This is a genomic window from Streptomyces griseoflavus, from assembly GCF_014649995.1.
GTDB classification, from domain to species: domain Bacteria; phylum Actinomycetota; class Actinomycetes; order Streptomycetales; family Streptomycetaceae; genus Streptomyces; species Streptomyces griseoflavus.
The window spans coordinates 250,806-306,775 of record NZ_BMUC01000002.1 but is presented as its reverse complement, the minus strand read 5'-3'; the positions used below and the strand labels follow the sequence as shown (position 1 = coordinate 306,775).

Sequence of the window (55,970 nt, the reverse complement as noted above, 5' to 3'; positions counted from 1 at the left end):
TGGCCGTGGAGATCTACGGCGGTCCGCTGCTCAACTCCTGGCTCGACCGCGACCTGGGCCTGGCCGGCCGGCTCTCCCTGCGGGACGGCACCACCCGCCTCGTCGACGTCGACCGTCCGCTGCTGCGCGTCCCCCAGCTCGCCATCCACCTGGACCGCTCGGTCAACGCCGACGGCCTGAAGCTCGACAAGCAGCGGCACATGCAGCCGGTCTGGGGCATGGGCGACGACGTCCGCGACGGCGACCTCATCGCCTTCCTGGAGGAGACCGCCGGTCTCCCGTCCGGCGAGGTGACGGGCTGGGACCTGATGGTCCACCCCGTCGAACCGCCCGCCTACCTGGGCCGCGACCGCGAGCTGGTGGCGGGCCCGCGGATGGACAACCTGCTCTCCGTGCACGCCGGTACGGCCGCGCTGGCGGCGGTGGCGGGCCAGGGATCCGCCCTGTCCCACATCCCCGTCCTCGCCGCGTTCGACCACGAGGAGAACGGGTCCCAGTCCGACACCGGCGCGGACGGCCCGCTGCTCGGCGGCGTCCTGGAACGCTCGGTGTTCGCGCGCGGCGGCAGTTACGAGGACCGGGCGCGCGCCTTCGCGGCCACCGTCTGCCTGTCCTCCGACACCGGCCACGCCGTCCACCCCAACTACGCGGAGCGGCACGACCCGACGCACCACCCGCGCGTCGACGGCGGCCCCATCCTCAAGGTCAACGTCAACAACCGGTACGCCACCGACGGTTCGGGACGAGCGGTGTTCGCGGCGGCCTGCGAGAAGGCGGGCGTCCCCTTCCAGACGTTCGTCTCCAACAACGCGATGCCGTGCGGCACCACGATCGGCCCGATCACGGCGGCACGGCACGGCATCCGGACCGTCGACATCGGCGTGGCCATCCTGTCGATGCACAGCGCCCGCGAACTGTGCGGCGCGAAGGACCCGTACCTGCTGGCGAACGCCCTCGTGGCGTTTCTTGAGGACTAGTCAACCCCCGTCGGCGAAAGGCGCATGGGAGCCGTCCGCCCGGGTACCCGGTGCACACCGGAGACACCGGACAGGGAGGCGACACTCATGGGCCTCGGCGGATGCATCATCCTCATCGCCGTGGGAGCAATCCTCACGTTCGCGACCGACTGGGACATGCAGGGTGTCAACCTTGACCTGGTCGGCATCATCTTCATGATCGTCGGTCTGATCGGCGTCGCGACCTTCAGCAGCATCGCCCGGCGGCGGCGGGTCGTCGTACCACCCGCCACGCCGGTCGTCGAGGACCCCGCCCGTCCTCGCACGCGGGACGGCTACAGCGACGGGTACGGGGTCTGACCGGCGCCCCCGGCGCCGGGGTCCACGTCGAGGGCACGGGAGGACACGTCCCCCGTGCCCTCACCGCTGCGCGGCGCGAGTCAGCCCGTCGGCCTACCGGCGGCGTTTCGGCGCCGGGCACGGGGAAGTGCTGGATGCATGAGATTTCTCGTGCGGGACCGGATCCTGGGAATCGGTGACGACTACTGGATCGAGGACGAGCGGGGGAACAGGGTCTTCCTCGTCGACGGCAAGGCCCTGCGGCTGCGGGACACCTTCGAACTGAAGGACACCGAGGGGCGGGTGCTCATCGACATCCGCCGGAAGATGTTCGCCCTGCGGGACACGATGGTGATCGAGCGCGGTGACGAGCCGCTCGCGACCGTCCGGCGCAAACGGCTGTCGCTGCTGCGCAACCACTACCGGGTGGCCCTGGCGGACGGCAGCACCGAACTCGACGTCAGCGGCCGTGTCCTCGACCGGGAGTTCGCCGTCGAGTACGACGGCGAGCTGCTCGCCGTGATCTCACGCCGGTGGCTGACCCTCCGCGACACCTACGGCGTCGACGTCGTACGGGAGGACGCCGACCCGGCGCTGCTGATCGCGGTCGCGGTGTGCGTGATCCACCTGGCGGAGAAGGAACGCGGGGACTAGGGGGTGTCCCCGCCCGTCCGCGGGGTCAGCGGCGGGGGCGGTCCAGGCCAAGGACCCGGTCCTTGAGGGCCGGGAAGCGCTCCCGGGTCCCCGCCACCGTCGCCGGATCGAAGTCGACCGTCAGGACCTCTTCGTCCGGGCCCGCCTCCGCGAGCACCTCACCCCACGGGTCGACGACGAGGGAGTGACCCGCCTGCGGAACCGAGGCGTGCGTCCCGGCCGTCGCACACGCGAGGACGAACGCCTGGTTCTCCACCGCCCGCGCCCGGGCCAGGAGCGTCCAGTGCGCGCGGCGGCGCTCGGGCCAGCCGGCCGCGACGACGAGGGTCTCGGCCCCCCTGTCGACGAGACCGCGGAAGAGTTCGGGGAAGCGGAGGTCGTAGCAGGTCGCCACGCCGAGCACGGTCTCCGGCAGCCGGACCGTCACCAGTGCGTCGCCCGCCCCCATCAGCACGGCCTCGCCCTGGTCGAAGCCGAAGCGGTGGATCTTGCGGTAGGAGGCGGCCGGCTCACCGGAGGGGGAGAAGACGAGGGAGGTGTTGTAGAGGGTGCCGTCCGGGGCGCGCTCGGGGATCGAGCCCGCGTGCAGCCAGACGCCGGCGTCGCTCGCGGCCTTGGCCATCGCCTCGAAGGTCGGCCCCTCGACCGGTTCCGCCTCGCTGTCGAACGCGTCGTACGCGAACGCCCCCGTGGTCCACAGCTCCGGGAGCACCACGAGATCGGCCGCGGCCTGATCCCGTACCATCGCGGCCACCCGACGCCGACGCGAATCGACCGATTCGCCCTCGTTCACGGCGACTTGGAGCAAGGAAGCGCGCACACTACCACCGTCCTGGCATTCGACCCGCGCACACGGGCCTACGATCGTCACACGAAAGCACTGCCGGGGTGCCTCTCCGCAGCGTAACTTAGCGACCCAAGACACCCACGCAGTGCAGCCACCGCCCACTGGCACCGCCGCCACCACCTGCCCGTGTACCGACCGCCGAGGGGTCCCGTTCCGTGAGCCTGCATCCCACCCTCCAGCCCTACGCCGACGCCTGGACCCACTCGATCGAGGCGATATCCGAGCTGGTGCAGCCGCTCCCGGAGGCCGACTGGAACCGGCGGACGCCGTGCCCGGGCTGGTCGGTCCGCGATGTCGTCTCCCACGTCATCGGCCTCGACTCCGAGATGTACGGGGACCCCCGCCCCATCCACACCCTGCCGCGCGACCTGTTCCACGTCACCAACGACCACCAGCGGTACATGGAGATGCAGGTCGACGTGCGCCGCCACCACACGGCGCCGGAGATGACCTCCGAGCTGGAGCTCATGATCATCCGGCGCAACCGCCAGCTGCGCAACGAGAGCCGTGACCCGGGCACCAAGGTGCGCGGCCCGCTGGGCACGGAGCTGACGCTGGAGGAGGCCATGCGCCGGCACGCGTTCGACGTGTGGGCGCACGAGCAGGACCTGCGCACGGCCCTGCGCCGGCCCGGCAACCTCGACTCGCCCGGCGCGCACGTCGCCCGGGACGTGCTGCTCGCCGAACTGCCGCGTGTGGTCGCCGAGAAGGCGCAGGCGCCGCGCAGCTCGGCCGTGGTCCTCGACGTGCACGGTCCGCTGGAGTTCCTGCGCACGATCCGCGTCGACATCCAGGGCCGCGGCACCCTCGAAACGGCCCCCGCCCTCGGCCCCGCCGCCACCCTCACCCTCGACTGGGAGACGTATGTCCGCCTGGCCTGCGGCCGGGTGACGGCGGACGCGGCGGCGGACCGGGTGAAGACGGAGGGCGACCTGGACCTGGCGGCGGCGATCCTGCGGCACTTCGCGGTCACCCCGTAGGCGTCGCGGGCGGGGGCGCCCCGGGGCGGCCGGGGCGCCCCCGCCGGCGCGGCGCGCGGGCCGGGGGAGGAACCCGGCAGGCGCAGGCCCGCCCGGCCGGCCCTGCCCCCGGTGTCTACACCGGCACGTGCACGGAGGAGACCCGGCTGGCGACCAGGCGCTCCGACTCCCTGCGCGCCGCCCGCCGCCGCAACCGCAGGATCTGCGAGACCCCCAGCGCCTGCAGCACGAACACCGACGAGAAGGCGACGGCGTAGTCGTCCCCCGTCGCGTCCAGCAGCACCCCGATCGCGAACAGCGTCGTCATGGAGGCGACGAAGCCCCCCATGTTGGTGATGCCGGACGCCGTCCCCTGCCGTTCCGGGGGATTCGCCGGGCGGGCGAAGTCGAACCCGAGCATCGACGCCGGCCCGCAGGCGCCCAGCACCGTGCACAGCACGACCAGCAGCCACATCGGCGCCGTGTCCCCCGGGTGGAGGAGGATCGCGGCCCACAGCACCGCGGTCGCTCCGACCGTTCCCAGCGCCAGCGGCAGCCGCGCCCCGTGGTGCCGGGCGACGACCTGGCCGTAGACGAGGCCGACGACCATGTTGGAGAGCACCACGAGCGTCAGCAGCTCACCGGCGACCCCCCGGGACAGCCCCTGCGCCTCGACGAGGAACGGCATGCCCCACAGCAGCAGGAACACCATCGCCGGGAACTGGGTCGTGAAGTGCACCCACATCCCGAGCCGGGTCCCCGGTTCCCGCCAGGAGGCGGCGATCTGACGGCGTACGTAGGCGGCGCCCCGGTGCGGCACGGGATCCGGTTCGTGGCCCTCGGGATGGTCCTTGAGGAACAGCACCAGCGGCACGAACACCACGACTCCCGCGAGCGCGCTGCCCGCGAACGCCGCCGTCCAGCCGATGTCGTGCAGCAGCCGGGCCAGGACGAGCGTGGAGACGAGGTTGCCCGCCATGCCGGCCAGCCCGGCCATCTGCGCGACCAGCGGCCCGCGCCGGGCCGGGAACCACCGGGTGCCCAGCCGCAGCACGCTGATGAACGTCATCGCGTCGCCGCAGCCGAGCAGCGCGCGCGAGGCGAGCGCCATGCCGTACGACGGCGAGAGGGCGAAACCGAGCTGTCCGACCGTGAACAGCACGACGCCGATGCCCAGCACCTTTTTCGTGCCGAGCCGGTCCACCAGCAGGCCGACGGGTATCTGCATGCCCGCGTAGACCAGCAGCTGGAGGATGGAGAAGGTGGACAGGGCCGAGGCGTTGACGCCGAACCGGTCGGCGGCGTCGAGCCCGGCCACCCCCAGGGACGTGCGGAAGATGACGGCGACGAAGTAGACGGAGACGCCGATCCCCCAGACGGCGAGGGCGCGCCGGCCACCGGGAGGGTCGCCGGGCCGGACGGCGGCACCGGTGCGCGCGGCGCTCATCGCACCTCTCCCCTGGCCAGGTGGGAGAACCAGCCCACGTGCCGGTGGACCACGCCCACGGCCGCCTCCGCGTCGCCCGAGCGCAGCGCGTGCAGGATCTCCTCGTGTTCGGCGAGGGTCTTGGCGATGCGGTCGGGGTGGGAGTGCATCACGGCCACGCCCATGCGCAGCTGGCGGTCGCGGAGCTGGTCGTAGAGGCGGGAGAGGATCTCGTTGCCGCCGCTGCGGACGATCTCGGCGTGGAAGCACCGGTCGGTGACGGAGGCGGCGGCGAAGTCGCCCGCGGCGGCCTGCTCCTTCTGCCGGGCGAGCAGCTGCTCCAGCCGCTCGATGAGGCCGGGCGGCGCGGGCACGGCCTTCCTGGCGGCGTGCTCCTCGACGAGCAGCCGGGTCTCCACCACGTCGGCGATCTCCTGGGCGGAGACCGGCAGCACGAGTGCGCCCTTCTTCGGGTAGAGCTTGATCAGCCCTTCGACCTCCAGCCGCAGCAGCGCCTCGCGCACCGGGGTGCGCGAGACCCCCACGGCCTCGGCCAGCTCACCCTCGGTGAGCAGGGTGCCGCCCTCGTAGCGGCGCTCCAGGACGCCCTGCTTGACGTGGCTGTAGACGCGCTCGGCGGCGGGTGGTTGCTTCACGGGAGCCAGGCTGGTCATGCCCACAGGATAGATACAACACGTACGCGTGGAAGCATACGTCCACGATGCGGACTGTACCCCGCCCCGGAAAGTCGGCCCGCCGCGAGCACAACCATCCGCCCCCGGAAGGAGTCGGACATGTGCGGACCCACTGTCGGCCGCACCCACAACTCTGCCGCACCACTGGGGCATTCAACTCAATCGGGGTACCTCACTTGAAGATCGGCATCCAGGCCATCCGCCTCCGCAGAGCCGTCGGCGTCGCCGTGAGCACCGGCGCCATGGTTTCCGCGGGCGTCCTCCACGCGGCGCCGGCGCAGGCCGCTCCGGTGCAGGCCGCGCCCGTGCCCACGATCGTCGCCAAGGGCGGCTTCGTGATGAACAACGCGAACGGCAAGGCGCTGTACTCGAAGGCCGCGGACACGCGCCGCTCGACCGGCTCGACGACGAAGATCATGACCGCGAAGGTCGTGCTCGCGCAGAAGAACCTGAACCTCGACGCCAAGGTCACCATCCAGAAGGCGTACAGCGACTACATCGTGTCGAAGAACGCCTCGTCCGCGCGGCTGATCGTCGGCGACAAGGTCACCGTGCGCCAGCTGCTGTACGGGCTGATGCTGCCGTCCGGCTGCGACGCGGCGTACGCGCTGGCCGACAAGTTCGGCACGGGCACGACGCGGTCGGCGCGGGTGAAGTCGTTCATCGGCAAGATGAACGCCGACGCGAAGAAGCTGGGCCTGAAGAACACCCACTTCGACTCGTTCGACGGCATCGGCAACGGCAAGAACTACTCCACGCCGCGCGATCTGACGAAGATCGCGAGCAGCGCGATGAAGAACTCGACGTTCCGCTCGATCGTGAAGACGAAGAAGTACACGGCGAAGACGAAGACGAAGTCGGGCGGCACCCGCACGATGGCGCCGTGGACCAACACCAACACCCTGCTCAGCAGCTACTCGGGCACGATCGGCGTGAAGACCGGCTCCGGCTCGGCCTCCAAGTACTGCCTGGTCTTCGCCGCGACCCGCAACGGCAAGACCGTCATCGGCACGGTCCTCGCCTCCTCCTCCGCCGCCCAGCGCGAGAAGGACGCGAAGAAGCTCCTGGGCTACGGCTTCGGGAAGATCTGACCCGGACGCACGGACAAGGGCCCGCCGGCACCGGCGGGCCCTTTCGCGTGCCGCACCCCGCTGCCCGTCATACACACCTTCGCTGCCCTGTACAGCGGTTCCGGCCGCTTTCGCTCGCAATTGTGAACATCATCGAACTGGCTGGCATATGCGCTGAACGCCGCTCTACGTTCCGCTGCGGAGGTGGTTCAGATGAACGAACCCAGCAAGCGGCAGCACTCCGCCGAGCAGCGCGAGGCGATCGACGTCAGCGACTTCGTCTACGCGGCGACCGGGGCCCGGGTACGACGGCTGACGATGCCGGACGGGACGCACTGGTTCCCGGCGGTGGACGTCTGCAAGGAACTCGGGCACACCAACTCACGGAAGGCTCTCGCCGACCATGTCCCCGACGAGCACCGAGAAATGCTCGAGACCGTAACTGGAGGTTACGGTCTCAGCATTCCCGCAGGTAGAGGGTGGCGCCGAGACTTGCACGTCATCTCTCTCCAAGGTCTCATCCTCCTCGTCAACGCCTGCACCAAACCGACGTGCGCCCCGTTCAAGCGATGGGTGGCCGAAGTGATCGAGACCGTGCAGCGCGAGGGTTCCTACTCCCTCGACGAGGCCGAGGTGCAGCCCGTCGAACCCGGCGCGCCGATCGCCTACGCCATGCCGGAGCAGGTCGCCGAGGCCATCGTCCGGCTGGAGGCGCACAACCTTCAGCTGGACGAGGAGCTCGCGGGCGGCCAGCGCGAATCGATCGGTTTGCAGAAGGAGACGCTGACCCTGCAGAGGGAGATGCTGGCGACACAGCAGGCCACGCTGTCGGTGCAGCAGGCCACGCTCGCCGTGCAGCAGGCCATGGTGCGGGCTCTGGAACGGATCGCGGACCGGTTCGACACCCTCGTCCTCGAGCGCCGGCCGGTCACGGGGCACCTCACCACGCTGCCCACCACCGAGTCGGTGCTGGCCGACTGGCGGGAGCGGCTGTCCGTGACGGAGGACGTGTGGGCGGTGGCCGTGGTGATCGCCCCGGTGCTCGTCGAACAGGGCGAGCTGCGCGAGCCGCTGGAGTCGATCGCCGCCCGTACGGGGCTCTCCGTGCGCCGTGTCAACGAGTGCCTCCGGATGCTGCGCAAGCACGCCTGCATCCGCTCGCGGGGCGGGGCCGAGGACGGGGCCCCGGTGTACGTGCTGCACCGGACCTGAGGAGGCCGGTACGGCAGGAGGGGCGTCGCAACTCCAACTTGCGGCGCCCCTCCCGTGTCGAATCTACCGGTGCGTGGCCGTCACGCCCAAGTGATCAGCCGTTTCGGGTTCTCCAGGATCGCGGCCACGTCGGCCAGGACCTTGGAGCCCAGTTCGCCGTCGACCAGGCGGTGGTCGAAGGAGAGTGCCAGGGTGGTGACCTGACGGGGCTTCACCTTGCCCTTGTGCACCCACGGCTGCAGCTTGATCGCGCCGACCGCGAGGATCGCGGACTCGCCCGGGTTGAGGATCGGCGTGCCCGTGTCGACGCCGAAGACGCCGACGTTGGTGATCGTGACCGTGCCCGCCTGCATCGCGGACGGCGAGGTCTTGCCCTCCCTGGCCGTGGACACCAGTTCACCCAGGGACTCGGCCAATTGCGGCAGGTTCTTGGCGTGGGCGTCCTTGATGTTCGGGACGATCAGACCGCGCGGGGTGGCCGCCGCGATACCCAGGTTGACGTAGTGCTTGACCACGATCTCCTGGGCCGCCTCGTCCCAGGAGGCGTTGACCTCCGGGTTCCGCCTGATCGCGACCAGCAGGGCCTTGGCGATCAGCAGCAGCGGGTTCACGCGCAGGCCGGCGAACTCCTTGTCCTGCTTGAGCTCCTCGACCAGCTTCATGGTGCGCGTCACGTCGACCGTCACGAACTCCGTGACGTGCGGCGCCGTGAACGCCGAACCGACCATCGCCGCCGCCGTCGCCTTGCGCACCCCCTTGACCGGGACACGGGTCTCGCGGGCGGTGTCGTACGACACCGGGGCCGCCGGGGCGGCCGGGGCGGGTGCGGACACGGGAGCGGGCTGCTCCTGCGGGGCCTGGACCGCCGCCACCGCCGCGTGGACGTCCTCGCGGGTGATGATGCCGTCCGGGCCGGTCGGGGTGACCGTGGCCAGGTCGATGCCCAGGTCCTTCGCCAGCTTGCGCACCGGCGGCTTCGCCAGCGGGCGGTCCTGGGCGACGGCGGCAGCGGCACCGTGGCCGTTCAGCTCCGCATGGACCGCCACCGCCGCCTGCTGGGCGGCGGCGTCGTCCGGCGCCTGCTTGCGCGGGCGCCGGCGGGTGGAGGACGTCGCCACGCCGTAACCGACCAGGACGGGCTGGCGGGCGGCCGGCTTCTCGCCGGGTTCCGCGGCGGGCTCGGCGGGGACGGCGGGCGCTGCGGGCGCCTCCTCGGCCGGGGCCGCGCCGCCCGCGACGTCCACCGCGATGATGGACGTGCCCACGTCCACCGTGGTGCCCTCGGGGAAGTGCAGTGCGCGGACCACACCGTCGTAGGGGATGGGCAGTTCGACGGCCGCCTTCGCCGTCTCGACCTCGCACACCACCTGGCCGTCGGTGACGGTGTCACCCGGCTGGACGTACCACTTGAGGATCTCGGCCTCGGTGAGGCCCTCGCCCACGTCCGGCATCTTGAACTCGCGTACGGACGCGTTCGTCATCGTCGTCACGACCCTCTCCTCAGTACGCCAGCGAGCGGTCGACGGCATCGAGCACCCGGTCCAGGTCCGGGAGGTAGGACTCCTCCAGACGGGCCGGCGGGTACGGGGCGTGGTAGCCGCCCACCCGCAGCACCGGGGCCTCCAGGTGGTAGAAGCAGCGCTCCGTGATGCGCGCCGCGATCTCCGCGCCCGAGCCGAAGAACACCGGCGCCTCGTGCACCACGACCAGCCGGCGGGTCTTCTCCACCGACGCCTGGACCGAGTCGAAGTCCAGCGGGGAGACCGAGCGCAGGTCCAGCACCTCCAGGGAGCGGCCCTCCTCGGCGGCCGCGTCGGCGGCCTCCTGGCACAGCTTCACCATCGGGCCGTACGCGACCAGGGTGAGGTCCGTGCCCTCGCGGACCGTCTTCGCCTTGTGCAGCGGGCCCGGGATGGCCTCGGTGTCGACCTCGCCCTTGTCCCAGTAGCGCCGCTTCGGCTCGAAGAAGATCACCGGGTCGTCGCTCTGGATGGCCTGCTGCATCATCCAGTACGCGTCCGACGCGTTCGACGGCGACACGATCTTCAGACCGGCCACGTGCGCGAACAGCGACTCCGGGGACTCCGAGTGGTGCTCCACCGCGCCGATGCCGCCGCCGTAGGGGATGCGCACGACGACCGGCATCTTGACCTTGCCCAGCGCGCGGGCGTGCATCTTCGCCAGCTGGGTGACGATCTGGTCGTACGCCGGGAAGACGAAGCCGTCGAACTGGATCTCCACCACCGGACGGTAGCCGCGCAGCGCCAGGCCGATCGCCGTACCGACGATGCCCGACTCGGCGAGCGGGGTGTCGATGACGCGGCTCTCGCCGAAGTCCTTCTGCAGGCCGTCCGTCACCCGGAACACGCCGCCGAGCTTGCCGACGTCCTCGCCCATGACGAGGACCTTCGGGTCCGTCTCCAGGGCGTGCCGCAGCGACTCGTTGATCGCCTTGGCCAGGGCCATGTTCTTCGATGTCACGGTCTGAGCCATGTCACTTACCCCCGTCTTCGTCCGCGAACGACGCCTGGTAGGCGGCGAACTGTGCCCGCTCCTCGTCCACCAGCGCGTGCCCGTCCGCGTACACGTTCTCGAAGATGGCGAAGTGGTCCGGGTCGGGCATGGCGCGGACCGCTTCGCGCACCCGCCTGCCCAGCGCCTCGCTCTCGGCCTCCAGTTCCGCGAAGAACGCCTCGTCCACGTGGTGCGCGGACTCCAGGTGGCGGCGCAGGCGCAGGATCGGGTCCTTCGCCTCCCAGGCCAGACGCTCCTCGTCGCCCCGGTAGCGGGTGGGGTCGTCGGAGGTGGTGTGCGCGCCCATGCGGTACGTGAACGCCTCGACCAGCGTCGGGCCCTCACCCGCACGGGCCCGCTCCAGCGCCCACTTGGTGACGGCCAGGTTCGCCAGCACGTCGTTGCCGTCCACGCGGACGCCCGGGAAGCCGAAGCCCTGCGCGCGCTGGTAGAGCGGCACCCGGGACTGCTTCTCGGTCGGCTCGGAGATCGCCCACTGGTTGTTCTGGCAGAAGAACACGACGGGCGCGTTGTAGACCGCGGAGAAGGTGAAGGCCTCGGCCACGTCGCCCTGGCTGGAGGCGCCGTCGCCGAAGTACGCGATGACGGCGCTGTCCGCGCCGTCCTTGGTGATGCCCATCGCGTAACCCGTGGCGTGCAGCGTCTGGGAGCCGATGACGATCGTGTACAGGTGGAAGTTGTTGCCGTTGGGGTCCCAGCCGCCGTTGTTGACCCCGCGGAACATGCCGAGCAGGTTGGTCGGGTCGACCCCGCGGCACCACGCGACACCGTGCTCGCGATAGGTGGGGAAGACGTAGTCGTCGTCGCGCAGCGCCCGGCCGGAGCCGATCTGCGCCGCCTCCTGCCCGAGCAGCGACGCCCACAGGCCCAGCTCGCCCTGGCGCTGCAGAGAGGTGGCCTCGGCGTCGAAGCGGCGGGTGAGCACCATGTCGCGGTACAGACCGCGCAGGTCGTCGGCGGTGATGTCGGCGACGTACTTGTCGTACTCGGCGTTTTTCACCCGCTTGCCCTCGGGCGTCAGCAACTGGACGAGGGCGGGCTCGGCGCTCTTCCGGGCGCCGGTGGCCTTCTTGGTGGTGCTGGTGGTGCGCTTGGTGCCGGTGGTGCCGGCCTTGCTTCCGGCGCTGCGTCGCGGTGTGCGCGCGGCAGTGCTCTCCACGGTCACGTGTGCTCCTCCGTCGGTCCGGCCCCCGGGGTTGCCGGTAGGCCAGTGCGGCTCACCTGTTACTCGACCACCGGGCACGGGGTGGGTGCCACTCGGCCGGGAACAGGCGTGACAGGTGCCCCGGCGAGCGCCCTGCAACAGGCACGTTACCCAGTGCTCCACATTTCTGTGAAACCCCATCTGACCTGCGATTTTGCTTGGGCTTCCAAGTAAATCGGGAAGGCTGTGAGAGCGCGCTGGTCACAGCCTTGCAGGAGGCCGGAGCAACGGCACGTTATCCCGGCCACCCCGGGGACGGGAAGAGCCGACTTTCGTGACGGCACGGCGTGCCGCGCGGGGAGTCACGGGGTGCACGACATGGGGGGGGCGGGGCGCGCGGGGAGAGGGAAGCGCCGGCCGGGACCGCGCCGGTAGCCCGGCGGTCGGCGGTCGGTCAGCCCGTCCCGCCCGGCACTCCGCCCACGTTCGCTCCGCCCGCGTCGGCACCGCCGGCTCCGGCGCCGCCGGTCTCGGTGCCGCCCGTCTCGGTGCCGCCGGTCTCCGTGCCGCCGTCCTCCGTGCCGCCGGGGCCGGTGCCGCCGTTCTCGGTGCCACCGTCCTCGGTGCCGCCCGTCTGGGTCGGCTGCGTGGCCGTCGGCGGGGCGCTCGGCTCGTCCGTCTCCGTCTCCGACGGGGTCTCCGACGGCGTGTACGACGGCTTCCAGTCCCCGTTGCCGCCGGAGCCCGTACCCGGGTCGGTGCCCGGGTCGGTCGTCTCCTCGGTCTCCTCGTCGCTCGGGGACTCGCTGGCCGGCTCGTCCTCGGTGCTCTGCGAGACGGAGGGCGACTTCTCGGTCTTGCCGCCGCCCCCGCTCCCGCCGGCGTTGTTGAGCGCCAGCGCGACGCCCGCGACGACCGCGATCACGGCGAGCACGGCGAGGACCCACAGCTTGCCGCGGCCGCTGCCCTGGTTGCCGTTGCCCTCGAAGCCGCCGTCGTCCCCGCCGTACCCGGCGGGCAGGATCGGCTGCGGGATCGCCGTGGTGCCGGCGGCGTCCGGGTGCGGCATGACGGCCGTGCCCGCGAAACCGGCCGCCGGGGTGGGCGGACCCTCGTGCAGGTCCACCGGGCCGGTGTTCCAGGTGCCCGTGTGGCCGCCCTGGTCGTAGAGCATCTGCAGCCCGTACTGGACCAGGCCGCGCATCTCCTCGGCCGTCTGGAAACGGTCGTCGGGCTCCTTGGCGAGGGAGCGCATGACCAGCCCGTCCAGCTCCGGCGGGCAGGCGTCGGAGGCCTCCGACGGGGGCGTGGGGATGTCCTGGACGTGCTGGTAGACCACCGACAGCGGCGTCTCCCCGGTGAACGGGGGACGCAGCGCCAGCAGCTCGTACATCAGGCAGCCGGTGGCGTACAGGTCGGAGCGGTGGTCGACGGCCTTGCCGAGCGCCTGCTCCGGGGAGAGGTACTGGGGGGTGCCCATGACCATGCCGGTCTGCGTCATCGTCGTCGACGCGCCGTGCAGCGCACGGGCGATGCCGAAGTCCATCACCTTCACGGCGCCGTTGTTGGTGATGATGACGTTGGCCGGCTTGATGTCGCGGTGCACGATGCCGTGCTGGTGCGAGTAGGCGAGCGCCTCCAGGACACCGGAGACGATGATCAGCGCCTGCTCGGGGCCGGGGGCCTCCGCGTTCATCAGCAGGTCGCGGATGGTGCGGCCCTCGACGATCTCCATCACGATGTACGGGACCGCCTGGCCGCCGATGACGTCCTCGCCGGAGTCGTACACGGCGACGATCGCGTGGTGGTTGAGACCGGCCACCGACTGGGCCTCACGCGTGAAGCGGGCCTTGGCGATGGGGTCCTCGGCGAGGTCGGAGCGCAGCAGCTTGACGGCGACCGTACGGCCGAGACGTACGTCCTCGGCGGCGAACACCTCGGCCATGCCGCCCCGGCCGAGCCTGTGGGTCAGCCGGTACCGGCCGTCGCCGACGAGCCCGCCGTTGCCCCAGTTGTCCGGCGCGTCCGACATGCCGCCGCCAGTCGCCTCGGGGTCGTCGGACGGGCCCTGAGCGCGCTGCTGCTGTGCCATCAGTCCTCGCCGTCGTTTCTGCCCGCGGTGCGCGCGGTGTTGTCACGGTCTCCGTCGGCCCACGCTACAGCCTTTGCACAAGGCTCCGGTCCGGGACGGACTGCCGGGGCCGGCACGAGACGGACCGGCCATGAAACCCGCACTCCGTACCGTCGTGCAAATTCCGCGCGCCGGTCGTACGGCCCCTGTAACGCTTCCGCGACGCTTCTTGCGCGTACGGTCACGGATCGGGCACCGCGCTTGACGTGTCAGTGGCCTGGGGCAGACTTGGCCGGGAATAGCACTTTCGATCTACGACGAGAACAGTCACCGACGGCGGCGCCGGAGAGGCTACGGGGGACGCGGAACATGAGCCAGGACGGCGCACAGGGCCAGTACGCGGGGCGGGCGCTCGCCGGTGGCCGTTACCAGCTGCGGGACCTGCTCGGCCAGGGCGGCATGGCGTCGGTGCACCTCGCCTACGACAGCGTGCTCGACCGTCAGGTCGCGATCAAGACGTTGCACACGGAACTCGGCCGGGAGCAGGCGTTCCGTGAGCGCTTCCGCCGCGAGGCGCAGTCCGTGGCGAAGCTCACGCACACCAACATCGTCTCGGTCTTCGACACCGGCGAGGACGACGTGGACGGCATGACGACGCCGTTCATCGTCATGGAGTACGTCGAGGGCCGCCCGCTGGGCTCCGTGCTCGACGAGGACGTCCGGCGGCAGGGCGCGATGCCCGCCGACAAGGCGCTGAAGATCACCGCGGACGTCCTGGCGGCGCTGGAGATCAGCCACGAGATGGGGCTGGTCCACCGGGACATCAAGCCGGGCAACGTGATGATGACCAAGCGCGGCGTGGTCAAGGTGATGGACTTCGGCATCGCCCGCGCCATGCAGTCGGGTGTCACGTCGATGACGCAGACCGGCATGGTCGTCGGCACCCCGCAGTACCTCTCCCCGGAGCAGGCGCTCGGACGGGGCGTCGACGCGCGCTCGGACCTCTACTCGGTCGGCATCATGCTGTTCCAGCTCGTCACCGGCCGGCTGCCGTTCGAGGCGGACTCGCCGCTGGCCATCGCGTACGCGCACGTGCAGGAGGAACCGCCGACCGCGTCCTCGGTCAACCGCTCGCTGCCGCCGGCCGTGGACGCGCTGATCGCCCGCGCGCTGAAGAAGAACCCCAACGAGCGTTTCCCCAGTGCGGAGGCGATGCGCGGGGAGTGCCTGCGGGTGGCCCAGTCCGTGCAGGCGGCACCGCCGAGCATCGTGCCGGGCGCGCAGGCGCAGAGCGGCGCGGGCGTCGGCTCCGCGGTGTTCCCGCCGGTCGACCAGGCGACCCCGGCCCCCACGGGCGACGTCCGGACGCCCTACCAGCCGGCCCCGCAGCCGAACCCGTACGGCACCCCGTCCGCTCCGTCCCCGGCGTACGGCTACCCGCAGCACGGCGGCTACCAGACGCCCGGCCCGGCGGCCTACGCGCAGCAGGGCGCGGCGACCCCGCCGCCGTACAACATCACCCCGCAGTCCCCGGGCTCCGGTGGCGGCCGTGGCGGCCGGAACAAGCCGGTGGTCATCGGCTCGATCGCCGTCTCCGTGCTGGCCGTCGGCGGCCTGGTGGCGGCGCTGATGATGAACGGCGGCGACAAGGACCCCCAGGGCGGCGGGGGCAGCAGCCCCTCGGCGTCCGCGTCGGCGACCAAGGCCGAGGGCTACCGCGGGCCCGACACGTCGAAGAAGATCGACGCGGAGGAGTGCGAGGAGCCGCAGGAGTCGTACAACGACCCCGACAAGATCAGGCTCCCCAACTTCAAGTTCAAGTACATCGGTTCGGTCAGGGAGTGCCTCCAGGCCGCCGGCTGGGGCGACTTCAAGATCCTCGAGGTGGACGAGAACACCTACGGCGAGGGTTCGGTCCGCGAGCAGTTCCCGCCGGCCGGTACGGACGTCGACCCCGAGGACATGCCGGAGATCACCCTCAAGGTCTCGACGGGCAACCCGCCCTCCTGACCGGCCGCGCCGGCGGACACGGCGGAGGGGCCCGGCATCGGATGCCGGGCCCCTCCGTGGTCGTTCGGGCAGGGTCGGGGACGGGTTACAGGTACGGGCCGCCCGAGCGGCCGCCCAGGTGCGGCTCCTCCGGGCCGTCGCCCACGCCGGGCGGCAGCGCGCGGCGCATCTGCTCCAGCTGGGCGCGCGCCGCCATCTGCTGGGCGAAGAGCGTGGTCTGGATGCCGTGGAAGAGCCCCTCCAGCCAGCCCACCAGCTGGGCCTGGGCGATCCGCAGTTCGGCGTCGGTGGGCGTCGCGTCGTCCGTGAAGGGCAGCGAGATCCGCTCCAGCTCCTCGACCAGCTCCGGGGCCAGACCGTCCTCCAGCTCCTTCACCGAGCTCGAGTGGATCTCCTTGAGCCGGGCCCGGCTGGCCTCGTCCAGGGGAGCCGCTCGCACCTCCTCCAGCAGCTGCTTGATCATGCTGCCGATCCGCATGACCTTCGCCGGCTGTTCCACCTGTTCCGTCACCGGGGTCTCGCGGGAGTCCTCGTCCCCGCTGCCGCCGCTGAGCGCCATTCCGTCCTGGCCGACGACCAGGATCTGCGGATTCTCCGGCGACCGTTCGTTCCTCGGCATCTCCATGACGCCATTGTCGCGCACCCGGGTGACCCGGCCCAGCGGCGCCCCCGGGAGCGGCGGGCACCCCGGGGGTCCCCCCGACGGAGGCATCCGGAATGCCGGACTCCTTACGGAATGCGAGGCTGTTGGGCGTCCATCCGGCCCATCTTGCCGACGGTGTGACCGAGCACCGGACGGCGCGGGAGGTCACGGTCGTGACTTCATGGCTGCGTGTAATGGGGGCGACGGTTGTCCTGGGGGCGGGGGCGGCGCTGATGCCGCACGGCCCTGCCGCGGGGCCCGCCTTCGCGGTGACGGGGACGCCCGTGGTGTACAGGGCCTCACAGGCCGACGGGAGTCCCGTGACCCGTTCCCCGTCGTCCTCTCCCCGCTCCTCCGTCCCGTCGGCGTCGACGGCGTCGTCCGCGTCGCCGACCCCGGCGTCGCCGTCCGAACGGCCGTCACGGGCCGGGGACCGGCCGGACGAGGGGCGGGAACGACCCGACGAGAGCCGGGACCGGCCGGACGAAGGGCGGGAACGGCCCGGGCGGCACGAACCGGGCGAGGATCCCCGGGGCCGGGAGTCCCGGGAGCGGGAGGAACGGGGCGGGGAGGACGACGGGGACGCCCGCGACAGAACCGCCCACCCGGACTCCCACCCCGGCCTGTCCCGCCCGGGGGAGAGGGAGGCGGGGTCCCGGACGCCCGCAGGTGACGGTCCGCGGGAGGCGTCCACCTCCCCGGCGGCCGTCCCGGTTCCCTCCCCCTCGGCGCCCTCCGCACCGGACGCGGCCGCGAGCGCCGAGCCCGTCCTGCGGATCCTGCCGCTCGGCAGCGGACTGGTCCTCATCGGCCTCGGCCTGGGACTCGCCTTCGTCGCCCTGCGCATGCGCCAGGCCTGACCACCGCCCGCACGGCCCGTCCCGTTCCCGGGCGGTAACCGGCTCCGGCGGGAGGTCGCGACGTACGGCCGGGAGCCGCACCGGCCCCGGTGCGGCTCCCCCCAGGCCCGTGCCGCCGCCCGGGTCAGTCCGTCGTGACCAGCAGGACCTTGCCGATGTGGCCGCTCTCCTCCACGACCCGGTGGGCGGCGGCCGCCTCCGGCATCGGGATCTCGCGGTCGATGACGGGACGCACCCGGCCCGTGGCGACGAGCGGCCAGACGTGTTCCCGTACGGCCGCCACGATCGCCGCCTTCTCCGCGGCCGGGCGGGCCCGCAGCGAGGTCGCGCTGATCGCGGCGCGCTTGGTCAGGAGGGCGCCGATGTTCAGCTCGCCCTTGGCCCCGCCCTGCATGCCGATGATCGCGAGCCGGCCGTTGACCGCGAGGGCCTGGACGTTGCGGTCCAGGTACTTGGCGCCCATGTTGTCGAGGATGACGTCCGCGCCCGCTCCGCCGGTGGTCTGCCTCAGCTCCTCGACGAAGTCCTGCTCCCGGTAGTTGATCAGGATGTCGGCACCGAGTTCCGCACAGCGCTCCAGCTTCTCCGCGGTGCCGGCCGTGACCGCGACCTTCGCGCCGACGGCCTTGGCCAGCTGGATCGCCATGGTGCCGATGCCGCTGGAACCCCCGTGCACCAGGAAGGTCTCGCCGGGGCGCAGATGGGCGACCATGAAGACGTTGGACCAGACCGTGCAGACGACCTCCGGGAGCGCCGCCGCCTGATCGACGGTGATCCCCTCGGGCACGGGCAGCAACTGCCCGGCCGGCACGGCGACCTTCTCGGCGTAGCCGCCGCCCGCGAGCAGGGCGCAGACCTCGTCGCCGACGGCCCAGCCGCTCACCCCGGGACCGAGCGCGGCGATCCGTCCGGAGCATTCCAGACCGGGGTAGGGGGACGCGCCGGGCGGGGGATTGTAGAAGCCCTGCCGCTGGAGGATGTCGGCCCGGTTGACGGCCCCGGCCACCACCTCGACCAGGACCTCCCCCTCGCCGGCCACCGGATCGGGAACCTCCTCCCACACCAGCGCCTCGGGCCCACCGGGTTCGGGAATCGTGATCGCATGCATGAGGGGACGGTACCCCCGGGCACGCCCGCGCCACGGGCACCGCCGGTGGAAACCGTGTGCGGGACCGATGAGATTGCGCGACGGTGGGAGTCACTCCCTGCGTAGCCCGAGCACGCGGAAGGACCCAGCATGAGTACGCACACGTCCGGCCCGGCGATCGAGACCGTGGGCCTGGTCAAAACCTTCGGTGAGACGCGGGCCGTCGACGGGGTCGATCTGACCGTGCCCGCCGGCACGGTCTACGGCGTCCTCGGACCGAACGGCGCGGGCAAGACCACCACCGTGAAGATGCTCGCCACCCTGCTGCGCCCCGACGGCGGCGAGGCCCGGGTCTTCGGTCACGACGTCGTGCGCGAGGCCGACGAGGTACGCGGCCGGGTGAGCCTCACCGGCCAGTACGCGTCCGTGGACGAGGACCTCACCGGCACCGAGAACCTGGTTCTGCTGGCCCGGCTGCTCGGCCACCACAAGGCCACCGCCCGTACCCGCGCCGCCCAGCTGCTGGAGGCGTTCGGCCTCACGGAGGCGGCCGGGAAGCAGGTCAAGCACTACTCCGGCGGCATGCGGCGCCGCATCGACATCGCCGCGTCCATCCTCAACACCCCCGACCTGCTGTTCCTCGACGAGCCCACGACCGGTCTCGACCCGCGCAGCCGCAACCAGGTGTGGGACATCGTGCGGGCGGTCGTCGCCCAGGGCACGACCGTGCTGCTGACCACGCAGTACCTGGACGAGGCCGACCAGCTGGCGTCGCGGATCGCCGTCATCGACCGGGGCCGGGTGATCGCCGAGGGCACCAAGGGCGAGCTGAAGGCCTCCGTCGGTGCCGGCTCCGTCCACCTGCGGCTGCGGGACGCCGACCGGCGGCCCGAGGCCGAGCGGCTGCTGCGGGAGCTGCTGGTCGCGGAGGTGCAGCCGGAGCACGACCCGGTGGCCCTCACCGCCCGCCTCGGCGCGGCGACGAGCGACTCCGCCGCCGAGCAGGCGGCACGGGCGCTCGGCGAGCTGACCCGGGCCGGGATCACCGTCGACACCTTCTCCCTCGGACAGCCCAGCCTCGACGAGGTCTTCATGGCGCTGACCGGGCACGACGCCGGTCCGGACACCGGCACAGGCACCGGCACAGGCACCGGCACCGGCACCGACACCGACACGAAGGACGAGGTGGCGGCATGAGCACGGTCACCAGCACCGAGAGCAAGGACCTCGCGCCGGTCAGCACCGAGTCGCTGGCCGCCCTGCTGGTCACCAGGGAACGCCCGCCGCGCCCCAGCTCACTGTCCACGTCCCTGACCTTCGGCTGGCGCGCCATGCTGAAGATCAAGCACGTGCCGGAGCAGCTCTTCGACGTCACCGCCTTCCCGATCATGAACCTGCTGATGTTCACGTACCTCTTCGGCGGTGCGCTGGCGGGCTCTCCCGACGACTACATCCAGTTCGTCCTGCCGGGCATCCTGGTGATGTCGGTCGTGATGATCACGATGTACACCGGGGTCTCGGTGAACATCGACATCGAGAAGGGCGTCTTCGACCGGTTCCGCTCGCTGCCCATCTGGCGGCCCTCGGCCATGGTCGGCTACCTGCTCGGCGACGCGCTGCGCTACTCCATCGCGTCCGTGGTCATGCTCGCCATGGGGCTGCTGCTCGGATACCGGGCGGAGGGCGGCTTCGTCGGCGTGGTCGCCGGGATCGCGCTGCTGCTGGTCTTCTCGTTCGCCTTCTCGTGGATCTGGACCATGTTCGGCCTGATGCTGCGCACCGAGAAGTCGGTGATGAGCGTCAGCATGATGGTGATCTTCCCGCTCACCTTCCTGTCCAACGTCTTCGTCGACCCGCGCACCATGCCGGGCTGGCTCCAGGCGTTCGTCAACAACAGCCCCGTCACCCACCTGGCGTCCTCGGTGCGCGGTCTGATGGCCGGCGACTGGCCGGCCGACGAGATCGCCTGGACGCTGGGCTGGGCCGGACTGTTCGTGGCGGTCTTCGGCCCGGTCACCATGCGGCTCTACAACCGCAAGTGACCGGACCGGGGCCCGCCCGGCCGCGAAGGGCGGGCCTCAGGTCCAGGGGAGCGGACGGGTGTCGGGTGTCCGATGATGATCTGCCGTGCCCGGTACACCTCGGCCCGTTTCAGCACCTCACTGCGCGTGGCGTCGCCTATGACGCCCGCGAAACCGTCCGCCGTGGCCGCCTCGATGGCCTTCGCGCTGGGATCGACCACCACGACCTGCTCCTTGCGGAGCCCTGTCGCACAGACCGTCTTGATCGCGGACCGTCCCTTGGTCCCGAACCCGACGACAACGGTGTGATCGCGCAAGGTGGACCTCCAGCGGTTCAGTCGCCACTCCTCCCGGGTGCGTTCGGTGAGGGCCTCGAGGGTGGTGCCGACCAGGATGATCAGGAACAGCACGCGCAGCGGCGTGATGACGAAGATGTTGGTCAGCCGGGCGGCGTCGCTGACCGGTGTGATGTCGCCGTACCCGGTGGTGGAGAGGGTGACGGTCGCATAGTAGAACGCGTCCAAGAGGTCGATGGAGCCGTCGGCGTTGTCGTTGTACCCGCCGCGGTCGGCGTACACGACGAACGCCGTCACCACGAGCACCACCAAGGCCATCGACAGGCGTTTGGCGACCTGGCGGATCGGATGCTCCACCAGCTTCCTCGGGAGTTTCACCCGATGGGTCACCAGATGTTCGTCCGCCTGACGGGCGATGGCGTCCTGGCCCGGAAGTTTCACGTGAAACACACCCCGATTCCCCCGGACGCCCAGGGCAGGTCGAGCAGTTCCGCCTCCGCACCGGGTCCCGAACCGCCGGGGGGTACGACGGCGAGCGCATCGGCCGCCGCGACACCGCGCAGCATGGCCGGACCGTTGTAGAGCAGCGGCACCGCCCGGTCGCCGCGCAGGGCGACGGGAATGAGCCGGGTGTCGTACGGATGCCCCTGCACACCGTCCCGCAGCGGCAGCGTGTACGGCTCCGGTGCGGGACGGGCCGCGAGGGTCCGCAGCAGGGGCTCGGCGAGGGTGAGCAGGCCGGAGACGGCGGCCAGAGGGTTGCCGGGCAGACCGACGAGGAACTGGCCGTCCGTGACGCGGGCCAGGAGCATCGGGTGGCCGGGGCGCACCTGGACGCCGTCCACGAGGAGTTCGGCGCCGATGCGGCGCAGCGTGGGGTGCACATGGTCGACCGGACCGGCGGCGGTCCCGCCGGTGGTGACGACGACCTCGGCATCGCAGTCGGTGATCGCGTCGTGCAGCGCCTGTTCGTCGTCGCCGACCCGGCGCACGTCGCTGACCTCCGCGCCCAGGGCGCGCAGCCAGGGCGGCAGCAACGGGCCGAGGGCGTCCCGGATCAGCCCGTCGTGCGGCAGTCCCTCGCCGAGCAGTTCGTCACCGAGGACGAACACGGCGACACGAGGGCGGGGAACCGCCATGAGCGTGTCGTATCCGGCGGCGGCAGCCATGCCCAGGACGGGCGGGGTCACCAGGGTGCCCACGGGCAGAAGTTGGTCACCGCTGCGGCACTCCTGACCACGGGGGCGGATGTCCTGGCCGTGGGAGACGGTGTGCGGAGGCCGGTCGGCGGCGGTGGCGTGCAGCCGGCCCCTGCCGTCGGTGCGGCCGTGCTCGCTGCGGAGCACGGCGGTGGTGTCCGGGGGGACCCGGGCGCCGGTGGCGATCCGGACGGCCTCGCCGTCGGTGAGCGGCGCGTGCTCGGTGTGCCCGGCGAGCACCCCCTCCTCCCGTACGTCCCAGGGGCCGGGGCCGGAGACCGCCCAGCCGTCCATCGCCGAGGTGTCGAAGGAGGGCAGGTCGGTGAGGGCGGTGAGGGGGGTGGCCAGGGTGAGACCGAGGGCGGAGGCGAGGGGGACGGCGACCGGGGCCGGAAGGCCGGTACGGCCCCGGGCGCCGTGCCGCGGGGCGCGTGCGGCGATGGCCCGGGCGTCGGACCAGGCGGTGGCGCGGTGGTGCGGGTGGTTCGCGCCGCCGCCGTGCTCGCCGGGAGAGCGGCCGGGTAGGTCGGAGCGGCCGGAGCGTGTGTTCACGAGGGCGAGCGCCTCCTCGACGTCGAGGTCGTCGGCGTCCTCGCCGGCCCGGGTGCCGTGCGCGGTCATCCCGCGTCCGGGCGGGCTTCGGGGGCCGCGTCGGGTGTGGTGCCGGCGGACCGGGTGTCGGTGGAGGGGGAGTCGGTGGAGGCGGAGGGAGCGTCGGCGGAGGCAGAGGGGGAGGGGGAGGGGGCGTCGGCGGAGGGGGCGTCCTCGTCCGCCCAGCGCAGCGCGAGCGCCACGGCCTTGCGGGTCGCCTCGGCGACGGCCTCGCGGTCGCCGCCCGCCCGCGCGGCCGCGTAACCGACGAGGAAGGTGGTCAGCGGTGCGGCGGGCCTGGCCACCCCGTGGGCGGCGTCACGGGCGAGGTCGAGCAGCGCGCCGGTGTCGACGTCCAGGTCGATGCCCAGCTCGTCCTTGACTGCGGAGATCCATTCGTCCAACACGTGTCCATGCTCCCTGATGCGTGCCCTGGCAGTGGCGATGTCGTCCCAGGTGTCGCAGTCGAAGGACGCCACCGGGCCGGAGATGCGGGTGAGGTCGAGGGCGCCGGTCAGCCGGCGCAGGGGGAGCCCGGTCAGGGCGCCGTGCCGGCCGGTCAGCGCGGTCAGTTCCCGGCGCAGGGACGCGGCCCGGTAGGCGGCGACGAGCGGCTGGTCGCGGCCGTCGGAGTCGGTCAGCAGCACGCCGTCGGCCGTACCGCCGCCGAGGGGCGTGAGCAGCGCCGCGACGGTGCGGCGGTCGAGGAACGGCAGGTCGGCGGAGAGCAGGACGACGAGGTCGGCCGTGGTGTGCCGGAGCCCGGCGTCGAGCGCGGCGAGGGGCCCGCCGCCCGGGGGTTCCTCGCGGGCCCAGGTCACGGGGCGCGCGGTGCGGCGGGGGTCGGCGACCACCACCGTGGTGCGGGCGTCGGCGCAGGCCGTCAGGACCCGGTCGAGCAGGGCCCGTCCGCCGACGCGCACGCCGGGTTTGTCGGCGCCCCCGAGCCGGCGGGCGGCGCCGCCGGCCAGTACGACGGCGTCGTAGACGGCGCCGGATCCCGGGGAGGCGCTGCCCGAGGGTTCACCTGAGGGACCGCGCGGCGGATCACCGGGCGGCTGGTACTCGGTCACCCCCCGAGTATGCGTGCCCCCGCGATCACGGAGAATGCGGGGGCACGCGGACACGGCGGGGAGCCCGGCAGGAAGCCCGGCGGGAGGGGAGCGGACTCAGAGCGTCCGCAGCAGCACCGCCGGTTGTTCCACGCAGTCCGCCACGTAGCGCAGGAAGCCTCCCGCCGTCCCGCCGTCGCAGACCCGGTGGTCGAAGGTGAACGAGAGCTGCACGACCTGCCGCACCGCCAGCTCGCCCTCGTGCACCCACGGCTTGGGGACGATGCGGCCGACACCGAGCATGGCGGCCTCGGGGTGGTTGATGATCGGCGTGGAGCCGTCGACGCCGAACACGCCGTAGTTGTTCAGCGTGAAGGTGCCGCCGGTGAGTTCCGCGGGTGTCAGCGTCCCGGCCCGCGCCGCCTCGGTGAGCCGGGCGAACTCGGCCGTCAGGGACTCGGCGTCGCGGGTGTGCGCGTCACGGACGACGGGAACGACGAGGCCGCGGTCGGTCTGCGCGGCGAAACCGAGGTGCACGCCGCCGTGCCGGACGATCTCCCTGGCTTCCGTGTCCACCGAGGCGTTGAGCTCGGGGAAGCGGGCGAGCGCGGCGGTGCAGATCCGGGCCAGCAGGGCGAGCACGGAGATCTTCGGACCACCGGAGGCGTTCATCGCGGCGCGCGTGCGCATCAGTTCGGTGGCGTCGGCGTCCACCCAGCAGGTCGCGTCCGGTATCTCGGTGCGGCTGCGGGAGAGCTTGTCGGCGACGGCACCGCGGATGCCCTTGAGCGGGACGCGGGTGACGGCCGGCCCGTCCGGGGCGGCGGCCGGCACGCCCGCCGGGGCGGCCTGCGTCCGCTGTGCGCCGGCCGTCGCCTCGGTACGGCCCTGGGTGGCGGCGGCCCGCAGCGCGTACTCCACGTCGGCCCGCAGGATCAGTCCGTCGGGTCCGGATCCGGTCATCTCCCGCAGGTCCAGGCCGTTCTGCCGGGCCAGCCTGCGCACCAGGGGGGAGATCACGGGGACGGGGCCGTCGGGGACGGCCCGGGATGCGGCGGAGGGGGCGGCCGAGGGCTCCGAGGGCGTGGCCGTCCCGTTCACGGCACGGGCCGCGGGTGCGGCGGGCGTCGTCCGCCCCGGGCGCACCCGGCGGCGGCGGGCCGGGGCCTCGGAGGTGCCGTAGCCGACCAGGACGTTGCCGGAGCCCTCGCCGGCCGGAGTCCGGCCGGCCGCATCCGCGGAGTGCGCGGCGTCCACGGGGGCCGCGGCGTCCGCGCCACCGCCCGTGCGGCCCTCGGCCGTCTCCCCCACCGCCACGGTCAGCAGCGGAGCGCCGACGGGCAGTTCCGTGCCCTCGGCGCCGAAGCGGGCGGTGACCACACCGCCGTAGGGGCAGGGCACCTCCACCATCGCCTTGGCCGTCTCGACCTCCACGACCGGCTGGTCCACGACGACGACGTCGCCGACCTCGACCAGCCAGCGCACGATCTCCGCCTCGGTGAGCCCCTCACCGAGGTCGGGCAGCTTGAACTCCAGCACCTGTGCCATCAGCTCTCGGCCTCCCACTGCAGGCGCCCCACGGCGTCCAGGATCCGGTCCACACCGGGCAGGTGGTGACGCTCCAGCATCGGCGGCGGGTACGGCAGGTCGAACCCGGCCACCCGCAGCACCGGCGCCTCCAGGTGGTGGAAGCAGCGCTCCGTGACCCGGGCCGCGATCTCCCCGCCCGGGCCGCCGAAGCCGCCCGACTCGTGGACGACCACCGCGCGTCCCGTCCGCCGTACCGAGGCGCACACCGTCTCGTCGTCGAACGGCACCAGGGAGCGCAGATCGACGACCTCGAGGTCCCAGCCCTCGGCCCGGGCCGCCTCGGCCGCCTCCATGGAGACGGGTACGGACGGCCCGTAGGTGATGAGCGTGGCGCTCCGGCCGGAGCGCCGCACCACCGCACGGCCTATCGGTTCAACGGCCGTCGGCTCCTCGGGGTTCCAGGCGTCCTTCGACCAGTAGAGCCGCTTGGGCTCCAGGAAGACGACCGGGTCGTCGGAGGCGATGGAGGCCCGCAGCAGCCCGTAGGCGTCCGCGACGGTCGCGGGCGTGACGACATGGAGCCCCGGAGTCGCCATGTAGTACGCCTCGGAGGAGTCGCTGTGGTGTTCGACGCCGCCGATGCCGCCGCCGTAGGGCACGCGGATGGTGATCGGCAGGGGCATCTTCCCGCGCGTGCGGTTGCGCGTCTTCGCCACGTGGGAGAGGAGCTGCTCGAACGCCGGGTAGGCGAACGCGTCGAACTGCATCTCCACCACCGGGCGCAGCCCGTACATGGCCATGCCCACCGCCGTGCCCAGGATGCCCGCCTCGGCCAGCGGCGTGTCCGTGCAGCGGTCCTCGCCGAACTCCTTGGCGAGTCCGTCGGTGATCCGGAAGACACCGCCGAGGGTGCCGACGTCCTCGCCCATGACGTGCACGGACGGGTCGGCGGCCATGGCGTCGCGCATCGCGCGCGTGAGGGCCTGCGCCATGGTGGCCGGTTTGACGGCGACGGTGGTCATGCCTGCGTCCCTTCCGGTTCGGCCTCGGCCGCCAGCTCGGCCCGCAGCTGCTCCCGCTGCTCCAGCAGCTGGGGGGTCGGCTCGGCGTAGACGTGCGCGAAGAGGTCCATGGGGTCGAGCGCGGGGTCCTGGTTCATGCGGGCCCGCAGGTCGGCGGCCATGGTCTCGGCGTCCTGGCGGACGCTCTCGGCGGCGGCCTCGTCGAGCAGTCCGCGCCCGGTCAGCTCGCGCTCCAGGAGCGCGATCGGGTCGTGCCGCCTCCAGGTCTCCACCTCGGCGTCGCCCCGGTAGCGGGTCGCGTCGTCGGCGTTGGTGTGGGCCTCCACGCGGTACGTGATCGCCTCGACCAGCGTCGGGCCGCCCCCCGCCCGGGCGCGGCGCACGGCGTCGGCGAGGACCTCGTGCACGGCGGCGGCGTCGTTGCCGTCGACCAGGCGGCCGGGCATGCCGTAGCCGACGGCCTTGTGGGCCAGCGACGGTGCCGCCGTCTGCTTGGCGAGCGGTACCGAGATCGCGAAGCCGTTGTTCTGCACGAGGAAGACCACCGGGGCCTGCCAGACGGCGGCGAAGTTCAGCGCCTCGTGGAAGTCGCCCTCGCTGGTGCCGCCGTCGCCGACCATGGCGAGCGCGACCACGTCGTCGCCCTTGAGGCGGGCGGCGTGCGCGAGACCGACGGCGTGCGGGAGCTGGGTGGCGAGCGGGGTGCTCAGCGGGGCCACCCGGTGCTCGTGGGGGTCGTAGCCGGTGTGCCAGTCACCGCGCAGCAGGGTGAGGGCCTCCACCGGGTCCACACCGCGCGCGACGACGGCGAGGGTGTCGCGGTAGCTCGGGAAGAGCCAGTCGCGCTCCTCCAGTACGAGGGCGGCGGCGACCTCACAGGCCTCCTGGCCGGTGCTGGAGGGGTAGACCGCGAGACGGCCCTGCTTGGTGAGGGCGGTGGCCTGCGCGTTGTAGCGGCGGCCCTTCACCAGCTCCGCGTACAGCCGGCGCAGCAGCTCCGGGTCCGCCCCGGCGGCCGCCTCGGTGCCGAGCACGCGGTACGGCTCCGCGTCGGGCAGCAGCGGCGCGGGGTCGGTACGGGGCTGCCAGGCGGGCGGCGGGGTCGGCCGGTAGGCCCCCCGCTGCTCCATGACCGTCATGACGGCACCTCCTCGTGGGAAGACGGAGGCGCGGCGTCTGTGACGCGCCTCACCAACCGATTGTTCGGTCGCCGGCACATTTTGGCTACGGGTGGCACCAGGCTGTGGACAAACGGTTCTCCACAGCATGGGATGGATGCAGGACGTCCACGGCGGAGAGGTGGGGGCGGGTGGCATCTGAACAAATGGCCGAGGGCCAGGAGGGCACCGGGCCGCTGCCTCCCGCGCGTCCCCTGGACGCGATCGACCAGGACATCCTGCGCATGCTCCAGGCGGACGGCCGCGCCTCCATACGCTCGGTGGCCGAACGGGTGCACGTCTCCCGCGCGAACGCGTACGCGCGGATCAACCGGCTCGTCGAGGACGGCGTGATCCGGGGCTTCGGGGCCCGCGTCGACCACGAGCGGGCCGGTCACGGGACGTCCGCGTACATCACCCTGAAGATCGTCCAGAACACCTGGCGCACGGTCCGCGAGCAGCTCAGGCAGCTCCCCGGCGCCTCGCACATCGCGCTGGTCGGCGGGGACTTCGACGTGCTGCTGCTGGTGCACACGCCGGACAACCGGACGCTGCGCGAGCTGGTGCTGACCCGGCTCCAGGCGATCCCGGAGGTGCTGAGCACGCGCACCCTGCTGGTGTTCGAGGAGGAGGACCTCGAACCGCAGGGGTGAGGGCCGCAGGGGTGAGGGCCGCAGGGGTGAGGGCCGCAGGGGTGAGGGCCGCAGGGGCCGCAGCGGCCGGAGGGCCGCCGGGGTGCAGGGAGTCGTCACCGGCCCTGGGGCCCGGCCGGGACGCCCCCGGGCCTCAGCCCGCCTTGCGCAGCCCGCCGAAGGCCAGCTGCGCCACCGCGTCGGCCACCTCGCGCTCGTTCATGCCGCGCCCGTCCGGCCGGTACCACTCCACGATGGAGTTGATCATCCCGAAGACCAGGCGGGTCACCAGGCGCACCTCTATGTCCTCGCGCACGTCCCCGTCGGCCGCCGCCGCCTTCAGCAGCCCGGCCACCCGGTGGTCGAACTCGCGCCGCCGCTCCAGCGCCCACCGCTCGGTGTCCGTGTTGCCGCGCACCCGCAGCAGCAGCGTCACGTAGGGCAGCTCGGCGATCAGCACCTCGACCATGCGCCGGACGACGTACTCCAGCCGCTCGGCGGCGCGGCCGGTGCGCGCCCGCTCCTCCTCGAGGATCGCGAAGAGCCCGTCCAGGGCCCGGCTCACCGCGCGGCGCAGCAGTTCCTCCTTGCCGGCCACGTGGTGGTAGATCGACGACTTGGAGATGCCGGCCGCCTTGGAGAGGTGCTCCATGGACGTGCCGTCGTAGCCGCGCTCGTTGAACACCTGCACGGCCACGGACAGCAGCGTCTCCGGGGTGTACGTGTCGCGCTTGGCGGTGGTCATGCGGTGTCCTCCCGCTTGTCGGGGGTGGCGCACGCGTACTGGTAGAGCGCGAGGGACGGCGCGTAACGGCCGGAGGGGTCGATCTCGTGCATCTCCTCCAGCAGGTCGCCGGCCCAGCCCCGGCCGAGGCGGCGGCTCCACTCGAAGGGGCCCAGGGGGTAGTTCACGCCCAGTCGCATCGCGGTGTCGACGTCCTCCTCGGTGGCGACGCCCTTGGCGACGGCGTCGACCGCGAGGTCGATGATCCGCGCCACCGTCCGCGCGACGATCATGCCGGGGACGTCCCCGATGACGCTGACCTTCTTGCCGAGTGCCTGGAACAGGCCGGTGGCCTCGGCGACGGTCCGCGCGGAGGTGTCCCGGCAGTGGGACAGGGCGACGCGCGGGGCGGTGCGGTAGTCGAGGGCGAGGTCGAAGTAGACGACGTCGAGGAACTCCACGGACGCCTGACCGTCGGCGAGCACCAGCTGGCCGCCGCCGGGCAGCACCAGCCGGGTGCCGTTGTCCTCGTCCCGCTCGCGCACCTCGATGCCGGCCTCGCGGATCAGGGCGAGCAGCTCCGCCGCGGGCCCCAGGTCGCCCTCGGCGATCACGTACGCGGGCGGTTCGGCGGGCTCGGCGGTGTGCGGCTCGGGGCGCTCGGCGCCGTCGGCGTAGTCGTACCAGCCCCGGCCGGTCTTGCGGCCGAGGCGGCCGGACTCGACCAGCCGGCGCTGGGCCAGGGACGGGGTGAAGCGCACGTCCTGGAAGAAGGATCGCCACACCGAGTGGGTGACGGACTCGTTGACGTCCTGGCCGATGAGGTCGGTGAGCTCGAAGGCGCCCATCCGGAAGCCGCCGGACTCGCGCAGGACCGCGTCGACGGTGGCCGGGTCGGCGCCCTGGGACTCGTACACCGCGAAGGCCTCGGCGTAGAAGGGCCGGGCGATCCGGTTGACGATGAAGCCGGGGGTGTCGGCGGAGGCGACGGGCGTCTTGCCCCAGGCGCGGGCCGTCTCGTAGGCACGGGTGGCGCTGGTGACGTCGGTGGCGAACCCGGAGACGACCTCGACCAGCGGCAGCAGCGGCGCGGGGTTGAAGAAGTGCAGGCCCACGAAGCGGCCGGGCATCCGCAGGGCACCGCCGATCGCCGTGACCGACAGGGAGGAGGTGTTGGTGGCGAGGAGGCAGTCGTCGGAGACGATGTCCTCCAGCGCCCGGAACAGCTCCTGCTTGACGTCGAGGCGCTCGACGACGGCCTCGACGACCAGGGAGCAACCGGCGAGAGCGGCGAGTTCGCCGACGGGCCGGAGCCGGGAGCGCGCGGCGTCCCGATCGGTGGCGGTGAGGCGCTCCTTCTCCACCAGCCGGTCCAGCCGGGCGCCGATCGCGTCGGCCGCCTGACGTGCCTGCCCCGGGACGGCGTCGTACAGCCGGACGGGATGGCCCGCGACCAGCGCGACCTGGGCGATTCCCTGGCCCATGGTGCCGGTGCCGACCACGGCCACGGGACTGCTGAGGTCGAGTGCTGTCATGTGCGCGATCCTCCCGCACGGGGTTTTCCACGGATGCGGCGGACCCCCTTGTCCCGACCGATCGTTCGGTTACTCTAACTCTGACCGCCCGATCCTGACTACGTTTCCGCACAGGTCCATGAGCTCGACGAAGAGTTCCTGAGACGAGGAGTTGGTCCCGCATGGCCGCCGAACTCACGGCGCACGAGCTGATCGCCCGCCACCGTCCCACCCTGGACCAGGCGCTGGAAGCGATCCGCACGCGCGCGTACTGGTCCCCGCACCCCGAGCACCCCAAGGCCTACGGGGAGAACGGCAGCCTGGACATGGCGGCGGGCAAGGCCGCCTTCGACGCCCTGCTCGGCACCCGCCTCGACCTCGGCCAGCCGGGCACGGACGGCTGGGTGGACGGCGAGACCTCCCCGTACGGCGTCGAGCTGGGCGTGAGCTACCCGCACGCAAACCCGGACGAGCTGCTGCCCGCCATGAGGGCCGGGATGCGCGCCTGGCGCGACGCGGGCGCGGAGACCCGCGCGGTGGTCTGCCTGGAGATCCTCAAGCGGATCAGCGACCGGACGATGGAGTTCGCCCAGGCGGTCATGCACACCTCCGGCCAGGCGTTCATGATGGCGTTCCAGGCCGGCGGCCCGCACGCGCAGGACCGCGGCATGGAGGCGGTCGCCTACGCGTACGTGGAGCAGATCCGCACGCCGGACACGGCGGAGTGGACCAAGCCGCAGGGCAAGCGCGACCCGCTCGCGCTCACCAAGCGGTTCGTCCCGGTCCCGCGCGGCATCGGCCTGGTCATCGGCTGCAACACCTTCCCGACGTGGAACGGCTACCCGGGCCTGTTCGCCTCCCTCGCCACGGGCAACGCGGTCCTGGTCAAGCCGCACCCCCGCGCGGTGCTGCCGCTCGCGCTCACCGTCCAGGTCGCCCGCCAGGTGCTCACCGAGGCCGGTTTCGACGCGAACCTGGTGGCGCTGGCCGCCGAGCGGCCCGGCGAGGGCATCGCCAAGAGCCTCGCCACCCGCCCGGAGATCCGGATCATCGACTACACCGGCTCCACCGGCTTCGGCGACTGGCTGGAGTCCCACGCCCGGCAGGCGCAGGTGTACACGGAGAAGGCCGGCGTCAACACGGTGATCGTGGAGTCGACCGCCGACTACCGGGGGATGCTGTCCAACCTGGCGTTCTCCCTCTCCCTGTACAGCGGCCAGATGTGCACCACCCCGCAGAACCTGCTCGTCCCGCGCGAGGGCATCGCCACCGACCAGGGCCCCAAGTCGTTCGACGAGGTCGCCGCCGACCTGGCGCAGGCCGTCGACGGTCTGCTCGGCGACGACGCGCGGGCCAACGCGCTGCTCGGCGCGATCGTCAACCCGGACGTCAAGGCCCGCCTGGAGGCCGCCGCCGGGCTCGGCGAGGTCGTCCTCGCCTCCCGCGAGATCACCCACCCGGAGTTCCCGGGCGCGGTGGTGCGCACGCCGGTGATCGTGAAGCTGGACGGTTCCAAGCCGGACGCCGAGGCCGCGTACATGAGCGAGTGCTTCGGCCCGGTCTCCTTCGCCGTCGCCGTCGACTCGGCCGACCACGCGGCCGAGCTGCTGCGGCGCACGATCCGGGAGAAGGGCGCCATGACGGTCGGCGCCTACACGACCTCCCCGGAGGTCGAGGAGACGGTGCGGGAGGTCTGCCTGGAGGAGGCCGCCCAGCTCTCCCTGAACCTCACGGGCGGGGTGTACGTCAACCAGACGGCCGCCTTCTCCGACTTCCACGGCTCCGGCGGCAACCCGGCGGCCAACGCCGCCCTGTGCGACGGCGCGTTCGTGGCCAACCGGTTCCGGGTGGTCGAGGTGCGCCGGGAGGCGTAACCCTCCTACGCCGACGGGCCCCCGGTGGCGCTCCAGTGGTACAGCGTCATGGCCACACTGGTGGCGAGGTTGTAGCTGGAGACCTGGGGGCGCATCGGCAGCGCCACCAGGTGGTCGGCCCGCGCGCGCAGCTCCGCCGACAGTCCGCTGCGTTCGGAACCGAAGGCGAGCAGCGCGTCGTCCGGCAGCCTCAGCGCGCGGATGTCCTCGCCTTCGGGGTCGAGCGCGAAGACCGGCCCCGGCGGCAGCTCCCGCACGGTCAGCCGTTCCACGGCGGTGGCGAAGTGCAGTCCCGCCCCGCCGCGCACGACGGTGGGGTGCCAGGGGTCGAGCGTGCCGGTGGTGACGACGCCGGTCGCCCCGAAACCGGCGGCCAGCCGGATCACCGCTCCGGCGTTGCCGAGGTTGCGCGGGTTGTCGAGGACCACCACGGGAGCGGTGCGCGGGGTGTGCGCCAGCTTCTCCAGGTTGCCCGCCCGGGAGGGGCGCCCGGCCAGGGCCGCGACGGCGGTGGGGTGCGGGCGGGGCACCAGCGAGGCGTACGTCCCATGCGGCACCTCGGTCAGCAGCGACGCCAGCGGCTCCCGCACGTCGGCGGCCAGTTCGTCGGCGAGCGCGAGCACCCCGGCCCGGTCCGCCGTGAGCGCCATGCACACCTCGGCCCCGAAGCGCACGGCGTGCTTGAGCGCGTGGAAGCCGTCGAGCAGGACGGCGTCCTCGGTCAGGCGGTGCCAGGCGGACACGGTGCCGGCGGGGTCCTCGGGTCCCGTGGTGCGGGCGGGGTCGGTCATGGCGTGCAGCCTACGTGCGCGGGGCCGGCACTCCGCCGGGCACCGGATCCGGCGCCCGGCCGGCCGGGGAGTCGGCGGGGGGCCGCGGCCCCGGGAGGGACGTCCCGCCCCGGCGCGGGCGCGGTCCTCCCCGGACCCGTGCCGTCAGACCGCCCAGACGGCGCAGGAAGGACGTCGGCAGGAACACCGCGTCGGCCGCGATCATCGCCAGGGAGAAGAAGGGCAGCCCGAGTACCACGGCGATCACCGCGTGCTCGAGGATCATGAAGCTCAGCAGGACGTTCTTGACCCGCCGGTTGAACAGGGTGAAGGGGAAGGCGACCTGCACGGCGACCGTCACGTAGGTCACCAGCATCACCATGGTGCCGCTGGCGGACATCAGGTCCGCGAGGGCCGGCCAGGGGGAGAAGTACTCCAGGTGGAGCGGGTAGTAGACGGCCGTGCCGTCCTGCCAGCGGGAGCCCTGGACCTTGTACCAGCCGGCCGTGGCGTAGATCAGACACGCCTCCGCCATGATCACCAGCAGCGCGCCGTTGTGCACGATGTTCGCGACGACGTCCAGCAGGATCCGCGGCTGGCCCGACCCGGCGCGGCGCCCGGCCAGCCACCACAGCGCCTGCGCGGACCACACGGCCCACAGCAGCACCGGTATGAAGCGGTCGCCCTCCGTCCGGCCCGCGAGCGTCGCGAGGAGCAGCGCGAAACCGAGCACCCCCCACAGGGCGGGACCGACCCGGTCGCGCGGCCGGTCCCCGCGGGCGCGTGCCCGCGCCGCACGGCGGGCGCGCCGCGCGTCCAGCGACCAGACCTGGCCGCAGCGGGTGAAGACCAGGTAGATCGCCATCAGGTGCAGGACGTTGTCGCCGCCGTCGCCCATGAAGACGCTGCGGTTCTGCAGCGTCAGCACGCCGACCATGAACAGCACCGACATGGTGCGGGTGCGCCAGCCCAGCAGCAACAGCAGGCTCCACAGCACGGCCAGCGCGTAGACGGCCTCGAACCACACCTGGCTGTCGGACCAGAGCAGCACGGTGAAGGCGTCGTTCGTCGCGACGAGCTGCTCGGCGAGCTGCCAGCTCCACGGGCCGTCGGGCCCGTACAGCTCCTGGCGGTGGGGGAACTCGCGCAGCAGGAACAGCAGCCAGGTCAGGCTGAAGCCGATGCGGATCACGGCGGTCTGGTACGGGCCCAGCGGAGAGTCGGTGACGCGGGCGATGCCCCGGGAGAGAGCCAGCGAGAAGCGGTTCATCCGATGCCTCCCCGGGTCTCGTCCTCGGGCAGGGTCCACCAGGGCAGGACGCGGTACACGGGCTTGTCGGAGATCTTCTCCTCGCTCCAGTCCGGCGGCGGGATGTTCGTGGTGCGGGAGCGGACCTGGACGCGCTCGACGGCACCGTCCGCGCCGGCGGCGTCCGCGCGGTCCAGGCGCATCGCGGTGATCCGGCGCAGGTACGCCTCGGACAGCGCCCCGCGCAGGCCCACCGGCCGGTTGTCGTCGTCGTGCGTCGAGACGAAGAAGTCCCAGGCGCGGCGCAGCTCGTTCTGCTGGGTGTGGCTGGGCAGCGGATTGCCGTCGATGGCCCGGCCGTCCCGCGCGGACAGGTCGTACCAGCCGGTGGTCCGTGACGCGCCGTCCGCGGTGCGGATCTCGGCGCGCACCTGGACGGAGACGTTCTGCTGGAGGGGGTTGGGCGCGAACAGCTTCCAGTTCTGCTCGAACTCCGGGTAGATCCAGTTCTCGATCGTCTCGCGGTGCTGCTTGCTGACCGTGTTCGCGGGCGCCACGTGCAGGAACGTCATGCCGAGGTGCACACAGATCCCGACGGCGACGACCGCGAGCGCCAGTGCGGCGCCGATCTGGTAGCGCAGGGAGAGGGCGGCCACACCGGTACGGGGCTCGGCGGGCGGGGCGGTCACGGGGCCGGGGCCCGTCTCGGGGTCGGGGTCGGTCTTGGGGTCAGGGTCGGTCTCGGGGTCGGGACCCGTCTCCGGGTCGGGACCGGTCTCCGGGTCGGCAGCCGGGTCAGGGCCGGGGCCGGGGCCGGGGACCGTGCCGGGGGAGTGCGGCGCGGGTGGTCCGTCCGGCTCGTCGTCGGGGGCGGACGCAGGGGTGTCGGAAGCCGGGGGCGGGGCGTCGGGGGCGGGCCGGTGCGCCGGGGTCGCGGGCACGGCGGGGCGCGGGTCCCGGCCGGCGCCCTCCCCCGCGGGCCCGCGGCGGGCGTCCGAGCCCTTGTCGTACGCGTTCATTCCGCCCCGATCCACCGATCCCGGTCCGTCACTGCTTCCACCGCGGCCGCGGGGCCGGTCCCCCGCCGCCCGCCCGCGCCGTCGCTCCGCCGCGTCGCACGGAACGGTACTCAGCGCGGGACCCCCGGGCACAGTCCCCCTGGTCCCCCCGTCGCGTGGCCGCCGCCACACGGCGCCCGGGCCCTGTCGTCCCCGAGCGGCACCCGCAGGTTATCCACAGCGGTTGACACCTCGCGGCGCCCGTCCCACCATGGAATCGCACGAACCGAACGATTGGTCGGGAGCGTGCTCCGGGAAGCATCCAGGTCGAGGGGGACCTCATGGCGACAGCAGCCGCCCGCGATACGGCGGGCAGCCGGGCGTACGGCGTGACGGCCGGCGCGGACGACACCGCCGGACACGAGCACGCCTTCGACGCGGCCGTCGCCGCCGACGAGCGGATCGAGCCGCGCGACTGGATGCCGGACGCCTACCGCGCGACGCTGGTCCGGCAGATCGCCCAGCACGCGCACTCCGAGATCATCGGCATGCAGCCCGAGGCCAACTGGATCACGCGCGCGCCCTCCCTGCGCCGCAAGGCGATCCTGATGGCCAAGGTGCAGGACGAGGCGGGGCACGGCCTGTACCTCTACAGCGCCGCCGAGACGCTCGGCACCAGCCGCGAGGAGCTGCTCGACAAGCTGCACTCCGGCCGCCAGAAGTACTCCTCGATCTTCAACTACCCGACGCTGACCTGGGCGGACGTCGGTGCCATCGGCTGGCTCGTGGACGGCGCCGCGATCACCAACCAGGTCCCCCTGTGCCGCTGCTCCTACGGGCCGTACGCGCGGGCGATGGTCCGCATCTGCAAGGAGGAGTCCTTCCACCAGCGCCAGGGCTACGAGCTGTTGCTGGCCCTCAGCAAGGGCACCCCGCAGCAGCACGCGATGGCCCAGGACGCGGTGGACCGCTGGTGGTGGCCGTCGCTGATGATGTTCGGCCCGCCCGACGACGAGTCCCAGCACTCCGCGCAGTCCATGGCCTGGAAGATCAAGCGGCACTCCAACGACGAACTGCGCCAGCGCTTCGTCGACATCTGCGTCCCCCAGGCCGCGTCCCTCGGCCTCACCCTCCCCGACCCGGACCTCAAGTGGAACGAGGAGCGCGGGCACCACGACTTCGGCGCCATCGACTGGGCGGAGTTCCGGGCCGTCCTCAAGGGCAACGGACCGTGCAACGAGGAGCGGCTCACCCGGCGCAGGCGAGCCCACGAGGAAGGCGCCTGGGTCAGGGAGGCGGCGGCGGCCCACGCGGCCAGGCACAGCAACGGCGAGACAGGAGCTACGCGAGCATGACCCACACCGACTGGCCCCTGTGGGAGGTCTTCGTGCGCTCGCGCCGGGGACTGTCCCACACCCACGCCGGCAGCCTGCACGCCCCGGACGCGGAGCTCGCCCTGCGCAACGCCCGCGACCTGTACACCCGGCGCGGCGAGGGCGTCTCCCTCTGGGTCGTCCCGTCGTCCGCGATCACCGCCTCCTCGCCCGACGAGAAGGACCCGTTCTTCGAACCGGCCGCCGACAAGCCCTACCGGCACCCCACGTTCTACGAGATCCCCGAGGGGGTGCAGCACCTGTGACGACGACATCCGCCGCCGGCACCGCCGCGGCCACGGCCGCCGCGCTCGCCCTCGGCGACGACGCCCTGGTGCTCTCCCACCGCCTGGGCGAGTGGGCCGGCCACGCCCCCGTCCTCGAGGAGGAGGTCGCCCTCGCCAACATCGCGCTGGACCTGCTCGGACAGGCCCGGGTGCTGCTGTCGATGGCCGGCGACGAGGACGAGCTGGCGTTCCTCCGCGAGGAGCGCGCCTTCCGCAACCTCCAGCTGGTCGAACAGCCGAACGGCGACTTCGCCCACACCATCGCCCGCCAGCTCTTCTTCTCCGCCCACCAGTACCTCCTCTACGGCGAACTGGCCTCCGGCGACAGCCCGTTCGCCCCGCTGGCCGCGAAGGCCGTCAAGGAGACCGCCTACCACCGCGACCACGCCGAGCAGTGGACGCTGCGCCTCGGCGACGGCACGGACGAGAGCCACGCGCGGATGCAGCGGGCCGTGGACGCGCTGTGGCGCTACACGGGCGAGATGTTCCAGCCGGTCGAGGGCGTCGAAGCCGACCCGTCCCACCGGGAGGCGGCCTGGCTGGAGTGGACCGGCGAGGTGCTGCGCCGGGCCACGCTCACGGTGCCCGACGGCCCGCGCACGGGAGCGTGGGCGGCCGGCGCGGGCCGGCAGGGCCTGCACACCGAGCCGTTCGGCCGGATGCTCGCCGAGATGCAGCACCTGCACCGCAGCCACCCGGGGGCGGCATGGTGACCGCCACGCCGCTGGAGGCGGAACTCCTGGAGCTCGCCGGTTCGGTGCCCGACCCCGAACTGCCGGTACTGACCCTGCGTGAACTGGGCGTGGTCCGCGCGGTGCACGCACACGGCCCGGACAGCGTCGAGGTCGAGCTGACCCCGACCTACACCGGCTGCCCGGCCGTCGAGGTGATGAGCCTCGACATCGAGCGCGTCCTGCGCGGGCACGGGGTGCGGGAGGTCACCGTGCGCACGGTGCTCGCGCCGGCCTGGTCGACCGACGACATCACGGACGAAGGGCGGCGCAAGCTGCGGGAGTTCGGCATCGCCCCGCCGCGCACCGGGGCTGCCGCCCCCACCGGGCCGGTCCCGGTGACGCTCGGAGCCACCCGCACCCGGTCGGACGCACCGGCGGACGGCCTCGGCCCCGTCCCCTGCCCGCACTGCGGGTCCGCCGAGACCGAACTGCTCAGCCGTTTCTCGTCCACCGCCTGCAAGGCGCTGCGCCGCTGCCTGGCCTGCCGTGAACCGTTCGACCACTTCAAGGAGTTGTGATGGCCCGCTTCCACCGGCTCCGGGTGGCCGCGGTCGACCGGCTCACCGACGACTCCGTCGCCCTCACCCTCACCGTCCCCCCGCACCTGCGCGAGGAGTACCGGTACGCGCCCGGTCAGCACCTGGCCCTCAGACGCAGCGCCGACGGCGAGGAGATACGCCGCACGTACTCCATCTGCTCCCCCGCCCCCGACGGCGAGGCCCCGAGCACGCTGCGGGTCGGTGTGCGGCTGGTCGAGGGCGGCGCCTTCTCCACGTACGCGCTCAAGGAGATCGACCTCGGTGACGAGCTGGAGGTGATGACCCCGGCCGGCCGCTTCACGCTCCCTCCCGCCCCCGGCCGGTACGCGGCCGTCGTGGGCGGCAGCGGCATCACGCCGGTGCTGTCGATCGTCTCGACGCTCCTCGCCCGCGAGCCGGAGGCCAGGTTCTGCCTGATCCGCAGCGACCGGACGGCCGCCTCCACGATGTTCCTGGAGGAGGTCGCCGACCTGAAGGACCGCTACCCCGAGCGCTTCCAGCTGGTGACGGTGCTCTCCCGCGAGGAACAGCAGGCGGGACTGCCCTCCGGGCGGCTGGACCAGGAGCGGCTGGCCGGGCTGCTGCCGGCGCTGCTGCCCGTCGAGCAGGTGGACGGCTGGTTCCTGTGCGGGCCCTACGGGCTGGTCGAAGGCGCCGAGCGGGCGCTGCGCGGCCTGGGCGTCGCCCGGTCCCGCATCCACCAGGAGATCTTCCACGTCGACGCCGGTACGGCGTCCGTCACCACCGCGCCCGCCCCCGCGCACAGCACGGTCACCGCCCGGCTCGACGGACGCGGCGGCACCTGGCCCGTACGGGCCGGGGAGTCCCTGCTGGACACGGTGCTGCGCAACCGGTCCGACGCGCCCTACGCCTGCAAGGGCGGGGTGTGCGGCACCTGCCGCGCGTTCCTCGTCGCCGGCGAGGTGCGGATGGAGCGCAACTACGCCCTGGAGTCGGAGGAGACGGAAGCCGGTTACGTCCTGGCCTGCCAGTCCCGCCCGGTGACGGAGACGGTGGAGCTGGACTTCGACCGGTAAGGGAGCCCCGCTACAGGACGTGCCCCGGAGCCCCGTCGTCCATGACGACGGGGCGGCCGGCGGACTCCCACACCTGCATGCCGCCGTGCACGTTCACGGCGTCGATGCCCTGCTGGGCCAGGTACATGGTGACCTGCGCCGACCGCCCGCCGGAGCGGCAGATCACATGGACCCGGCCGTCCTGCGGGGCGGCCTCGGTCAGCTCGCCGTAGCGGGCCACGAACTCGCTGATGGGGATGTGCAGCGCCCCTTCTGCGTGACCGGCCTTCCACTCGTCGTCCTCCCGGACGTCCAGCAGGAAGTCGCCGTCCTTGAGGTCCGCGACCTGGACCGTGGGCACACCAGCTCCAAAACTCATACCCACGACGCTACCCGACCGGGCGGGGCCGGGTTCAGGCCAGCAGGGCCGCCAGCTCGGCCTCGCGTTCGGCGACCTGGGCGCGCAGTTGGCCGGCGATGTCCTCGAGCAGCTGGTCGGGGTCCTCGGGGGCGAGGCGCAGCATCGAGCCGATGGCGCTCTCCTCGAGTTCCCTGGCGACCAGGGTGAGCAGTTCCTTGCGCCGGGACAGCCATTCGAGGCGGGCGTACAGCTCCTCACCGGCGCTGGGGAGGCGCTTCAGCTCCGGTCCCCTGGCCCACTCCTCGGCGAGTTCGCGCAGTTCCGCCTCGCTGCCGCGGGCGTAGGCGGCGTTGACGCGGGTGATGAACTCCTCGCGGCGGGCGCGCTCCTTGTCCTCCTGCGCCAGGTCCGGGTGGGCCTTGCGGGCGAGCTCCCGGTAGAGCCTGCGGGCCTCGTCGCTGGGCCGCACCCGCTGCGGGGGCCGCACCGGCTGATCCGTGAGCATGGCGGTGGCCTCGGGGAACAGGCCGTCGCCGTCCATCCAGCCGTTCATCAGCTCTTCGACGCCGGGGATCGGCAGGAGCCGGGCGCGTGCCTCGTCGGCCCGGCGCCGGTCCTCGGGGTCGTCGCTGCGGGCCGCCTTCGCCTCCAGAATCCGGGCGTCCAGCTCCTCGAGGCGGGCGTAGACGGGGCCGAGCTTCTGTTCGTGCAGCCGGGAGAAGTTCTCGACCTCGACGCGGAAGGTCTCCACCGCGATCTCGAACTCGATCAGGGCCTGCTCGGCCGCCCGGACGGCCTGTTCCAGCCGGTCCTCGGGCCGCGCTGCCCCCTCGCCGCCGGGCGTCCGCTCCGCGCCGGCGCCGCCGGCCTGCTCACCTTCCGAGGTCGTCACCCGGACAGCGTAGGCCACCGGCCAGGGGTGACACTCCCCGCTCCGGCGGCGTATGCCCCGTGGCCGGGCCGGCGCCGCTCACACCCCCGCCTCCGCGGCGATCCGACCCGACCGCACCGCCGTGACCAGGTCGGTGTGGTCCGCCTCCGTGAGGTCGGCGTAGGCGACGGCGAAGGCGGCCACCGCCTCGTCCAGTTCGTCGTTCTTGCCGCAGTAGCCGGCGATCAGCCGGGGGTCGGCGCTGTGGGAGTGGGCGCGGGCCAGCAGGGCGCCGGTCATCCGGGCGTAGTCGTCGACCTGGTCGGCGGCCAGGGCGGCCGGGTCGACGCTGCCCTTGCGGTTGCGGAACTGGCGCACCTGGTACGGACGGCCGTCGACCGTCGTCCAGCCCAGCAGGTTGTCGCTGATCACCTGCATCCGCTTCTGGCCGTCGACCACGCGCCGGCCCTCGTGCCCGGCCCCGGGCGCCTCGAAGCCGGCCGTCGGCAGGTGCGGGACGAGCGCCGAGGGGCGTGCCTCCTTCACCTGGAGGACCAGCGGCTCGCCCCGGTGGTCGAGGAGCAGCACGACGTAGGAGCGGGTTCCCACGCTGCCGGTGCCGACGACGCGGAACGCCACGTCGTGCACGGCGTGCCGGGCGAGCAGCGGGTGGCGGTCCGGCGGGAGCGTGCCGAGGTACTCCCCCAGGGAGGCGGCCACCTCGGCGGCCTCGGCGTCCGGGATCCGGCGCAGCACCGGCGGCGCGTCGACGAAGCGGCGCCCGCCGTCCGTGCCCTCCTCGGTGGACTTGGCGGCGAAGCGGCCGCTGGTGTTCGCGCGGGCCTTCTCGGAGACCCGCTCCAGGGTGCCGAGGAGGTCGTGGGCGTCGGCGTGGGAGACGAGTTCCTCGTCCGCGATGGCGTTCCAGGCGTCCAGCGCCGACAGCCCGGACAGCAGCCGCATGGTGCGCCGGTAGGCGCCCGCGGCGTCGTGGGCGGCCGCGCGGCAGGTGTCCTCGTCCGCGCCGGCCTCCCGCCCGGCGAGCACGAGTGAGGTGGCGAGCCGCTTGAGGTCCCATTCCCAGGGGCCGTACACGGTCTCGTCGAAGTCGTTCAGGTCGATGACCAGGCGGCCGCGCGCGTCCCCGTAGAGGCCGAAGTTCGCCGCGTGGGCGTCACCGCAGATCTGGGCGCCGATCCCGGTCACGGGGGTGCGGGCCAGGTCGTATCCCATGAGGCCCGCCGATCCGCGCAGGAAGGCGAACGGTGTCGCCGCCATCCTGCCCACCCGGAGCGGGGCCAGCTCGGGCAGTCTGCCGCGGCTGGACTCCTCGACGGCGCTCACCGCGTCGGGGCGGGAGGCGTCGAGGTCGAGGGCGGAGTGCGCGGTGCGCGGAACCTGCGCACGCAGGGCCTTGCCCTCCCGCTTGGGCGAGCCCGCGGCCGGCCACTCGGCGAACCCGGGCACCCGCGGCAGCCGCCGGCCCGGATCCGCGGCCCCGCCCCCGCCCACACCCACGCCCTCGGTCCCGTCCGCCCCGGCAGCGAGCTCGGTCACGGCAACCGCCTCCCCCGTACACATGTGTGCTGCGCACACGCGTCGACATCGATCGTGCCGACCGTACAACCGGTGGCCGAAAAGCGTCAGGCCCTGTGGACGACTCCCGGACCGCGCCCGCGCCTAACCCGCCTCCGCCACGTCCCCCGCGGCCGGCAGCGACCGTCCCTCGGCGAGCAGCCGTGCGGCGCGGTCTTGCGAGATGTCCAGCCGGGCCAGCACCGCCGGGACGGCGATGCCCGGCAGCAGGTGGTGGAACAGCACGACGGCCCGGTGTTCCAGGTCCTGCCGCTGGCAGCGCACCTGCGACAGCAGCTGCACGCCCGAGAAGCTCGCGACGAGCAGTTCCGCCGTCTCCGTCGGGTCCACGTGCGGCAGCAGTTCGCCGCCCGTCTTCGCCTCGGCCAGGGTCCGCTCGGTCTGGTCGATCCACATGCCGAACGCCGGGGTGCGGTCCAGCCCCAGCGCGCCCTGGTCCAGGGCCAGTCCGACGCTCGCCCGCACCAGCGGCTCGGTCCGCAGCCGCGTGGCCAGCACCAGGCCGGAGTCGACCAGTTCCTGCAGCTTGCTCGACTGGGGCGGCAGGGAGATCGCCAGCTGCTCCTCGAACACGCCGAGCGCCAGCTCCTCCTTGGACCCGAAGTGGAAGTACAGCGCGCCCTTGGTGACCCCGGCCCGCTCCAGGATCTCCCCGATGGTCGCCGAGGTGTAGCCGCGCTCGTCGAAGACGGCGGCCGCCGCCTCCAGAATGGTCCGCCGGGTGCGGATCGCGCGCTCCTGTCGGGCCATCGGGTGCCTCCTGATCTGCGTGGATCTCGTGGATCTCGTGGGTCGCACCGTGCAGCCGCCGCGGGGCCGGCGCGGCACCACCGTGCCATCGGTCGCACGGTGTGGGGCGCACGGGCTCGAATCCGGCGATGTGGATCACCCTTGGAAAAAAACCGTCTCGTCCGTATCTTAGTGCGAATCGACCGGAGCCAGACTGCCGATCCCGGGGGTTCCCATGCCGCAGCCGGATTCCTCGAGCGCGCCCAGGGAGGATCAGACCGGACAGCGGGCCTCGCCCGCAAACGCCGCCGGTCCGGCCCCCGCCCGCACCCTCGTCACACCGGCACTCGCCCACCGTCCCCGCGCCGAGGACGTGTTCCCGGTCTCCTGGGTCCGGCTCGCGGACGACCGCTTCCGTGTCACCGCGCACTGGCCCGCCGGTCACAGCTTCTTCGGTCCCCTCGACGGCCGCCACCAGGATCCGATGATCGTCGGTGAAACGTTGCGTCAGACGTCGATGGCCCTGGCCCACGCGGAGTTCGGCGCCCCCGCGGACACCCACTTCGTCATGCACGACCTGGAGGTCTCCACCGACCCCGCCGCGTTACTGCTCGCCGACGCCGCCGAACCCGTCACCGTCGACGTCGTCTGTTCCGAGGTGCGCCGCCGGGGCCGCGGCCTGAACGGCATGCGCACCACCATGGACTTCCGCCGCGCGGGGCTGCTCGTCGCCCGCGGCACCGGCAGCACGGGCTGCGTCTCCCCGGCCGTCTACCGCCGGCTGCGCGCGTCCCGTCCGACTGTCGCGGACAGTACCCGAATACCGCTGCCCGCTCCGGTCGAGCCCCGGCGCGTGGGCCGCCACCGCGCGCAGGACGTCGTTCTCGCCCCGTCCGACCGGCCCGGCCGCTGGCTGCTGCGCGTCGACACGCGGCACCCCGTGCTCTTCCCCCGCCCCAACGACCACGTGCCCGGCATGGTCCTGTTCGAGGCCGCCCGCCAGGCGGCGGCCGCCGCCTCCGGCCGGCTGCCCTTCCTGCTGTCGGGCTTCTCCGTCCTCTTCAGCCGCTACGCCGAACTGGACGGTCCCTGCCTGATCGACACCGAGGTGCTCGACAAGGGCGAGGACGAGGTGACGGTACGGGTGTCGGGACGGCAGGACGACGAGCCCGTCTTCGACGCCACCCTCACCTGCGCCCCCACCGCCCCGGTGCGGTCACTGCCGTGACCACGGACCTCCTGATCACCGGTGCGACGGGCTTCATCGGCAGCAGGGTCGCCGCGGCGGCCCGCGAACGCCCCGGTGTCCGCGTGCGGTCCCTCTCCCGCCGTCCAGGGGGCGGGCCTACGGACGCCCGGACCGTGCCCGGCGACCTGGCCGATCCCCGCACCCTGCGCGGCGTGTGCGCCGGCGTCGACGTCCTCGTCCACTGCGCCTCCCGCGTGGGAGGCGACCCGGAGTCCGCCGCGGCGGTCAACGACCTCGGCACGGAGGCCCTGGTGGAGGACGCCGTCCGGGCCGGCGTCGGCCGGATCGTGTACGTGAGCACCGCCGCCGTCCACGGCCGGGGCCCCTTCCACGGCGTGCGGCCCGGCCAGGCCCCGATCGCGCCCGTCTCCGCCACCAGCCGCACCCGCGCGGCGGCGGAGCGGCACGTTCTCGACGCGGGCGGCCTGGTGCTGCGCCCGCACCTGGTGCACGGCGAGGGCGACCGCTGGGTGGTCCCCGGACTGGTAAGCCTGCTGCGGACGCTCTCCGCGACGATCACCGGCTGTACGGCGGTCCACTCGATGACCGACGTCGGCACCCTGGGCCGGGCGGTCGCCGCCGCCGCACTGTCCCCGCACGTCGGCCCCGGGGCCCGTTACGTCGGCCACCCGGACCCCGTACCCGTTGCCGACCTGCTCGCGGCGGTCCGCGCGCAGGTCGGGGGGCCCGGCGACGGTGCCCCGGTGGACGTGGCCACCGCCCGTGCGCGGGCGGCCGGCTCGCCCCGGGCGCTGCACCACCTCGACATGCTGACCGTGGACCACTGGTTCGCGGACGACGGCTTGTGGAAGGAGCTGGACCTCGCTCCCGGCGAGGGCTTCGCGGCCGCCTTCGCCCGCGCGGCGCCCTGGTACCGGTCGTACCTGGCGGACGGCCGGTAGGGGCCCCGGCCGGAAACCGTCCCGTCGGTTTGTGCGCTCGCCCGCGCGGCCCCGGGAGCGTCAGGCCCGCAGGAACGCCAGCACCGCCAGGACCCTCCGGTGCGTCCCGTCGGCAGGTCCGGCTTTGACGGCGGTCGCCGTCGGCGCCGTCCCGGGGGACGGCCGTCGCGGCAGTCCAGCCGGCCGTTCTGTGGGCGGCCCTGACCCCGCAGTCGGCCACCGCCCCGCTCGCCCTGCCCTGGCGGGCCCTCGCCATGGTCAGGCGGCCTGCGCCACCCTCGCCACGGTCGCCGCCGTCATCCGGACGCTGCTCACCCTGCGCCGCCCGGCCCTGCGGCCGGCGTCCGTCCGTGAGTAGCCCCGGCCACGCCCGACCGGCCGTGGCGCGTCGTCACCCAGAGGAGGAAGCCGTGAGATAGCTCACGCGCCGGAACCCGCCCCGCGCCTGGCCGGACCGTGTGCGATGCCTCACAACGATCAAGGAAACGAGAAACGGGCCCCTCCGGTGACTTCCGTCACCTGGAGGGACCCGTTTCCACGAACCTCGTTGTGCGCGAGGGGGGAGTTGAACCCCCACGCCCTTGCGGGCACTGGAACCTGAATCCAGCGCGTCTGCCTATTCCGCCACCCGCGCATTGGGTGTGTCTTCGAGCCCTGCCCCTGGGGGCCTTGCGCCTTCCGACACCCAGAACATTAGCACGCTGATCGGGGTGGATTCACATCCCTTTCCCCGCCCCCGGCCCGGCCGCCCACGACCTCCCGTGACCGCCCGCGCACGGGCCGTCCCGCCCGCGCCGCAGGGGCCGGCGTCGTGCAACGACGGCGACCGCTTCACGTATCAACCTCGTACCGGTGGCCCCCGTCTCCCCAGGAGCAGGGCGGAGTCCACAGTCAGGTGCGGGACACTGGTCTGCGGCCCCCTCTACGATCCATGGCAGAACTACGCGCACGCGCACGGCCGAAGGAGTTCGAAAGGGAGCTCCGGAGGGAACTTCGTCAGGCGTCGACACCCGTCGCCCGGGCGGGCAGGGGGAACCAGCCGATCGAGTGGCGCGTGGATACGATCAGTAAGCAGTACCAGGTAAGCAGTGCACGAAAGAGTGCGCGGGGCAGTACACAGGACGGCAGCGACGGAGGAGGTGCCCCATGGGAGTCCTGAAGAAGTTCGAGCAGCGTCTCGAAGGTCTGGTCAACGGCACCTTCGCCAAGGTGTTCAAGTCCGAGGTGCAGCCCGTGGAGATCGCGGGAGCGCTCCAGCGGGAGTGCGACAACAACGCCACCATCTGGAACCGCGACCGCACCGTCGTGCCCAACGACTTCATCGTCGAGCTGAGCACCCCGGACTTCGAGCGCCTCAGCCCGTACTCCGGCCAGCTCGGCGACGAACTCGCCGGCATGGTGCGCGACTACGCCAAGCAGCAGCGCTACACCTTCATGGGCCCCATCAAGGTCCATCTGGAGAAGGCGGACGACCTCGACACCGGCCTGTACCGGGTGCGCAGCCGTACGCTCGCCTCCTCCGCCAGCCAGGCCCCCGGAGCAGGCGGTCCCGCGGCCGCGGGCCCCGGTGCCCCGCCGGCCGGCCGCCCCGGTGGCTACGGCTACCCTCCGGCCACCCCCGGGGGCGCCCCGCCCATGCCGGCCGCGCCGCCCCCCGGCGGCAGGCCCGGCGGTTACGGCTACCCGCAGCCCGCGGGCGGCCAGCGGCCCCCCGCCGCACCCGCGCCCGGCGGACGCACCCGCTACTGGATCGAGATCAACGGCACCCGCCACCAGATCTCCCGCGCCACCCTCGTGATGGGCCGCTCCACCGAGGCCGACGTACGGATCGACGACCCCGGCGTGTCCCGCCGGCACTGCGAGATCCGGACCGGAACGCCCTCGACGATCCAGGATCTGGGATCCACCAACGGCATCGTGGTGGACGGACAGCACACCACCCGCGCTACGCTCCGCGACGGCTCGCGGATCGTCGTGGGCAGCACCACCGTTATCTATAGGCAAGCCGAAGGGTGAAGCGGGGGCAATGTCAGAGCTGACCCTCACGGTCATGCGGCTGGGGTTCCTGGCCGTACTGTGGCTGTTCGTGATCGTGGCCGTGCAGGTCATCCGGAGCGACCTGTTCGGGACCCGCGTCACGCAGCGCGGCACCCGGCGGGACGCGGGCCGGACCCAGCAGGCCTCCCGTCAGGCCCCGCCGCAGCAGCGCCAGCAGTCCGGCGGCGGACGCCGCGGCCGCAACACCCCCACCAAGCTGGTCGTGACCGAGGGCACCCTCACCGGTACCACCGTGGCCCTCCAGGGCCAGACCATCAGCCTGGGCCGGGCGCACGACAGCACGATCGTGCTGGACGACGACTACGCCTCCAGCCGCCATGCCAGGATCTACCCGGACCGCGACGGCCAGTGGATCGTCGAGGACCTGGGCTCCACCAACGGCACCTACCTGGACCGGACCCGGCTGACGACTCCCACGCCGATCTCGCTGGGCGCACCGATCCGCATCGGCAAGACCGTCATCGAGCTGCGGAAGTAGTGCTACACCAATGAATGAGCGCGAGCGGAGCGAGCACGCAGCGGGGGTCCCCACCCAGGGTCCCGGCGCGCTCCCGACCGGAGGGTGGGCAGTGTGGCTCGACACGACCGGCTGTACCCGGAGCCGACGGGCGAGGTGCGCATGAGTCTGTCCCTGCGCTTCGCCGCCGGATCGCACAAGGGCATGATCCGGGAGGGCAACGAGGACTCCGGTTACGCCGGTCCCCGCCTGCTCGCCATCGCCGACGGCATGGGCGGCGCCGCGGCCGGCGAGGTCGCCTCCTCCGAGGCGATCTCCACCATCGTCGCGCTCGACGACGACGTCCCCGGGTCCGACCTGCTGACCTCCCTCGGCACCGCCGTCCAGCGGGCCAACGACCAGCTGCGCATGATGGTCGAGGAGGACCCCCAGCTCGAAGGCATGGGCACCACCCTGACCGCCCTGCTGTGGACCGGTCAGCGCCTCGGCATGGTGCACGTCGGCGACTCCCGCGCCTACCTCCTGCGCGACGGCGTCCTCACCCAGATCACCCAGGACCACACCTGGGTGCAGCGTCTGGTCGACGAGGGCCGCATCACCGAGGAGGAGGCCACCACCCACCCGCAGCGGTCCCTGCTCATGCGGGCCCTCGGCAGCGGCGAACACGTCGAACCCGACCTGTCCATCCGCGAGGTGCGGGCCGGCGACCGGTACCTGATCTGCTCCGACGGCCTGTCCGGTGTGGTCTCCCACCAGACCCTCGAGGACACCCTCGCCGGCTACCAGGGCCCCGAGGACACCGTCCAGAACCTGATCGAGCTGGCGCTGCGCGGCGGCGGCCCCGACAACATCACCGTGATCGTCGCCGACGTCCTGGACCTCGACACCGGTGACACCCTCGCCGGGCAGCTGTCCGACACGCCGGTCGTGGTCGGCGCGGTCGCCGAGAACCAGAACCAGCTCCACGACAACGGCATCATGCAGACGCCCGCCGGCCGCGCCTCCGGACTCGGCCGCCGGCGTTCCCAGGGCGGCGGCGAGTTCGGCCCGCCCGGCAGCGGCGACGTCACCGGCTTCATCCCCACCGACGGCTTCGGCTACGACGAGGGCGACTTCGTCAAGCCCGCCAAGAACCGCAGGTGGCTCAAGAGGTCCGTGTACGGCCTGCTCGCGCTGGCCGTCCTCGGCGGCGGTCTGTACGGCGGCTGGCGCTGGACCCAGACGCAGTACTACGTCGGCACCAAGGGCGAGCACGTCGCCCTCTACCGGGGCATCAGCCAGGACCTGGCCTGGGTCTCGCTCTCGAAGGTCGAGAAGGACCACCCCGAGATCGAACTCAAGTACCTGCCGCCCTACCAGCGGAAGCTGGTCGAGGCGACCATCGCCGAAGGCGACCTGTACGGCGCGCGGAAGAAGATCGAGGAACTCTCGGTCCAGGCCTCCGCGTGCCAGAAGCAGGCCGAGCGGCGCGCCGCCGAGAGCGAGAAGAGCGCGAAGACCGGCGAGGGCGAGGCCGGAGGCACCACGGGAACCACGCCCGTCTCCTTCACGTCCAAGGCTTCGCCGACGCCGACCCCCACGGGATCGGCACAGGCCCCGGAGCAGTCCACGCCCCCGTCCACGACCGCACCCACTTCCAGCCCCGGCCCCAGCCTCTCGGAGGAAGAGCAGAAGGTCGTCTCGCTGTGCGGTAAGCAGTAGGCAAGCCGTGAGAGGCCCTGTCACACGATGAGCAGTACTACGAACCCGTCGACGCAGCACACGTCCACGATCGGCGCGATCGGCGCACCCAGCCGCCGCAACACCGAGCTGGCCCTGCTGGTCTTCGCCGTCGTCATCCCGGTCTTCGCCTACGCCAACGTGGGGCTCGCCCTCAACGACGAGGTGCCGGCCGGGCTGCTGAGCTACGGCCTGGGCCTCGGCCTGATGGCGGGCGTCGGCCACCTCGCCGTCAGGAAGTTCGCCCCGTACGCGGACCCCCTGCTGCTGCCGATCGCGACGCTGCTGAACGGCATCGGCCTGGTCGCCATCTGGCGCCTGGACCACTCGGAGCGCCTCCAGGCGAGCCGGACGTTCGTCGAGGCGGCACCGCGCCAGCTGATGTACTCCGCGCTCGGCGTCGCCCTGTTCGTGGCCGTCGTGTTCTTCCTCAAGGACCACCGCGTCCTGCAGCGCTACACCTACATCTCGATGGCCGGCGCACTGGTGCTGCTGCTCCTGCCGCTGGTGCCGGGACTCGGCCACAACGTCTTCGGCGCCAGGATCTGGATCAAGATCCCGGGTCTGGGCACCCTCCAGCCGGGCGAGTTCGCCAAGATCGTCCTCGCGGTGTTCTTCGCCGGCTACCTCATGGTCAAACGCGACGCCCTGGCCCTCGCCAGCCGCCGCTTCATGGGGCTCTACCTGCCCCGTGGCCGTGACCTCGGCCCGATCATCGTCGTCTGGATCATCTCCATCCTGATCCTGGTCTTCGAGACCGACCTCGGCACCTCGCTGCTGTTCTTCGGCATGTTCGTGATCATGCTGTACGTCGCCACCGAGCGGACCAGCTGGATCGTCTTCGGTCTGCTGATGTCGGCGGTCGGCGCCGTCGGCGTGGCGAGCTTCGAGCCGCACATCCAGACGCGTGTGCAGGCCTGGCTCGACCCGATGCGCGAGTTCGAGCTCAGCCGGGCCGGGGTCAGTGACGGCATCGTCCACTCCGAACAGGCCATGCAGGCCCTGTGGGCCTTCGGGTCCGGCGGCACCCTCGGCACCGGCTGGGGCCAGGGCAACTCCGACCTCATCGGCTTCGCCGCCAACTCCGACTTCATCCTCGCCACCTTCGGCGAGGAGATCGGCCTGGCCGGCGTCATGGCGCTGATCCTGCTGTACGCGCTGATCGTGGAGCGCGGCGTGCGCACCGCCCTCGCCGCCCGTGACCCGTTCGGCAAGCTGCTCGCCATCGGCCTGTCCGGCGCCTTCGCGCTCCAGGTCTTCGTCGTCGCCGGCGGCGTCATGGGTCTCATCCCGCTGACCGGTATGACGATGCCCTTCCTGGCGTACGGCGGTTCGTCCGTCATCGCCAACTGGGCGCTGATCGGCATCCTGCTCAGGATCAGTGACACCGCCCGCCGTCCGGCGCCCGCCCCCGCCGCCAACCCCGACGCCGAGATGACCCAGGTGGTCCGCCCGTGAACAAGCCCCTGCGCCGGGTCGCGATCTTCTGCGGCCTGCTCATGCTCGCCCTGCTCGTCCGCAACAACTGGATCCAGTACGCCCAGGCCGACAAGCTGAGGACCGACGAGAAGAACCGCCGTGTGGCGATCGAGCGGTACGCCTCGCCCCGCGGCGACATCATCGTCGACGGCGAACCCATCACCGGGCACAAGGCCACCGACGGCGACTTCGCCTACAAGCGCACCTACAAGGACGGCGCCATGTGGGCGCCGGTCACCGGTTACGTCTCCCAGGCCTTCGGCGCCAACCAGCTGGAGGCCATCGAGGACGGCATCCTCACCGGCAACGACGACCGTCTCTTCTTCCGCAACACGCTCGACATGCTGACGGGCAAGAAGAAGGAGGGCGGCAACGTCGTCACCACCCTCAACGGCGCCGCCCAGAAGGCCGCTTACGAGGGCCTGAAGAAGCAGGGCGGCAAGGGCTCCGTCGTCGCACTGGAGCCGTCCACCGGCAAGATCCTCGCCCTGGCCTCCTTCCCCTCGTACGACCCGTCCACGATCGCCGGCAACAGCCTCAAGACGGACGCCAAGGCGTGGGACAAGCTGCAGAAGAAGAACAACCCGGCCGACCCGATGCTCAACCGGGCGCTGCGCGAGGTCTACCCGCCCGGATCGACCTTCAAGGTCGTCACCGCGGCCGCCGCGCTGGAGCACGGGCTGGTCGAGGACGCGGACCAGAAGACCGACACCCCGCTGCCGTGGGTCATGACCGGCACCAGGACCGAGCTGAAGAACGACGGCGACCTGCCCTGCAAGGACGCCACCCTGCGCGAGGCGCTGCGGGTGTCCTGCAACACCGTCTTCGGCAAGGCCGGCGCCGACCTCGGCAACGACAAGATGCTGGAGACGGCGAAGAAGTTCGGGTTCACCGAGGAGCAGTTCACCCCGGTCCGCTCCAGCGCCTCGGTGTTCTCCGAGGACATGGAGCCCTCGCAGGTGGCGCTCTCCTCCATCGGCCAGTTCAACACCGCGGCGACCCCGCTGCAGATGGCCATGGTCTCCGCCGCCATCGCCAACAACGGCACCCTGATGAAGCCGTACATGGTCGACGAGCTGCAGGCCCCCAGCCTGGACACCGTCGAGAAGACGGACCCCGAGAAGCTGAGCGAGCCGATGTCGGCGAAGAACGCCCAGATCCTCCAGTCGATGATGGAGACGGTCGTCAACGACGGCACCGGCCGCAACGCGCAGATCACCGGTGTCACGGTCGGCGGCAAGACCGGTACGGCCCAGCACGGTGAGAACAACAGCAAGAACCCCTACGCCTGGTTCATCTCCTACGCCAAGAACAGCGACGGCAGTTCGCCCGTGGCCGTGGCGGTCGTCATCGAGGACGACGACGCGGTGCGCGGTGACATCTCCGGCGGTGGTCTCGCGGCCCCGATCGCCAAGAGCGTGATGGAGGCGGTCATCAAGGGCAAGCAGTGACCCCGGTCACGTCCGCTTCACATCGGCGCACGTTGCGGTACCGGTCCTGTATCGGCTGACGCACTTGGCCAGGTCACACAAAAAGAGCCGGGTACGGTAGGCCCGGAACACAGCCTCCGGCCGCACGGACGTGCCGGTCGGGACCGACGGAGAGGGCTGGTAGGTAGCTATGGAAGAGCCGCGTCGCCTAGGCGGCCGGTACGAGCTGGGCCCGGTGCTCGGCCGTGGTGGCATGGCGGAGGTTTACCACGCGCATGACACCAGGCTCGGTCGCCAGGTGGCGGTGAAGACGCTGCGCGCGGACCTCGCGCGCGACCCGTCCTTCCAGGCCCGGTTCCGCCGGGAGGCCCAGTCGGCCGCCTCGCTCAACCATCCCGCGATCGTCGCGGTCTACGACACGGGCGAGGACTACATCGACGGGGTGTCCATCCCGTACATCGTCATGGAGTACGTCGACGGCTCCACGCTCCGCGAGCTCCTGCACAGCGGCCGCAAGCTGCTGCCCGAGCGGACGCTGGAGATGACCATCGGCATCCTCCAGGCGCTGGAGTACTCCCACCGGGCCGGCATCGTCCACCGCGACATCAAGCCGGCCAACGTCATGCTGACGCGCAACGGCCAGGTCAAGGTCATGGACTTCGGCATCGCCCGCGCGATGGGCGACTCCGGCATGACGATGACGCAGACCGCGGCCGTCATCGGCACCGCGCAGTACCTCTCGCCGGAGCAGGCCAAAGGCGAGCAGGTCGACGCCCGTTCCGACCTGTACTCCACCGGCTGTCTGCTCTACGAACTGCTGACGGTCCGCCCGCCCTTCGTGGGTGACTCCCCGGTCGCGGTCGCCTACCAGCACGTACGGGAGGAACCGCAGCCGCCTAGCGTCTTCGACCCCGAGATCACGCCCGAGATGGACGCGATCGTGCTGAAGGCGCTGGTCAAGGACCCCGACTACCGGTACCAGTCGGCCGACGAGATGCGCGCCGACATCGAGGCCTGCCTCGACGGGCAGCCCGTCGCGGCGACCGCGGCGCTCGGCGCGGTCGGCTACGGCGGCTACCCCGACGACCAGCCGACGACGGCACTGCGCCAGGACGCCGGCGCCGGGGCGGCGACCTCGATGCTGCCGCCCATGAGCCCGGACGACGGCGGCTACGGCTACGACGACCGCCAGGGCCGGCGCCGCCAGCCGAAGAAGAACAACACCTCGACGATATTGCTGGTCGTGGCGGGCGTCCTGGTCCTCATCGGCGCGATCCTGATCGGCCGCTGGGCCATCAGCGGCAGCGGCGGCGTGGGCAACGACACCGTCTCGGCCCCCAGCTTCATCGGTGAGACGAAGGAGAGCGCCGAGCAGCTCGCCGTCAACGCCGATCTGAAACTCAGCTTCGAAGAGAAGCCCTGCGAGAACCAGGCCAAGGGCAAGATCTGCTCGCAGAACCCGACGGCAGGCACCAAGATCGACAAGGAGTCGACCGTCGCCCTGGTGGTCTCCACCGGGGCTCCGAAGGTGGCGGTGCCGAGCGTCGTCGGCGACAACGTCGACGACGCCAAGGCCGAACTCGAGGGCGAGAAGTACGAGTTCGTCGTCGAGGTCAAGGAGAAGGTGGACGCCCAGGCACCCGGCACCGTCCTCAAGCAGGAACCGGGGCTCGGCGCCGAGGTGGAGAAGGGCACCACCATCACCCTCACCGTGGCCAAGGAACAGGCCAAGTCGACGGTCCCGGACGTCACCAACCAGAGCTGTGACGCCGCCAAGGCGCAGATGACGGCCAACGACCTCGTCGGCAACTGCACCGAGGAAGAGGTCGACGACCCGAACCAGGCCGGCAAGGTCCTGCGCACCACCCCGTCGGCCAACACCCAGGTGGACAAGAACTCCCAGGTGACGATCGTCGTGGGCAAGGCCAAGCAGAACGAGAAGGTCAACGTTCCCGACGTCAGCGGCAAGTCCCTCGGGGACGCCCAGCGGTTGCTCCAGGAGGCCGGGCTCGCGGTCGGCAACGTCGGCCCCGCGCAGGACCCCAACTCCCGCGTGGTCGCTTCCAACCCGGGCAAGGACAACCCGGTCGACAAGGGCTCGAAGGTCGACCTGATCACCGTGGACCAGGGCGGCAACAACGGCGGCGGTGGCTTCTTCGGCGGCCCCGGCGGCGGCAACTAGGACGACCGGCCGGCGGCGTCCCGCACGGCACACGACAGGAGCCCCGGCCCTCTTCTTCGGAAGAGGGCCGGGGCTCCTGTCTCAGCGGGTCGCCCCGCGGGACGTCAGCGCAGTTCCGCCGGCGGGGTGCGGTTCTCGTCCACCTTCTCGGTGCGGACCAGTTCGCCCCAGACGATGTAGCGGTACTTGCTCGTGTACACCGGCGTGCAGGTCGTCAGCGTGATGTAGTGGCCGGCCTTCTTCTTGCCGGACTCCTCCGGGATCTTCCCGAGGACGTCGACGTTGTACTTCGAGGTCTCGGGAAGGATCGCGTAGGTCTTGTAGACGTACCACTTGTCCTTCGTCTCGAAGACGATCGGGTCGCCCTTCTGGATCTTGTGGATGCCGTGGAACTTCGCCCCGTGGCCGTCCCGGTGCGCGGCGAGGGAGAAGTTGCCCTCCTTGCCCGAGGTCGGCAGGGTCGCCTTCACGGGATCGGTGTAGTAGCCGGCGACGCCGTCGTTGAGGACCTTCATCGAGGTGCCCTCCTCGACGAGGATCTCGTCACCGGTCATCGCGGGGACGTGGAGGAAGCCGATGCCGTTCTTGCTGTCGTAGGAGGCGGGCCCGCCACTGCCCCCGCCGTTCTCCTGCCCCCCGGCCCAGGAGTCACGGACCTTGTCGGCCTGCTTGCCCGCCTCACGGTCCGCGACGACGTTCGTCCACCACAGCGAGTAGGCGACGAAGAGGCCGAGCACCAGGCCCGCGGTGATGAGGAGTTCGCCGAAGAAGCTGACGACCGTCGCCACCGGCCCCATGCGGCGGCGGTGCGCCCGCGTCGGCGAGGACGCGGGCGGGTCGGTGTGCTGTTCGGTGTCGTCGGCGGTCGCTGCCACGTTTCCTCTGCCCTTAACTGACGAGCGCATCCGGCTTGCCCTTGCTGCGCGGCCGTTCCTCGACCATCTTGCCCCAGACGATCAAGCGGTACTTGCTGGTGAACTCCGGAGTGCACGTGGTCAGCGTGATGTAGCGGCCCGGCCCGGTGAAGCCCGACCCCTTCGGGACGGGATCGAGGACGCTCACGTTGCTCGGCGGCGTCACCGGCAACATGGACGCCATCTTGTAGACGAAGTACTCGCCCTGGGTCTCCACGACGATCGGGTCGCCCGGCTCCAGCCGGTTGATGTACCGGAACGGCTCCCCGTGCGTGTTGCGGTGGCCGGCCAGCCCGAAGTTGCCGGTCCTGGCGTCCGGCATCGCCGTCTTGAGCGCGCCCTCCGCGTAGTGGCCGACCATGCCCCGGTCGAGCACCTGCTTGCTGTTGATGCCCTCCGCGATCGGCACCACCACGTCGAGCTTGGGGATGTGCAGCAGAGCGAAGCCCTGCCCCGGCTCGAACGCCCCCGGCTTGCGCTCGCCGCTCTCCCAGTCCTTCTGGAGGTCGCTGGCCTCCCGGCCGGCCTGAGCCTGCGCCCGCACGTTGGTCCACCACAGCTGGTAGGTGACGAACAGCAGCATCAGCACCCCGCAGGTGATGAACACCTCGCCGATGGCCCGGCTCGCGACGACCGCCGGGCTCGCTCTGCGCGCTCGCGCCTGCCTGCGGGCCTCCATCCGGGACAGCGGCGCCCGGGGAGCCCCGTCAAGGCTGCCTGAGAGCCTTTCCCGGCCTTCTCCGGCCCCAGGCCCTTCCGACGCCCTGTCCGGGCCTCCACGGCGCCCATGGCGCTTCCTGGCAGCCTTCCTGCGGGCCGCCCGGCCGCCCGCCGCCACCGGAGCCGGAGCCGGTTCCTCACGCCCCCCGCGCTCCGGCGGCGCGGGGATCCGCAGCGCCACCGTCTCCTCGTCGACCGGCGGCAGGTACGCCGTGCT

At 72.2% G+C, this 55,970-nt stretch carries 50 protein-coding genes, 1 tRNA gene and 1 pseudogene (1 of these 52 only partly in view); 25 read left to right on the top strand and 27 right to left on the bottom strand.

From position 1 onward, the window contains the following. From IE172_RS07225 to IE172_RS07215, 3 genes are all read left to right on the top strand, one after another. Nucleotides 1-977 carry the 3' portion of a M18 family aminopeptidase gene (locus IE172_RS07225; protein WP_190096248.1) on the top strand. It extends 322 nt beyond the left edge of the window, so the window shows 977 of its 1,299 coding nt (coding positions 323-1,299); the start codon falls outside the window, past its left edge; the stop codon is at nucleotides 975-977. Nucleotides 978-1,064: 87 nt separating this feature from the next. After that, nucleotides 1,065-1,316: a DUF6458 family protein gene (locus tag IE172_RS07220; RefSeq protein ID WP_190096247.1), complete on the top strand. Its 252-nt coding sequence runs from the start codon at nucleotides 1,065-1,067 to the stop codon at nucleotides 1,314-1,316. A 138-nt stretch (nucleotides 1,317-1,454) separates the two neighbouring features. Continuing rightward, entirely contained in the window at nucleotides 1,455-1,949 is a 495-nt protein-coding gene (locus IE172_RS07215) for an LURP-one-related/scramblase family protein (RefSeq protein WP_190096246.1), read from the top strand. Between the two features lie 25 nt (nucleotides 1,950-1,974). Here the strand turns inward: IE172_RS07215 and IE172_RS07210 are convergent, their stop codons facing one another. Further along, nucleotides 1,975-2,769 carry a carbon-nitrogen family hydrolase gene (locus IE172_RS07210; RefSeq protein WP_190096245.1) on the bottom strand — a complete coding sequence of 265 codons (795 nt, stop codon included), beginning with the start codon at nucleotides 2,767-2,769 and terminating at the stop codon, nucleotides 1,975-1,977. Between the two features lie 182 nt (nucleotides 2,770-2,951). Here IE172_RS07210 and IE172_RS07205 point away from each other — a divergent pair, with 182 nt between their 5' ends. Then, nucleotides 2,952-3,776: a maleylpyruvate isomerase family mycothiol-dependent enzyme gene (locus tag IE172_RS07205; protein WP_190096244.1), complete on the top strand. Its 825-nt coding sequence runs from the start codon at nucleotides 2,952-2,954 to the stop codon at nucleotides 3,774-3,776. Between the two features lie 115 nt (nucleotides 3,777-3,891). On the opposite strand, the gene IE172_RS07200 is transcribed toward IE172_RS07205, so the two are convergent. After that, nucleotides 3,892-5,202 carry an MFS transporter gene (locus IE172_RS07200; RefSeq protein WP_190096243.1) on the bottom strand — a complete coding sequence of 437 codons (1,311 nt, stop codon included), beginning with the start codon at nucleotides 5,200-5,202 and terminating at the stop codon, nucleotides 3,892-3,894. Beyond that, the gene (locus tag IE172_RS07195; protein ID WP_190096242.1) at nucleotides 5,199-5,855 is read right to left on the bottom strand and encodes a GntR family transcriptional regulator; all 657 of its coding nucleotides are present in this window, start codon (nucleotides 5,853-5,855) and stop codon (nucleotides 5,199-5,201) included. Before IE172_RS07195 ends, IE172_RS07200 begins: the two co-directional genes overlap by 4 nt. A gap of 197 nt (nucleotides 5,856-6,052) precedes the next feature. On the opposite strand from IE172_RS07195, the gene IE172_RS07190 reads away from it, so the two are divergent. Both IE172_RS07190 and IE172_RS07185 read left to right on the top strand, forming a co-directional pair. After that, nucleotides 6,053-6,967, top strand: a complete 915-nt coding sequence (locus IE172_RS07190; RefSeq protein WP_190096241.1) for a D-alanyl-D-alanine carboxypeptidase family protein — start codon at nucleotides 6,053-6,055, stop codon at nucleotides 6,965-6,967. Nucleotides 6,968-7,159: 192 nt separating this feature from the next. Continuing rightward, entirely contained in the window at nucleotides 7,160-8,158 is a 999-nt protein-coding gene (locus IE172_RS07185; RefSeq protein ID WP_190096240.1) for a BRO-N domain-containing protein, read from the top strand. Between the two features lie 80 nt (nucleotides 8,159-8,238). Here IE172_RS07185 and IE172_RS07180 read toward each other — a convergent pair whose 3' ends face one another. The 4 genes from IE172_RS07180 to IE172_RS07165 all read right to left on the bottom strand — a co-directional run bounded on the left by IE172_RS07180 (nucleotide 8,239) and on the right by IE172_RS07165 (nucleotide 13,929). Then, on the bottom strand, nucleotides 8,239-9,648 hold the full coding sequence (locus tag IE172_RS07180) for a dihydrolipoamide acetyltransferase family protein (RefSeq protein WP_190096239.1): 1,410 nt from the start codon (nucleotides 9,646-9,648) through the stop codon (nucleotides 8,239-8,241). 10 nt (nucleotides 9,649-9,658) lie between these two features. Further along, entirely contained in the window at nucleotides 9,659-10,651 is a 993-nt protein-coding gene (locus IE172_RS07175; protein WP_190096238.1) for an alpha-ketoacid dehydrogenase subunit beta, read from the bottom strand. A gap of 1 nt (nucleotide 10,652) precedes the next feature. Further along, the gene (pdhA, locus tag IE172_RS07170) at nucleotides 10,653-11,858 is read right to left on the bottom strand and encodes a pyruvate dehydrogenase (acetyl-transferring) E1 component subunit alpha (RefSeq protein ID WP_190096237.1); all 1,206 of its coding nucleotides are present in this window, start codon (nucleotides 11,856-11,858) and stop codon (nucleotides 10,653-10,655) included. Nucleotides 11,859-12,291: 433 nt separating this feature from the next. Further along, nucleotides 12,292-13,929, bottom strand: coding sequence for a protein kinase domain-containing protein (locus IE172_RS07165; RefSeq protein WP_190096236.1), 1,638 nt, complete (start codon nucleotides 13,927-13,929; stop codon nucleotides 12,292-12,294). Nucleotides 13,930-14,277: 348 nt separating this feature from the next. On the opposite strand from IE172_RS07165, the gene IE172_RS07160 reads away from it, so the two are divergent. Continuing rightward, nucleotides 14,278-15,918 carry a protein kinase domain-containing protein gene (locus IE172_RS07160; RefSeq protein WP_190096235.1) on the top strand — a complete coding sequence of 547 codons (1,641 nt, stop codon included), beginning with the start codon at nucleotides 14,278-14,280 and terminating at the stop codon, nucleotides 15,916-15,918. 85 nt (nucleotides 15,919-16,003) lie between these two features. Here IE172_RS07160 and IE172_RS07155 read toward each other — a convergent pair whose 3' ends face one another. Continuing rightward, a complete protein-coding gene (locus tag IE172_RS07155) occupies nucleotides 16,004-16,543 on the bottom strand; it encodes a bacterial proteasome activator family protein (RefSeq protein ID WP_189557335.1) in 540 nt (179 codons plus the stop codon). 338 nt (nucleotides 16,544-16,881) lie between these two features. Between IE172_RS07155 and IE172_RS07150 the strand changes: the two genes are divergently transcribed. Continuing rightward, nucleotides 16,882-17,421 (top strand): hypothetical protein, encoded by a 540-nt coding sequence (locus IE172_RS07150; RefSeq protein WP_190096524.1) that lies wholly within the window; start codon nucleotides 16,882-16,884, stop codon nucleotides 17,419-17,421. A gap of 124 nt (nucleotides 17,422-17,545) precedes the next feature. Here IE172_RS07150 and IE172_RS07145 read toward each other — a convergent pair whose 3' ends face one another. Beyond that, nucleotides 17,546-18,529 carry an NAD(P)H-quinone oxidoreductase gene (locus tag IE172_RS07145; protein WP_190096234.1) on the bottom strand — a complete coding sequence of 328 codons (984 nt, stop codon included), beginning with the start codon at nucleotides 18,527-18,529 and terminating at the stop codon, nucleotides 17,546-17,548. Nucleotides 18,530-18,658: 129 nt separating this feature from the next. Between IE172_RS07145 and IE172_RS07140 the strand changes: the two genes are divergently transcribed. Together IE172_RS07140 and IE172_RS07135 are read left to right on the top strand one after the other, a co-directional pair. Next, nucleotides 18,659-19,705 (top strand): ATP-binding cassette domain-containing protein, encoded by a 1,047-nt coding sequence (locus tag IE172_RS07140; RefSeq protein ID WP_190096233.1) that lies wholly within the window; start codon nucleotides 18,659-18,661, stop codon nucleotides 19,703-19,705. Continuing rightward, nucleotides 19,702-20,550 carry an ABC transporter permease gene (locus IE172_RS07135; protein WP_190096232.1) on the top strand — a complete coding sequence of 283 codons (849 nt, stop codon included), beginning with the start codon at nucleotides 19,702-19,704 and terminating at the stop codon, nucleotides 20,548-20,550. The genes IE172_RS07140 and IE172_RS07135 overlap by 4 nt, the downstream gene beginning before the upstream one ends. Nucleotides 20,551-20,621: 71 nt before the next feature. Here the strand turns inward: IE172_RS07135 and IE172_RS07130 are convergent. The 6 genes and pseudogenes from IE172_RS07130 to pdhA (IE172_RS07105) all read right to left on the bottom strand — a co-directional run. Further along, nucleotides 20,622-21,266, bottom strand: a pseudogene (locus IE172_RS07130) (potassium channel family protein); the annotation flags it as partial. Continuing rightward, nucleotides 21,263-22,645: a molybdopterin molybdotransferase MoeA gene (locus IE172_RS07125; protein ID WP_190096231.1), complete on the bottom strand. Its 1,383-nt coding sequence runs from the start codon at nucleotides 22,643-22,645 to the stop codon at nucleotides 21,263-21,265. The pseudogene IE172_RS07130 and the gene IE172_RS07125, both read right to left, overlap by 4 nt. After that, nucleotides 22,642-23,688 (bottom strand): NTP transferase domain-containing protein, encoded by a 1,047-nt coding sequence (locus IE172_RS07120; RefSeq protein ID WP_190096230.1) that lies wholly within the window; start codon nucleotides 23,686-23,688, stop codon nucleotides 22,642-22,644. Before IE172_RS07120 ends, IE172_RS07125 begins: the two co-directional genes overlap by 4 nt. A 96-nt stretch (nucleotides 23,689-23,784) precedes the next feature. Next, nucleotides 23,785-25,215, bottom strand: coding sequence for a dihydrolipoamide acetyltransferase family protein (locus IE172_RS07115; RefSeq protein ID WP_190096229.1), 1,431 nt, complete (start codon nucleotides 25,213-25,215; stop codon nucleotides 23,785-23,787). Then, entirely contained in the window at nucleotides 25,215-26,219 is a 1,005-nt protein-coding gene (locus tag IE172_RS07110) for an alpha-ketoacid dehydrogenase subunit beta (protein ID WP_190096228.1), read from the bottom strand. The genes IE172_RS07115 and IE172_RS07110 overlap by 1 nt, the downstream gene beginning before the upstream one ends. Further along, complete coding sequence (gene pdhA, locus IE172_RS07105) at nucleotides 26,216-27,358, bottom strand: pyruvate dehydrogenase (acetyl-transferring) E1 component subunit alpha (protein WP_190096227.1); 1,143 nt, start codon at nucleotides 27,356-27,358, stop codon at nucleotides 26,216-26,218. The genes IE172_RS07110 and pdhA (IE172_RS07105) overlap by 4 nt, the downstream gene beginning before the upstream one ends. A 185-nt stretch (nucleotides 27,359-27,543) precedes the next feature. Here pdhA (IE172_RS07105) and IE172_RS07100 point away from each other — a divergent pair, with 185 nt between their 5' ends. Then, nucleotides 27,544-28,029 (top strand): Lrp/AsnC family transcriptional regulator, encoded by a 486-nt coding sequence (locus IE172_RS07100; protein WP_190096499.1) that lies wholly within the window; start codon nucleotides 27,544-27,546, stop codon nucleotides 28,027-28,029. 133 nt (nucleotides 28,030-28,162) lie between these two features. Here the strand turns inward: IE172_RS07100 and IE172_RS07095 are convergent, their stop codons facing one another. Both IE172_RS07095 and IE172_RS07090 read right to left on the bottom strand, forming a co-directional pair. Continuing rightward, nucleotides 28,163-28,753, bottom strand: coding sequence for a TetR/AcrR family transcriptional regulator (locus IE172_RS07095; protein WP_190096226.1), 591 nt, complete (start codon nucleotides 28,751-28,753; stop codon nucleotides 28,163-28,165). After that, on the bottom strand, nucleotides 28,750-30,267 hold the full coding sequence (locus IE172_RS07090; RefSeq protein ID WP_190096225.1) for a 3-hydroxyacyl-CoA dehydrogenase: 1,518 nt from the start codon (nucleotides 30,265-30,267) through the stop codon (nucleotides 28,750-28,752). The genes IE172_RS07095 and IE172_RS07090 overlap by 4 nt, the downstream gene beginning before the upstream one ends. Nucleotides 30,268-30,428: 161 nt before the next feature. Between IE172_RS07090 and paaN the strand changes: the two genes are divergently transcribed. Continuing rightward, nucleotides 30,429-32,120, top strand: coding sequence for a phenylacetic acid degradation protein PaaN (paaN, locus tag IE172_RS07085; RefSeq protein WP_190096224.1), 1,692 nt, complete (start codon nucleotides 30,429-30,431; stop codon nucleotides 32,118-32,120). Nucleotides 32,121-32,125: 5 nt separating this feature from the next. On the opposite strand, the gene IE172_RS07080 is transcribed toward paaN, so the two are convergent. From IE172_RS07080 to IE172_RS07070, 3 genes are read right to left on the bottom strand one after another with little or no spacing between them, the layout of a single operon-like run. Next, nucleotides 32,126-32,911, bottom strand: a complete 786-nt coding sequence (locus IE172_RS07080) for a TrmH family RNA methyltransferase (RefSeq protein ID WP_190096223.1) — start codon at nucleotides 32,909-32,911, stop codon at nucleotides 32,126-32,128. Nucleotides 32,912-32,921: 10 nt separating this feature from the next. Then, complete coding sequence (locus IE172_RS07075) at nucleotides 32,922-34,160, bottom strand: HTTM domain-containing protein (protein ID WP_190096222.1); 1,239 nt, start codon at nucleotides 34,158-34,160, stop codon at nucleotides 32,922-32,924. Then, entirely contained in the window at nucleotides 34,157-35,158 is a 1,002-nt protein-coding gene (locus IE172_RS07070) for a DUF5819 family protein (RefSeq protein ID WP_229885840.1), read from the bottom strand. The genes IE172_RS07075 and IE172_RS07070 overlap by 4 nt, the downstream gene beginning before the upstream one ends. A 320-nt stretch (nucleotides 35,159-35,478) precedes the next feature. Between IE172_RS07070 and paaA the strand changes: the two genes are divergently transcribed. Genes paaA through paaE form a run of 5 tightly spaced genes read left to right on the top strand, consistent with a single transcriptional unit; the run spans nucleotide 35,479 to nucleotide 39,107 of the window. Next, nucleotides 35,479-36,492: a 1,2-phenylacetyl-CoA epoxidase subunit PaaA gene (gene paaA / locus IE172_RS07065; protein WP_190096220.1), complete on the top strand. Its 1,014-nt coding sequence runs from the start codon at nucleotides 35,479-35,481 to the stop codon at nucleotides 36,490-36,492. After that, on the top strand, nucleotides 36,489-36,776 hold the full coding sequence (gene paaB / locus IE172_RS07060) for a 1,2-phenylacetyl-CoA epoxidase subunit PaaB (RefSeq protein WP_103543825.1): 288 nt from the start codon (nucleotides 36,489-36,491) through the stop codon (nucleotides 36,774-36,776). The genes paaA and paaB overlap by 4 nt, the downstream gene beginning before the upstream one ends. Further along, nucleotides 36,773-37,510, top strand: a complete 738-nt coding sequence (gene paaC / locus IE172_RS07055; RefSeq protein ID WP_190096219.1) for a 1,2-phenylacetyl-CoA epoxidase subunit PaaC — start codon at nucleotides 36,773-36,775, stop codon at nucleotides 37,508-37,510. The genes paaB and paaC overlap by 4 nt, the downstream gene beginning before the upstream one ends. Beyond that, a complete protein-coding gene (gene paaD, locus IE172_RS07050) occupies nucleotides 37,504-38,049 on the top strand; it encodes a 1,2-phenylacetyl-CoA epoxidase subunit PaaD (protein WP_190096218.1) in 546 nt (181 codons plus the stop codon). Before paaC ends, paaD begins: the two co-directional genes overlap by 7 nt. Next, a complete protein-coding gene (paaE, locus tag IE172_RS07045) occupies nucleotides 38,049-39,107 on the top strand; it encodes a 1,2-phenylacetyl-CoA epoxidase subunit PaaE (protein WP_190096217.1) in 1,059 nt (352 codons plus the stop codon). Before paaD ends, paaE begins: the two co-directional genes overlap by 1 nt. Nucleotides 39,108-39,117: 10 nt before the next feature. Here the strand turns inward: paaE and IE172_RS07040 are convergent, their stop codons facing one another. The 4 genes from IE172_RS07040 to IE172_RS07025 all read right to left on the bottom strand — a co-directional run bounded on the left by IE172_RS07040 (nucleotide 39,118) and on the right by IE172_RS07025 (nucleotide 42,664). Further along, the gene (locus tag IE172_RS07040) at nucleotides 39,118-39,447 is read right to left on the bottom strand and encodes a rhodanese-like domain-containing protein (protein WP_190096498.1); all 330 of its coding nucleotides are present in this window, start codon (nucleotides 39,445-39,447) and stop codon (nucleotides 39,118-39,120) included. 52 nt (nucleotides 39,448-39,499) lie between these two features. Next, nucleotides 39,500-40,339, bottom strand: coding sequence for a J domain-containing protein (locus tag IE172_RS07035; protein WP_190096216.1), 840 nt, complete (start codon nucleotides 40,337-40,339; stop codon nucleotides 39,500-39,502). A 78-nt stretch (nucleotides 40,340-40,417) separates the two neighbouring features. Beyond that, nucleotides 40,418-41,899, bottom strand: coding sequence for a DUF2252 domain-containing protein (locus tag IE172_RS07030; RefSeq protein ID WP_229885838.1), 1,482 nt, complete (start codon nucleotides 41,897-41,899; stop codon nucleotides 40,418-40,420). Nucleotides 41,900-41,998: 99 nt separating this feature from the next. Then, a complete protein-coding gene (locus IE172_RS07025; protein ID WP_190096215.1) occupies nucleotides 41,999-42,664 on the bottom strand; it encodes a ScbR family autoregulator-binding transcription factor in 666 nt (221 codons plus the stop codon). A gap of 214 nt (nucleotides 42,665-42,878) precedes the next feature. Here IE172_RS07025 and IE172_RS07020 point away from each other — a divergent pair, with 214 nt between their 5' ends. After that, nucleotides 42,879-43,871, top strand: a complete 993-nt coding sequence (locus IE172_RS07020) for a ScbA/BarX family gamma-butyrolactone biosynthesis protein (protein WP_190096214.1) — start codon at nucleotides 42,879-42,881, stop codon at nucleotides 43,869-43,871. Continuing rightward, the gene (locus IE172_RS07015) at nucleotides 43,868-44,794 is read left to right on the top strand and encodes an NAD-dependent epimerase/dehydratase family protein (protein WP_190096213.1); all 927 of its coding nucleotides are present in this window, start codon (nucleotides 43,868-43,870) and stop codon (nucleotides 44,792-44,794) included. The genes IE172_RS07020 and IE172_RS07015 overlap by 4 nt, the downstream gene beginning before the upstream one ends. A gap of 550 nt (nucleotides 44,795-45,344) precedes the next feature. On the opposite strand, the gene IE172_RS07010 is transcribed toward IE172_RS07015, so the two are convergent. Continuing rightward, a tRNA-Leu gene (locus IE172_RS07010) sits at nucleotides 45,345-45,428 on the bottom strand. Between the two features lie 512 nt (nucleotides 45,429-45,940). On the opposite strand from IE172_RS07010, the gene IE172_RS07005 reads away from it, so the two are divergent. The 6 genes from IE172_RS07005 (at nucleotide 45,941) to pknB (ending at nucleotide 54,119) form a co-directional block, all read left to right on the top strand. Next, nucleotides 45,941-46,810 (top strand): FHA domain-containing protein, encoded by an 870-nt coding sequence (locus tag IE172_RS07005; protein ID WP_190096212.1) that lies wholly within the window; start codon nucleotides 45,941-45,943, stop codon nucleotides 46,808-46,810. Between the two features lie 10 nt (nucleotides 46,811-46,820). Continuing rightward, nucleotides 46,821-47,330, top strand: coding sequence for an FHA domain-containing protein FhaB/FipA (locus IE172_RS07000; RefSeq protein ID WP_190096211.1), 510 nt, complete (start codon nucleotides 46,821-46,823; stop codon nucleotides 47,328-47,330). A gap of 141 nt (nucleotides 47,331-47,471) precedes the next feature. Further along, nucleotides 47,472-49,010, top strand: coding sequence for a Stp1/IreP family PP2C-type Ser/Thr phosphatase (locus IE172_RS06995; RefSeq protein WP_190096496.1), 1,539 nt, complete (start codon nucleotides 47,472-47,474; stop codon nucleotides 49,008-49,010). 27 nt (nucleotides 49,011-49,037) lie between these two features. Next, nucleotides 49,038-50,486 carry an FtsW/RodA/SpoVE family cell cycle protein gene (locus tag IE172_RS06990; RefSeq protein WP_190096210.1) on the top strand — a complete coding sequence of 483 codons (1,449 nt, stop codon included), beginning with the start codon at nucleotides 49,038-49,040 and terminating at the stop codon, nucleotides 50,484-50,486. Continuing rightward, the gene (locus IE172_RS06985; protein ID WP_190096209.1) at nucleotides 50,483-51,958 is read left to right on the top strand and encodes a peptidoglycan D,D-transpeptidase FtsI family protein; all 1,476 of its coding nucleotides are present in this window, start codon (nucleotides 50,483-50,485) and stop codon (nucleotides 51,956-51,958) included. Before IE172_RS06990 ends, IE172_RS06985 begins: the two co-directional genes overlap by 4 nt. 169 nt (nucleotides 51,959-52,127) lie before the next feature. After that, the gene (gene pknB / locus IE172_RS06980) at nucleotides 52,128-54,119 is read left to right on the top strand and encodes a Stk1 family PASTA domain-containing Ser/Thr kinase (RefSeq protein ID WP_190096208.1); all 1,992 of its coding nucleotides are present in this window, start codon (nucleotides 52,128-52,130) and stop codon (nucleotides 54,117-54,119) included. A 104-nt stretch (nucleotides 54,120-54,223) separates the two neighbouring features. Here pknB and IE172_RS06975 read toward each other — a convergent pair whose 3' ends face one another. Next, nucleotides 54,224-54,994 (bottom strand): class E sortase, encoded by a 771-nt coding sequence (locus IE172_RS06975; RefSeq protein WP_190096207.1) that lies wholly within the window; start codon nucleotides 54,992-54,994, stop codon nucleotides 54,224-54,226. Nucleotides 54,995-55,007: 13 nt separating this feature from the next. Then, a partial coding sequence (locus IE172_RS06970) for a class E sortase (protein ID WP_190096206.1) occupies nucleotides 55,008-55,970 on the bottom strand: 963 nt, incomplete at its 5' end.

Excerpts from the sequence above, each read along its gene's own strand:
- IE172_RS07220 (WP_190096247.1), top strand. The coding sequence starts at position 1,065 with ATGGGCCTCGGCGGATGCATCATCCTCATCGCCGTGGGAGCAATCCTC.
- IE172_RS07215 (WP_190096246.1), top strand. The coding sequence starts at position 1,455 with ATGAGATTTCTCGTGCGGGACCGGATCCTGGGAATCGGTGACGACTAC.
- IE172_RS07200 (WP_190096243.1), bottom strand. The coding sequence starts at position 5,202 with ATGAGCGCCGCGCGCACCGGTGCCGCCGTCCGGCCCGGCGACCCTCCC.
- IE172_RS07195 (WP_190096242.1), bottom strand. The coding sequence starts at position 5,855 with ATGACCAGCCTGGCTCCCGTGAAGCAACCACCCGCCGCCGAGCGCGTC.
- IE172_RS07185 (WP_190096240.1), top strand. The coding sequence starts at position 7,160 with ATGAACGAACCCAGCAAGCGGCAGCACTCCGCCGAGCAGCGCGAGGCG.
- IE172_RS07175 (WP_190096238.1), bottom strand. The coding sequence starts at position 10,651 with ATGGCTCAGACCGTGACATCGAAGAACATGGCCCTGGCCAAGGCGATC.
- IE172_RS07165 (WP_190096236.1), bottom strand. The coding sequence starts at position 13,929 with ATGGCACAGCAGCAGCGCGCTCAGGGCCCGTCCGACGACCCCGAGGCG.
- IE172_RS07160 (WP_190096235.1), top strand. The coding sequence starts at position 14,278 with ATGAGCCAGGACGGCGCACAGGGCCAGTACGCGGGGCGGGCGCTCGCC.
- IE172_RS07155 (WP_189557335.1), bottom strand. The coding sequence starts at position 16,543 with ATGGAGATGCCGAGGAACGAACGGTCGCCGGAGAATCCGCAGATCCTG.
- IE172_RS07145 (WP_190096234.1), bottom strand. The coding sequence starts at position 18,529 with ATGCATGCGATCACGATTCCCGAACCCGGTGGGCCCGAGGCGCTGGTG.
- IE172_RS07140 (WP_190096233.1), top strand. The coding sequence starts at position 18,659 with ATGAGTACGCACACGTCCGGCCCGGCGATCGAGACCGTGGGCCTGGTC.
- IE172_RS07135 (WP_190096232.1), top strand. The coding sequence starts at position 19,702 with ATGAGCACGGTCACCAGCACCGAGAGCAAGGACCTCGCGCCGGTCAGC.
- IE172_RS07125 (WP_190096231.1), bottom strand. The coding sequence starts at position 22,645 with ATGACCGCGCACGGCACCCGGGCCGGCGAGGACGCCGACGACCTCGAC.
- IE172_RS07115 (WP_190096229.1), bottom strand. The coding sequence starts at position 25,215 with ATGGCACAGGTGCTGGAGTTCAAGCTGCCCGACCTCGGTGAGGGGCTC.
- IE172_RS07110 (WP_190096228.1), bottom strand. The coding sequence starts at position 26,219 with ATGACCACCGTCGCCGTCAAACCGGCCACCATGGCGCAGGCCCTCACG.
- pdhA (WP_190096227.1), bottom strand. The coding sequence starts at position 27,358 with ATGACGGTCATGGAGCAGCGGGGGGCCTACCGGCCGACCCCGCCGCCC.
- IE172_RS07100 (WP_190096499.1), top strand. The coding sequence starts at position 27,544 with ATGGCCGAGGGCCAGGAGGGCACCGGGCCGCTGCCTCCCGCGCGTCCC.
- IE172_RS07095 (WP_190096226.1), bottom strand. The coding sequence starts at position 28,753 with ATGACCACCGCCAAGCGCGACACGTACACCCCGGAGACGCTGCTGTCC.
- IE172_RS07090 (WP_190096225.1), bottom strand. The coding sequence starts at position 30,267 with ATGACAGCACTCGACCTCAGCAGTCCCGTGGCCGTGGTCGGCACCGGC.
- paaN (WP_190096224.1), top strand. The coding sequence starts at position 30,429 with ATGGCCGCCGAACTCACGGCGCACGAGCTGATCGCCCGCCACCGTCCC.
- IE172_RS07080 (WP_190096223.1), bottom strand. The coding sequence starts at position 32,911 with ATGACCGACCCCGCCCGCACCACGGGACCCGAGGACCCCGCCGGCACC.
- IE172_RS07075 (WP_190096222.1), bottom strand. The coding sequence starts at position 34,160 with ATGAACCGCTTCTCGCTGGCTCTCTCCCGGGGCATCGCCCGCGTCACC.
- IE172_RS07070 (WP_229885840.1), bottom strand. The coding sequence starts at position 35,158 with ATGAACGCGTACGACAAGGGCTCGGACGCCCGCCGCGGGCCCGCGGGG.
- paaA (WP_190096220.1), top strand. The coding sequence starts at position 35,479 with ATGGCGACAGCAGCCGCCCGCGATACGGCGGGCAGCCGGGCGTACGGC.
- paaB (WP_103543825.1), top strand. The coding sequence starts at position 36,489 with ATGACCCACACCGACTGGCCCCTGTGGGAGGTCTTCGTGCGCTCGCGC.
- paaD (WP_190096218.1), top strand. The coding sequence starts at position 37,504 with ATGGTGACCGCCACGCCGCTGGAGGCGGAACTCCTGGAGCTCGCCGGT.
- paaE (WP_190096217.1), top strand. The coding sequence starts at position 38,049 with ATGGCCCGCTTCCACCGGCTCCGGGTGGCCGCGGTCGACCGGCTCACC.
- IE172_RS07030 (WP_229885838.1), bottom strand. The coding sequence starts at position 41,899 with ATGTGTACGGGGGAGGCGGTTGCCGTGACCGAGCTCGCTGCCGGGGCG.
- IE172_RS07025 (WP_190096215.1), bottom strand. The coding sequence starts at position 42,664 with ATGGCCCGACAGGAGCGCGCGATCCGCACCCGGCGGACCATTCTGGAG.
- IE172_RS07020 (WP_190096214.1), top strand. The coding sequence starts at position 42,879 with ATGCCGCAGCCGGATTCCTCGAGCGCGCCCAGGGAGGATCAGACCGGA.
- IE172_RS07005 (WP_190096212.1), top strand. The coding sequence starts at position 45,941 with ATGGGAGTCCTGAAGAAGTTCGAGCAGCGTCTCGAAGGTCTGGTCAAC.
- IE172_RS07000 (WP_190096211.1), top strand. The coding sequence starts at position 46,821 with ATGTCAGAGCTGACCCTCACGGTCATGCGGCTGGGGTTCCTGGCCGTA.
- IE172_RS06995 (WP_190096496.1), top strand. The coding sequence starts at position 47,472 with ATGAGTCTGTCCCTGCGCTTCGCCGCCGGATCGCACAAGGGCATGATC.
- IE172_RS06990 (WP_190096210.1), top strand. The coding sequence starts at position 49,038 with ATGAGCAGTACTACGAACCCGTCGACGCAGCACACGTCCACGATCGGC.
- pknB (WP_190096208.1), top strand. The coding sequence starts at position 52,128 with ATGGAAGAGCCGCGTCGCCTAGGCGGCCGGTACGAGCTGGGCCCGGTG.